The organism is Frankia tisae (assembly GCF_025403405.1).
Classification (GTDB): domain Bacteria; phylum Actinomycetota; class Actinomycetes; order Frankiales; family Frankiaceae; genus Frankia; species Frankia tisai.
Window position 1 is genome coordinate 1 of the sequence record NZ_JANEZT010000001.1, and the last position, 57,671, is coordinate 57,671.

A 57,671-nucleotide genomic window follows, 5' to 3' on the forward strand; every position below is an offset into this window, starting at 1 on the left:
GGGCCGGGGTCCGGGTGCGTGAGGTCACTACCGCCGCCTGTTCTGCTTGCGACGACGCACGATGAGCGCGTCGGACGACTTCTTGTGGGCCCGGGTCCGGCCCTCCGGGCGACCCTTCGGGTTGACCGGGTGGCGACCACCGGAGGTCTTGCCCTCACCACCGCCGTGCGGGTGGTCGACCGGGTTCATCGCGACACCGCGGACGGTGGGCCGACGGCCCTTCCAGCGCATCCGGCCGGCCTTGCCCCAGTTGATGTTGCTCTGCTCGGCGTTGCCGACCTCGCCGACGGTGGCGCGGCACCGGACGTCCACGTTGCGGATCTCGCCCGAGGGCATCCGCAGCTGGGCGTAGGGGCCGTCCTTCGCGACGAGCTGCACGCTGGCGCCGGCGCTACGAGCGATCTTCGCGCCGCCGCCGGGACGCAGCTCGATGGCGTGCACCACGGTGCCGGTCGGGATGTTGCGCAGCGGCAGGGCGTTACCCGGCTTGATGTCGGCGCCCACCCCGGAGCTGACCTGGTCACCCTGCTTGAGCTTGACCGGCGCGATGATGTAGCGCTTCTCGCCGTCGGCGTAGTGCAGCAGTGCGATGCGGGCCGTGCGGTTCGGGTCGTACTCGATGTGCGCGACCTTCGCCGGCACGCCGTCCTTGTCCCGCCGGAAGTCGATGATCCGGTAGGCCCGCTTGTGGCCGCCGCCCTGGTGCCGGGTGGTGATCCGACCGTGGACGTTGCGCCCGCCCTTGGAGTGCAGCGGGCGGACCAGCGACTTCTCCGGGTGATCACGGGTGATCTCGACGAAGTCGGCCACGCTCGCGCCACGACGCCCCGGCGTCGTCGGCTTGTACCTACGAATTCCCATGGCTTCCTACCGTCCCTGGCCCGTCGACCCGTGGGCCGCCGCCGCGGCGCGGCGCACGCGCTCAGGCACCGGGGCCTCCGAAGATCTCGATCGTCTGACCGGGCGCCAGGCTGACCAGGGCCCGCTTGGTCGCGGACCGTTGCCCCCAGCCGTGCTTGGTCCGCTTGCGCTTGCCCTGCCGGTTGATGGTGTTCACCCGTAGGACGCGCACGTTGAAGATCTGCTGGACCGCGAGCTTGATCTGAGTCTTGTTCGCGTCCGGATGCACGATGAAGGTGTAGACGTTCTCGTCAAGCAGGCCGTAGCTCTTCTCGGAGACGACCGGCCGCAGGATCACGTCACGCGGGTCGGGAATCACTTGTTCTCCTCCGCCCCGGCCTCGGTGGGCGATGCCGGCCGGCTGTCGCGGGCGAGGAACGCGGCCAGCGCCTCCTCGGTGAAGACGACGTCGTCGCTCACCAGCACGTCGTAGGTGTTCAGCTGCCCCGGGTCGAGCAGGTGCACCGCGGCGACGTTGCGCAGGCTCCTCCAGGTCAGCTCGTCACTGCGGCTCGCGACCACCAGCACGCGGCGGGTGTCCGCGACCGTGCGCAACGCCGTCACCGCGGCCTTCGTCGACGGTGCATCGCCGGAAACCAGCGAGGACACGACGTGGACCCGGCTGTTACGCGCCCGGTCGGACAGCGCGCCACGCAGCGCGGCGGCCTTCATCTTCTTCGGGGTGCGCTGGTCGTACTTGCGCGGCGTCGGGCCGTGCACCGTGCCACCGCCAGCGAACTGCGGAGCGCGCAGTGAGCCCTGCCGGGCTCGGCCGGTGCCCTTCTGCCGGTACGGCTTGCGGCCGCCGCCGCGAACCTCGCCGCGAGTCTTGGTGTCGTGGGTGCCCTGCCGGGCCGCCGCAAGCTGCGCGACCACGACCTGGTGGATCAGCGGGACGTTCAGCGGCACGTCGAAAACGCCACCGGGCAGCTCAACGCTGCCGCTGTCGCCGCCATGCAGCGCGTGCACCGAGACGGTGCGCGTGGTGGTGGCATCCGGATCGGATGCGGTCGCCACCCGGCTCATGCCGAGACCTCCTCACCGGCGCCGACCGCCACGGCCGGGGTGATCGCTTCGGGCGCCGGGCGCTTGGCCGCGCTGCGCACGAAGACGAGGCCGCCGTCCGGGCCGGGTATCGCGCCCTTCACCAGCAGAAAGCCACGCTCGGTGTCGACGGCGTGGATGGTCAGGCCCGGCGTGGTGGTGCGCGCGTGGCCCATCCGGCCCGCCATGCGCAGGCCCTTGAAAACGCGGCCGGGGGTCGCGCAACCGCCGACCGAACCCGGCGAGCGGTGCTTGCGCTCGACGCCGTGCCCGGCGCCCAGGCCCTTGAACCCGTGACGCTTCATGACACCGGCGAAGCCCTTGCCCTTGGAGGTTCCGGTGACGTCGACAACGGTCCCCGGAACGAACACCTCGCCGGTGAGCTCCTGGCCGGGCCGATAGTTGGCGGCGTCGGCAGTGCGCAGCTCGACGAGATGGCGCCGCGGCGTCACCCCGCTCGTGCCGAAGTGCCCCCGGGCCGGCTTGTTGATCTTACGCGGGTCGATCTCGCCGTAACCGAGCTGGACGGCGGAGTACCCGTCCGAGTCAGGCGTCTTGACCTGCGTGACGACGTTGGGACCGGCCTTGATGACGGTGACCGGCACGACGCGATTGTTCGCGTCCCATACCTGGGTCATCCCGAGCTTGGTGCCCAGGAGCCCTCTGTAGTTGCGGATGAGCATGACTGCGCCGGCCCCTCTTACAGCTTGATCTCGATGTCGACACCGGCGGGGAGGTCGAGCCGCATCAGCGAGTCGACCGTCTTCGGCGTCGGGTCAAGGATGTCGATCAGCCGCTTGTGCGTCCGCATCTCGAAGTGCTCGCGGCTGTCCTTGTACTTGTGCGGCGACCGGATGACGCAGTAGATGTTCTTCTCCGTCGGCAGCGGCACCGGTCCCGCGACCTGCGCACCCGTCCGGGTCACCGTCTCGACGATCTTCCGCGCCGAGCTGTCGATGACCTCGTGGTCATAGGCCTTGAGCCGAATGCGGATCTTCTGTGCCGCCATGGTGGGCTTCGCCTGTCCTGTCTGTCTCGTCCGGCCGGTACCGCTACCGGGTCACCGCCCGTAGATCCGCCCTGCCGGTGGCGCGAGGCCCGCGCCCCGCCACCGGCGGAGGGAGTCTGCCGGTTACCGCTGTCTCGTGCCGGTCCCGCGTCGACCGATCGACGCTGGGGCCGGATTACCTGCCGCGCTGGCAGCCGGGAGTGCCGGCAGCCGGGCCGCCCGGGTAGTGGCGCTCAGTCGCGCCACCCGGGCAGCAATGTGGGCGGTGGGCCCGGGTGATCCGGACCCACCGCCCACCGGTACTACTTGAGAACCTTCGTGACCTGGCCCGCGCCGACGGTCCGGCCACCCTCGCGGATGGCGAAGCGCAGACCTTCCTCCATGGCGATCGGCTGAATGAGCTCGACCGTCATCTCGGTGTTGTCGCCCGGCATGACCATCTCGGTGCCCTCGGGGAGGGTCACGACGCCGGTCACGTCGGTGGTGCGGAAGTAGAACTGCGGCCGGTAGTTCTTGAAGAACGGCGTGTGGCGGCCGCCTTCGTCCTTGTTCAGGATGTAGACCCGAGCCTCGAACACCGTGTGCGGCGTGATCGTCTTGGGCTTGACGATGACCTGGCCGCGCTCGACGTCCTCACGCTTGATGCCGCGCAGGAGCAGACCGACGTTGTCGCCGGCACGCCCCTCGTCGAGCAGCTTGCGGAACATCTCGACGCCGGTGACGGTCGTCGTGGTGGTCTCCGGCTTGATGCCGACGATCTCCACGGTCTCGTTGACCTTGACGATTCCACGCTCGACACGGCCGGTCACAACGGTGCCACGACCGGTGATCGTGAAGACGTCCTCGATCGGCATGAGGAACGGCCGGTCGATGTCACGCTCCGGCTCGGGGATCGACTCGTCGACCGCGGCCATGAGCTCGAGGAGCTTGGCGCCCCACTCCTTGTCGCCCTCCAGCGCCTTGAGCGCGGAGACGCGAATGACCGGGACGTCGTCACCAGGGAACTCGTACGAGCTCAGCAGCTCGCGGACCTCGAGCTCGACGAGCTCGAGGATCTCCTCGTCGTCGACCATGTCGGCCTTGTTCAACGCGACGACGATGTACGGCACGCCGACCTGACGCGCGAGGAGCACGTGCTCCTTCGTCTGCGGCATCGGACCGTCGGTCGCGGACACCACCAGGATCGCCCCGTCCATCTGGGCGGCACCGGTGATCATGTTCTTGATGTAGTCCGCGTGCCCGGGGCAGTCGACGTGCGCGTAGTGCCGCTTGTCGGTCTGGTACTCGACGTGCGCGATCGAGATCGTGATACCGCGAGCCTTCTCCTCCGGCGCCTTGTCGATCTGGTCGAACGGCGTGAAGGGGTTGAGGTCCGGGTGCGCGTCGTGCAGCACCTTGGTGATCGCCGCGGTCAGCGTGGTCTTGCCATGGTCGATGTGACCGATGGTGCCGATGTTGACGTGCGGCTTCGTCCGCTCGAACTTCTGCTTCGCCACGGGGTCCCTCCAAGGACGGGTGGTGTCGTGCTGTGTAGTCAGGTTGGGGAGGTGCTCACGCCACGAGGGCGGTCACTCCCCCCGCGCCTTGGCGATGATCTCCTTGGCGACGTTCCCGGGAACCTCGGCGTAGGAGTCGAACTGCATCGAGTAGCTGGCCCGGCCGGACGTCTTGGACCGCAGGTCGCCGACGTAGCCGAACATCTCCGACAGTGGCACCTGGGCCCGCACGATCCGGGAACCGCCGCGCTCCTCCATCGCCTGGATCTGTCCGCGACGGGAGTTCAGGTCGCCGATGACGTCGCCCATGTGGTCCTCGGGCGTGGTGACCTCGACGGCCATCAGCGGCTCGAGAAGCACCGGGTCGGCCTTGCGCGCCGCATCCTTGAACGCCATCGAACCGGCGATCTTGAAGGCGAGCTCGGACGAGTCCACGTCGTGGTACTGGCCGTCCAGGAGGGTGACCTTGACGTCGACCAGCGGGTAGCCGGCCAGCACGCCGAACTCCATGGCCTCCTGGCAGCCGGCGTCGACCGACGGGATGTACTCCCGGGGGATGCGGCCGCCGGTGACCTTGTTCTGGAACTCGTAACCGCCGCCGTCACCGCCGGAGGGCTCCAGGTTGATGATCACTCGAGCGTACTGGCCGGAGCCACCCGTCTGCTTCTTGTGGGTGTAGTCGATCTTCTCCACCTTGCGGCGGATGGTCTCCCGGTAGGCCACCTGCGGCTTGCCGACGTTCGCCTCGACGCCGTACTCGCGGCGCATACGGTCGACCAGCACGTCGAGGTGCAGCTCACCCATGCCGGCGATGATCGTCTGGCCGGTCTCCTCGTCGGTCCGAACCTGGAAGGTCGGGTCCTCCTCGGCGAGCCGCTGGATGGCGGTGCCCAGCTTCTGCTGGTCGACCTTCGTCTTCGGCTCGATCGCGACGTGGATGACCGGCGCCGGGAAGGTCATCGACTCCAGGATCACCGGCGCGTTCGGGTCGCAGAGGGTGTCCCCGGTGGTGGTGTTCTTCAGCCCCACCACGGCGACGATCTGCCCCGCACCGACGCTGTCCCGGTCCTCCCGGTGGTTGGCGTGCATCTGCAGGATGCGCCCGATGCGCTCCTTGCGGTCCTTCGTCGAGTTCAGCACCGGCGAACCGCCGGTCAACCTGCCGGAGTACACCCGGATGTAGGTCAGCTTGCCGACGTACGGGTCACTCATGATCTTGAAGGCGAGCGCCGAGAACGGCGCGTCCTCGCTGGGCTCGCGGCGAACCTCGGCGTCCTCGTCGCTGACGGAGTGGCCGATGATGGTGCCGATGTCCAGCGGGTTCGGCAGGAAGTCGACGACCGCGTCGAGCATGGGCTGGACGCCCTTGTTCTTGAACGCGGAGCCACACAGCACCGGGTTGAGCTTGCTGGCGAGGGTGCCGCGCCGCAGGCCGGCCATGAGCTGCTCCTCGGAGGGCTCCTCGCCCTCGAGGTAGAGCTCCATGAGCTCGTCGTCGTTCTCCGCGACCGTCTCCAGAAGCTTGTCGCGCCATTCCTGCGCGGCCTCCAGGTGGTCCCGCGGGATGTCGACGACGTCGTAGGAGGCGCCCTTGTCCTCGGACTGCCAGAGCAGCCCCTTCATCCGGATCAGATCGATGACGCCGCGAAAGTCGGACTCCACGCCCCAGGGGAGCTGGATGACGGCCGGCGTCGCATCGAGCCGCTCAACCATCATTTCGACACAGCGGTGGAACTCGGCGCCGACGCGGTCCATCTTGTTGACGAAGGCGATCCGCGGCACGTTGTACCGGTCGGCCTGCTTCCAGACCGTCTCGCTCTGGGGCTCGACGCCGGCGACGGCGTCGAACACCGCTACGGCGCCGTCGAGAACGCGCAGCGACCGCTCGACCTCGACCGTGAAGTCGACGTGGCCGGGCGTGTCGATGATGTTGATGGTGTGGTCGCGCCAGATACAGGTCGTGGCCGCGGAGGTGATGGTGATCCCCCGCTCCTGCTCCTGCTCCATCCAGTCCATCGTGGCGCCGCCCTCGTGGACCTCACCGATCTTGTAGTTCACACCGGTGTAGAAGAGGATGCGCTCAGTCGTGGTGGTCTTGCCCGCGTCAATGTGGGCCATGATCCCGATGTTGCGGGTACTGGCCAGCGAGGAAGGTGCGTCAGATGGCATGTCGAGTTACCAGCGGTAGTGGGCGAAGGCCTTGTTGGACTCCGCCATCTTGTGGGTGTCCTCCCGGCGCTTCACACTCGCGCCGAGGCCGTTGCTCGCGTCGATGAGCTCGTTCATCAGCCGCTCGGTCATCGTCTTCTCACGACGAGCCCGGGAGTAGCCGACGAGCCAGCGCAGCGCGAGAGTCGTGCTGCGACCGGCGCGGACCTCGACCGGCACCTGGTAGGTGGCGCCACCAACCCGGCGGCTGCGCACCTCCAGGGTGGGCTTGACGTTGTCGAGCGCCCGCTTGAGCGTGACGACCGGGTCGTTACCGGTCTTGTTCTTCGCGCCTTCCAGCGCGCCGTACACGATGCGCTCGGCGACTGACTTCTTGCCGCTCATCAGCACCTTGTTCACCAGTGCGGTCACCAGCGGCGACCCATACACCGGGTCGACCACGACGGGGTGCTTGGGCGCGGGCCCCTTGCGCGGCATCAGCCCTTCTCCTTCTTCGCGCCGTAGCGGCTACGAGCCTGCTTGCGGTTACGGACGCCCTGCGTGTCGAGAGCGCCACGGACGATCTTGTATCGAACGCCCGGGAGGTCCTTCACACGACCGCCACGAACCAGGACGATCGAGTGCTCCTGCAGGTTGTGGCCGACGCCGGGAATGTAGGCGGTGACCTCGATCCCGCTGTTCAGCCGGACACGCGCCACCTTGCGCAGCGCCGAGTTCGGCTTCTTCGGGGTAGTCGTGTAGACGCGGGTGCACACGCCACGACGCTGAGGGCTCCCCTTGAGTGCCGGGGTCTTGGTCTTCTCGACCTTGTCCTGCCGGCCCTTGCGGACCAGCTGCTGGATCGTGGGCAACGCCGCTCCCGTTCCTGTGACGCCTCGTCGTACTGCCTTGGGCAACCAGACCGGTACGCCGGCCTACCTGCTAACTCTTGCGAACCGCACCTGAGCCACCGTGGTGGCCTCGACCGGCTTCTCCGACCCACGCGGTCGGGCGTGTCGCGCCGTTTCGCCCGAAGAGGATCGCACATTCGAATGATCCAACTACGGTGGACAGCACGCCAGCCCGCCCGGCCGCTTCGCGGAACCGAGCCCGACAGTCGCCGACGGACACCCAGGCGGTGACTTTACGTCAACCTGCCAGGCACCACGGCGCCACATCGAAGTGCAAGACGCACGCCGGAACCACATGGGCTCCGGCCACGGGAACCAACAGTACTCCACGGTTGCGTCACGTGTCGAACGGGGTATCGGCCGACGTCCGACGCAGACACCGCAGCCCCACAAGCCCCCGACCTCGGACCGCGGGATCAGCGGCTCGTAGCGACACGACCCCACCGCCAGACCCGGAACTCACTCGCTCAGCCCAGGACCCGATCAACCAGGAACCGATCAAGCCAAATACCCAATCAAGCCCAGGATCAGACTCGGCGCGGGACCAGCCACAGCCCAGGACCGGACTCGGTGCGGGAAACCGGCTGGCCCGCGTCCGGATCGGCCCACCGGAGCCGACAATCCACTACCCGCGTTGCGGGGCGGCCGGACTCCGGCTTCAACACCGAAGGATGCGGTCCGAGCACCGGGACCCGCGGATCTCCGCGAGCCTGGTCCTGGCACGCTGTACCAGACGCACGATACCGGCATCGGAGGTCCTCGAGGACATGTTTGACGCAGTTGGCGGACAGCCCCTGGCCGCCCCGCCCGCGCGGCCGACCCGAGCGGAGCTACTCGCCGCCTATGACACCGCGGTCCCCGACCTTGTCGCCCCGCGGACCACCGTGTTGCTGTGCGGGATCAACCCGTCCCTGGAGTCCGGGGCGACCGGCTTTCACTTCGGCACACCGAGCAACCGGCTGTGGCCGGTCCTGCACCTCGCCGGGTTCACCCCGCGCCGGTTGCACCCCAGCGAGACCGGCGAGCTGACCAGTCGCGGCCTGAGCATCACCAACCTGGTCAACCGGTCCACTGCCCGCGCCGACGAGATCAGCGACGACGAGGTGCGGGCGGGCGTCGCCCGACTCACCGAACTCGTCGAGCGGATCTCGCCCCGCTGGGTGGCCTTCCTCGGCCTGGCCGCCTACCGCGTCGGTTTCGGCCGGCGCGGGGCGAAGGTCGGACGGCAGCCGGAGACCCTGGGCCCCGCCAGCGTCTGGCTGCTGCCGAACCCCAGCGGTCTCAACGCCCACTACCAGCTACCCGACCTGGTCCGGGTGTACGGCGAGCTGCGCGAGGCCGCCTACGGCGACATGTGATCGCCCAGTCCCAGCGCCGTCGGTCCGAAACCGTCCTCGCCGCAGTTGCGGCGCGGTCCACGCGGTCCGACGTCGCGAAACCGCGCCGGACGCACCGTAAAATGCGCGACGCACCAGCACCCCAACAGGCCCGGTGAACCTGGGATCGGTGCGATCCGTCTTCCACAGCGACAAATCGGTCGCCGAACCCACGACCCATGAGGAACCAGTTGGGCTCTCTCCCACGCACAGGCCACCGGTGCACGAGCCGCCACTCGTTTCGCGACCTGCCTCAGCCACCCCGTCAGACGTCACGGAACGCGACAGCAGGACGGGAAGGCGACTTCCCCGCGCTGCACTAGCGTCGCGAGTCGTCGAGCAGGTCGGCGGGCAGCGGGTCGCCGATGGGGGCGAGGAAGTCGGCGCCGGGCGGCGCCTCGACCTCGACGCGCGCGCCACCGGCCCAGGCGGCGTCGAAGGCAAGCTGCCAGGAGTGCAGGAAGGTACGCGTCGCCGGTGCCTTGTCGAACAGTGGATCGCCGTCGATCGGATGGCCGATCCAGGCCAGGTGCACACGGATCTGATGGCGCCGGCCGGTCCGCGGCGTCGCCGCGAGCAGGGTACGTCCGTCGCCCTCCCAGAGCCGGACGAACGTGGTGACCGACGGATAGGTCCGCACGTGCGCAAAGGCAGCGTCCGGTGCCACCGACCAGTACCCTTCCTCCGTCATCGCGCCGGACGCTCCCGCGCCGTCAGCGCCGTCCGGGGCGTCCGGGGCGTCCGGGTCTGCCGGTGGACGGCGCGACGCGGTGATGTCGGCGCGGTTCGCGGCCACCCGGACGCGGCTCTTGCGGCCCACGCTCAGGGGCAGGTCGATGGTTCCGGCGGTGGGCAGACCCCGGGTGCGGGTCAGTGCCAGGTAACGCTTGCCAATCGTGCGCCGCTGGAACTGTCTGGTCAGGTCGCCGTGGAAGCGTAGTTCCCGCGCGAACAGCACGACCCCCGAGGTGACCTTGTCGATCCGGTGCACCGGGAACAGCTCCTCCCCCGCGTCGGCGGCGAGCCGCACGAGGTCGGTGTCGTGGCGCTCCCCCATCACCGAGAGGCCGACGGGCTTGTCGAGCGCCAGGACCGCGTCGTCCTCGTAGATCGTGTGCAGGCGCCGGATCTCGGCCCAGTCCGTCACGAGCCCCCCACTCGTCGATCACCCATCGTCAACTCGGCCATCCCGGTTCCAACTTCCTTGCCCTTCGGGGGGGCTCCGCGTCCGATTCGTCCCCCCCGAACGGCAAGAAACCAGTGCGGACCGGCGCGCCCCACGAGAGGGGAGAACGCCGCCGGCCCGGTGTCCCCGAGCAGGGGACACCGGGCCGGCGGGATCGACTCAGCGAATCCAGACCAAGCGACTTCGGGTCAGCGGAAGTCGCCCGAGCTGCGGTAGTCGAACTCGTCCAGCGGGACGGCCTGGCCGGTGCCGGTGCCGAAGGCGCCGTACTCCACGCTGCCGCCGTCCTCGTACGCGCCGACGGAGTACATCGCGGCGCGCGCCTCCTCGGTGGGCTCGACCCGGATGTTGCGGTACCGGGAGATGCCGGTGCCGGCCGGGATGAGCTTGCCGATGATGACGTTCTCCTTCAGGCCGACGAGCGAGTCCGACCGGGCGTTGATCGCCGCGTCGGTGAGCACTCGGGTCGTCTCCTGGAAGGAGGCCGCCGACAGCCACGACTCGGTGGCCAGCGACGCCTTGGTGATCCCCATCAGCACCGGGCGGGCCGAGGCCGGCTGGCCGCCGGACTCCACCACCCGACGGTTCTCACCCTCGAACCGCGCCCGCTCGCACAGCTCGCCGGGCAGCAGGTTGGTCTCGCCGGACTCCAGCACGTTCACCCGCTTGAGCATCTGGCGGATGATGATCTCGATGTGCTTGTCGTGGATCGACACGCCCTGCGACCGGTACACCTCCTGGACCTGGTCGACCAGGTGGAGCTGGACCTGGCGCGGGCCGAGGATGCGCAGCACCTCGTGCGGGTCGACGGCACCGTCGACGACCTGGCTGCCGACCTCGATGTGGTCGCCCTCGCGGAACCGCAGGCGCGAACGCCGCGAGACCGGGTAGGCGATCTCCTCGCTGCCGTCGTCCGGCACCACCACGACCTTGAAGGTCTTCTCGGTCTCCTCGATCTTCACCCGGCCGGAGACCTCGGTGATGGGAGCCTTGCCCTTGGGGCTGCGCGCCTCGAACAGCTCGACGACACGCGGCAGGCCCTGGGTGATGTCGTCGCCGGCGACGCCACCGCTGTGGAAGGTACGCATCGTCAGCTGGGTGCCGGGCTCGCCGATGGACTGGGCGGCGACGATGCCGACGGCCTCGCCGACGTCAACCAGCTTGCCGGTGGCCAGCGAACGCCCGTAGCACTGGGCGCACACTCCCATCCGGGACTCACACGTCAGCGCCGAGCGAACCCGGACCGACTCGATGTTGGCCTCGATGATCTGGCCGATCGCCACGTCCCCGGCGTCGGTGCCGGCGGGCACGATGATCTCACCGTGTTCGTCGACGGCGTCGGAGGCCAGCGTCCGTGCGTACGCCGAGGTCTCGGCGTAACGGTCGCGCACGAGCACGCCGTCCGCGCCGCGCCGGGCGATCCGGGTGAGGATGCCGCGCTCAGTGCCGCAGTCCTCCTCGCGGACGATGACGTCCTGGCTGACGTCGACGAGCCGGCGGGTCAGGTAGCCGGAGTCGGCGGTCCGCAGGGCGGTGTCGGCGAGACCCTTGCGGGCGCCGTGGGTCGAGATGAAGTACTCGAGCACGGTGAGGCCCTCGCGGAAGTTCGCCTTGATCGGCCGCGGGATGATCTCACCCTTGGGGTTGGAGACCAGGCCACGCATGCCGGCGAGCTGCCGGATCTGCATCATGTTTCCGGCGGCTCCGGAGTTGACCAGCACGTAGACCGGGTTGGTCTGCGGGAAGTTCTTCTCCATCGCCTCGGCGATCTTGTTCGTCGCCTCGGTCCAGATCTGCACCAGCTCGCTGCGGCGCTCCTCGTCGGACAGGAAGCCGCGGTCGAACTGCTTCTGCACCCGATCGGCCCGCTGCTCGTAGTCGTCGAGGATCTCGGCCTTGTTCGGCGGTGCGACGACGTCCTCGATCGCGACGGTGACCCCGGACCGGGTGGCCCAGTAGAAACCGGCGCTCTTCAGCGCGTCCAGCGTCGCCGCAACCTGGATCTTCGGGTACCGCTCGGCCAGGTCGTTGACGATCGCGGCCTGGGCCTTCTTGTTCAGCTGGGCGTTGATGAAGGGGTAGCCCTCCGGCAGCGCCTCGTTGAGCAGGCAGCGGCCGAACGTGGTCTCCAGGTTGAACATGTCCCCGGTGACCCAGTCGACCGGCGGCACCCACTCCGACGGCGGGGTGGTGTCGCGCAACCGGACACTGATCCGCGCCTGCAGCCCGATCTCCCGGGCGTCGTAGGCCATCTGCGCCTCGGCGACCGAGGAGAACGCCCGGCCCTCGCCGATGGCACCCTCGGCCAGCGTCGACAGGTGGAACACACCGGTCACCATGTCGAGGCTGGGCATCGCCAGCGGCCGACCGGACGCCGGCGAGAGGATGTTGTTGCTCGACAGCATCAGGATCCGGGCCTCGGCCTGCGCCTCGGCGGACAGCGGCAGGTGCACCGCCATCTGGTCGCCGTCGAAGTCGGCGTTGAACGCCGTGCAGACCAGCGGGTGGATCTGGATGGCCTTGCCCTCGACGAGCTGCGGCTCGAAGGCCTGGATGCCGAGGCGGTGCAGGGTCGGCGCCCGGTTGAGCAGCACCGGGTGCTCGGTGATGACCTCTTCGAGCACGTCCCAGACGACCGGGCGGGCCCGCTCCACCATCCGCTTCGCCGACTTGATGTTCTGCGCGTGGTTGAGGTCCACCAGGCGCTTCATCACGAACGGCTTGAACAGCTCCAGCGCCATCTGCTTGGGCAGACCGCACTGGTGCAGCTTGAGCTGCGGTCCGACGACGATGACCGACCGGCCGGAGTAGTCGACCCGCTTGCCGAGCAGGTTCTGGCGGAACCGGCCCTGCTTGCCCTTGAGCATGTCGGACAGCGACTTCAGCGGACGGTTGCCCGGGCCGGTGACCGGCCGGCCGCGGCGGCCGTTGTCGAACAGCGCGTCGACGGCCTCCTGCAGCATCCGCTTCTCGTTGTTGACGATGATCTCGGGCGCGCCGAGATCGAGCAGCCGCTTGAGCCGGTTGTTCCGGTTGATCACGCGGCGGTACAGGTCGTTGAGGTCGGAGGTGGCGAACCGACCGCCGTCGAGCTGCACCATCGGCCGCAGGTCCGGCGGGATCACCGGAACGCAGTCGAGCACCATCCCCATCGGGGAGTTGCGGGTGTTCAGGAACGCCGAGACGACCTTGAGCCGCTTGAGCGCGCGGGCCTTCTTCTGCCCCTTGCCGCTGCGGATGGTCTCGCGCAGCGACTCGGCCTCCGCGGCCAGGTCGAAGTCGGCGAGCCGGCGCTGCAGCGCCTCGGCGCCCATGCCGCCGTCGAAGTACTGGCCGAACCGGTCGCGCAGCTCACGGTAGAGCAGCTCGTCCGGCTCCAGGTCCTGGACCTTCATGCCCTTGAAGCGGTCGAAGACGCGGTCCAGATCGTCGATCTTGCGCTGCGCGCGGTCGCGGATCTGGCGCATCTCGCGCTCGGCCGACTCGCGGACCTTGCGCCGCGCGTCGCCCTTGGCGCCCTCGGCCTCGAGCTGCGCGAGGTCGGTCTCGAGCCGCTTCTGCCGGGTCTCGACGTCGGCGTTCTTCTTGTCCTCGAGCTGCTGCTTCTCGACACCCATGCGGGCCTCGAGGGTGGGCAGGTCGCGGTGCCGCGCGTCGATGTCGACCTTGGTGATCATGTAGGCGGCGAAGTAGATGACCTTCTCGAGGTCCTTCGGCGCCAGGTCCAGCAGGTAGCCGAGCCGGCTCGGGACACCCTTGAAGTACCAGATGTGGGTGACCGGGGCGGCCAGCTCGATGTGCCCCATGCGCTCACGGCGCACCTTGGCGCGAGTGACCTCGACGCCACAGCGCTCGCAGATGATGCCCTTGAACCGGACCCGCTTGTACTTACCGCAGTAGCACTCCCAGTCCCGGGTCGGACCGAAGATCTTCTCGCAGAAGAGCCCGTCCTTCTCCGGCTTCAGGGTGCGGTAGTTGATCGTCTCCGGCTTCTTGACCTCGCCGTGCGACCACTGACGGATGTCGTCCGCGGTGGCAAGACCGATGCGCAGTTCGTCGAAGAAGTTGACGTCCAGCAAGACTGTCGCCTGCTCTCTCTTTCTCGGTCGGGACGCTGGAGTCGGACGGGCCGCCGGGGGCCCGCCGCCCGGTCAGGGGCGGATGGGACGGGCCCCCGGCGCCCGCTCAGACCTCCTCGACGCTGCTCGGCTCGCGCCGGGACAGGTCGATCCCGAGTTCCTCCGCCGCACGGAAGACGTCCTCGTCGGTGTCACGCATCTCGATCTGCACACCGTCGCTGGAGAGGACCTCGACGTTGAGGCACAGCGACTGCATCTCCTTGATGAGCACCTTGAACGACTCCGGGATGCCGGGCTCCGGAATGTTCTCGCCCTTGACGATCGCCTCGTAGACCTTGACTCGGCCCACGACGTCGTCGGACTTGATGGTCAGCAGCTCCTGCAGGGCGTAGGCGGCGCCGTACGCCTCCAGCGCCCACACCTCCATCTCGCCGAACCGCTGGCCACCGAACTGCGCCTTACCACCCAGGGGCTGTTGGGTGATCATCGAGTAGGGCCCGGTCGACCGGGCGTGGATCTTGTCGTCGACCAGGTGCAGCAGCTTGAGGATGTAGATGTAGCCGACCGCCACCGGGTACGGGTACGGCTCGCCGGTGCGGCCGTCGAACAGCGTGGCCTTGCCGGAGGAGCCGATGAGCTGGACCCCGTCCCGGTTCGGGAGGGTGGAGTCGAGCAGGCCGGTGATCTCCTCCTCGCGGGCGCCGTCGAAGACCGGCGTGGACACGTTGGTCCCGGGGGTGGACGAGTCCGCCCCGATCCCGCGCAGCCGCTCCTTCCAGTCCTCGGTGCCGGCGTCCACCTGCCAGCCGGTCTTGGCCACCCACCCGAGGTGGGTCTCCAGGATCTGGCCGATGTTCATCCGGCGGGGGACGCCGTGCGGGTTGAGCACGATGTCCACCGGCGTGCCGTCCTCGAGGAACGGCATGTCCTCCTGCGGGAGGATCTTGGCGATGACGCCCTTGTTGCCGTGCCGACCGGCGAGCTTGTCACCGTCGGTGATCTTCCGCTTCTGGGCGACGTAGACCCGGACCAGCTCGTTGACGCCGGGCGGGAGCTCGTCGCCGTCCTCGCGGGCGAACACCCGCACGCCGATGACCTTGCCGGACTCGCCGTGCGGCACCTTCAGCGAGGTGTCGCGGACCTCCCGGGCCTTCTCCCCGAAGATCGCCCGCAGCAGCCGCTCCTCGGGGGTCAGCTCGGTCTCGCCCTTCGGGGTGACCTTGCCGACCAGGACGTCGCCGGGCGAGACCTCGGCACCGATCCGGATGATGCCGCGCTCGTCGAGGTCGGCGAGGACCTCCTCGGCGACGTTCGGGATGTCGCGGGTGATCTCCTCGGGACCGAGCTTGGTGTCCCGGGCGTCGACCTCGTGCTCCTCGATGTGGATCGAGGACAGCACGTCGTCCTGCACGAGGCGCTGCGACAGGATGATCGCGTCCTCGTAGTTGTGCCCCTCCCACGGCATGAAGGCGACCAGCAGGTTCTTGCCGAGCGCCATCTCGCCGTTGTCGGTGCATGGGCCGTCCGCGATGACCTGGCCGGCCTCGACCCGGTCCCCTTCGAACACGATCGGCTTCTGGTTGATGCAGGTGCCCTGGTTGGACCGGCGGAACTTCGCCAGCCGGTAGGTGCGCCGGGTGCCGTCGTCGTGCATGACGGTGATGTAGTCCGCCGAGAGGTCCTCGACGACGCCGGCCTGGACGCAGACGACCACGTCGCCGGCGTCCTTGGCCGCGCGGGCCTCCATCCCGGTGCCGACCAGCGGCGCCTCGGAACGCAGCAGCGGCACCGACTGGCGCTGCATGTTGGAGCCCATGAGCGCGCGGTTGGCGTCGTCGTGCTCGAGGAACGGGATCATGGCCGTGGCCACGGACACCATCTGCCGCGGCGAGACGTCCATGTAGTCGACCTCGTCCGGCGGGATGAACTCGACCTCACCGCCCTTGCGGCGAACCAGCACGCGGTCCTCGGCGAACGTGCCGTCGGGCAGCAGCGGCGTGTTGGCCTGCGCCTTGACGTGCCGGTCCTCCTCGTCCGCGGTGAGGTAGTCGATCTGGTCGGTGACCTGGCCGCTGACAACCTTGCGGTACGGCGTCTCGACGAAGCCGAACGGGTTGACCCGCGCGAACGTCGACAGCGAGCCGATCAGGCCGATGTTCGGGCCTTCCGGCGTCTCGATCGGGCACATCCGGCCGTAGTGGCTGGGGTGCACGTCGCGGACCTCGAAGCCGGCCCGTTCCCGGGACAGACCGCCGGGGCCCAGCGCCGACAGGCGGCGCTTGTGAGTCAGGCCGGCCAGCGGGTTGGTCTGGTCCATGAACTGCGACAGCTGGCTGGTGCCGAAGAACTCCTTGATGGAGGCAACGACCGGCCGGATGTTGATCAGGGTCTGCGGCGTGATCGCCTCGACGTCCTGGGTGGTCATCCGCTCGCGGACGACCCGCTCCATCCGGGCCAGACCCAGGCGAACCTGGTTCTGGATCAGCTCGCCGACCGTGCGCAGCCGCCGGTTGCCGAAGTGGTCGATGTCGTCGACCTCGTACTCGGACGGGTCGGCGCCCGCGTGCAGCTTGACGACGTACTCGATCGTGCGCACGATGTCATCCTCGGTGAGGACACCGACGTCGTGAGCGACCTCAAGGGTGAGCTTCTTGTTCACCTTGTAGCGGCCGACCTTCGCCAGGTCGTAACGCTTGGGGTTGAAGAAGAGGTTCTCCAGCAGGGTCTGCGCCGACTCCCGCGTCGGCGGCTCGCCCGGGCGCAGCTTGCGGTAGATGTCGAGCAGCGCGTCGTCCTGGCTGGCCGTGTGGTCCTTCTCCAGGGTGATGCGCATCGACGGGAAGTCGCCGAAGCGCTCCAGGATGCGCGCCTCGTCCCAGCCGAGCGCCTTGAGCAGCACGGTGACGGACTGGCGGCGCTTGCGGTCGATCCGGACGCCGACGGTGTCCCGCTTGTCGATCTCGAACTCCAGCCAGGCCCCACGCGACGGGATCACCTTGCAGGAGTACAGGTCCTTGTCCGACGCCTTGTCCAGGCTGCGCTCGAAGTAGACCCCTGGCGACCGGACGAGCTGGCTGACCACCACACGCTCGGTCCCGTTGATCACAAAGGTGCCCTTCGGGGTCATGAGCGGGAAGTCGCCCATGAACACCGTCTGGCTCTTGATCTCACCGGTGGTGTTGTTGGTGAACTCGGCCGTCACGAACAGCGGGGCCGAGTAGGTCATGTCCTTGTCCTTGCACTCCTCCACGGAGTACTTGGATGGCTCGAACCGGTGGTCCCGGAAGGACAGGGACATGGAGCCGGAGAAGTCCTCGATCGGGGAGATCTCCTCGAAGACCTCCTCCAGACCGGAGGTGATCGGAACATCGTCCCGGCCCGAGTCCACGGCCTCCTGAACCCGCTCCGCCCAGGCGTCACTACCGATCAGCCAATCGAAGGACTGCGTCTGAAGAGCAAGGAGATCCGGGACCTCGAGGGGCTCGATGATCTTAGCGAACGAGATGCGGGAGGAAGAGCGCGAGGCGGCCAAGGTGGTCCTTCCGGGTGGCCTGGATCGTCGGGCTGGCGTCGCGGACGTCAAGGATCCGTCGGGGGTGTGGTCAGGTGATCAGTGTCTCGCTACGGTTGTCGGGAACAGCGACGGGGGGTGCCCCGCCGGTGAGAGGATGGCCGCGAGGCGCACAGGCGCGGCGGCGCTGGGCGCCCCGGCGGCCGGTCGCGCGGCCGGAGTCGGCCCTCGTCCCGCAGCAAGTCCGCCGGTCCCTGGTCCGTCGGTCCGCCGAACCGCAGATAACTGCCGCGACAGGCGTTCGGCTGACCGCGGGCGCGCCAAAGCGCCGTCGCGGCGCAAGCGCGCGGCGACGCGGGTGTCCGCTGAGAACAACGGGTCGGTGCACGGGCAAAGGTCTGCTCAGAGTCCTCGGTGTGGCTGCGATACAGCCGTGCCACGCACCAGCACGGCCAACGCGCCTTCACGTCGAACCGGAACCCACCGCGAGCGCGGCACCGACGACCTGGTCGGAACCGCAAGGCGGCGCGTACCGGACCCCCACAGAGAGCCCGACCTCACCGGAAAGGTGTCGGCGGAGCCGATGCGACGAAAAGGGCAGCGCAAACTAGCAGTGTAGCCGAAGGGCACACCGCTGGCAAGGACGTGCGTGGCAGGACCACGCGGGGAGAACGTAGCGCACCGCATCTGCTTCCCGACGAGCGTTCGCGACATGATGGAACTCCGATCTACAGAGGCCGTCAACCCCCTTCGGAAAACGTCACGAACGACCCGACCTGCTCATCCGCTTACGTAGCAGCGTGTCTCGGCGTTTCGAGGGCTCAGACGCCGCGTGCCGGGACACCTCGGAGGTGCCCCGGCACGCGGGATGCGCCGCGGCCGCGTCGAGCGACCGCACCGGCCCGCGGCGGCGGGCCAGAGCCCGCCCGGACCGGACCCGGAAGACGGGCGGTGTTACTTGACGGTGACCGACGCGCCAGCGCCCTCGAGGGCCGCCTTGGCCTTCTCGGCGGCCTCCTTGGCGACCTTCTCCAGGACGGGCTTGGGCGCCCCGTCGACGAGGTCCTTGGCCTCCTTCAGCCCGAGGCTGGTCAGCGCCCGGACCTCCTTGATGACCTGGATCTTCTTGTCGCCGACGGACTCGAGGATGACGTCGAACTCGTCCTGCTCCTCAGCAGCCGGGGCCTCGCCGCCGGCGCCGCCGGCGAGCGGCGCCGCAGCCACGGCGACGGGCGCCGCGGCGGTCACGCCGAAGGTCTCCTCGAACTGCTTCACGAACTCCGAGAGCTCGAGCAGAGTCAGTTCCTTGAACGCGCCGAGCAGCTCTTCGGTCGACAGCTTCGCCATGATGGCGTTTCCTTCCTCGTCATGCCGATGATCTTGTCCGGCCGGATGGGCGACCGGTGATCGGGGTGGCTCGTGGGTGGTGCCGGCTGGGCCTCGGCGTGCCGGCCCGGCCGGCGCGGGGTGGTCCAGGGGCGGCGGCGGCCGTCGCCGGCCACCGTCATCCCGCGGTGCGGACGGCTACTCCGCGGAGGCCTCGGCCGCCGGCGCCTGCTCGGTGGGCACTTCGGCGCCGGCCTGGCTCGCCCGCTGCTCGCGCAGCGCCTCGGCCAGCCGGGCGACCTGCGACAGCGGGGCGGCGAACAGGCCGACCGCGCCGGACAGCGAGCCCTTCATCGCGCCGGCGAGCTTCGCCAGCAGGACCTCGCGAGACTCGAGATCCGCAAGCTTGCGGATATCGTCGGCCGTCATCGCCTTGCCCTCGACAACGCCGCCCTTGACCACGAGGGCCGGGTTCGCGCGGGCGAAGTCGCGCAGGCCCTTGGCCGCCTCGACCGGGTCGCCGGTGACGAAGGCGACGGCGGTCGGGCCGACGAACAACTCGTCGATCCCGGTGACACCGGCCTGCTCCGCCGCGATCTTGGTCAGCGTGTTCTTGACCACCGCGTAGCGCGCGCCCTTGCCAAGGGTGCGCCGCAGCTCGGTGAGCTGGCTCACCGTCAGACCGCGGTACTCGGTGAGGACCGCGGCGGTCGCGCCACGGAACTCCTCGGCGATCTCCGCCACCGCGGCGGTCTTCTCAGGTTTCGCCATGGGGCTCCTTCGGGGTATCGGCCGGCCATCCGTTCAACCCCGGGAGACGACGAACGCCCCGGCGCAGGCGCACGGGGCGTGAAGAGCGACAGGGGAGAGAGGACGGCGCACCAGCGCCGACCGCCTCAACAGTGCCGCGGTCCTTGCTTCCGTCACCTGCGCGGGCCGCCCGGGGAAGTCGGGCCTTCGACCGTCGCTCGTCCCGAGTGGGATCTTCCCCACCTGGGTGACGACGGCGACCAGCGGTCTTCGGTGTAAAACGTGTTCGTGCTCAGTGTACGCGACGATCTCACGTACACATTCATCGCCCAGCTCGAGCCCCGGCCTCCCCGCTTACCTTGCCCTTCCAGAGGGACGGAACAGACACAGAGACCTCTGGAAGGGCAAGAAAGCCAGGAAAGCTGGAAGCAAAGTAGCCACCGCTGTGCGCACGGCCGGGAGCCGGCACGGCGCGGCGATGGGATCAGGCGGGAACGCCGTCCTCCAACAGGTTGCGGGTGCGGTTCGGGTCGACCGGGATACCCGGGCCCATCGTGGTGGCGAAGGTGACCTTCTTGAGGTAGCGACCCTTCGCCGCCGAGGGCTTCACCCGGACGATCTCGTCCAGGGCCGCCGTGTAGTTCTCGATGAGCTGGGCGTCGGTGAAGTGCGTCTTCCCGATGACGATGTGCAGGTTGCCCTGCTTGTCCACCCGGAAGTTGATCTTTCCGCCCTTGATGTCGGCGACGGCCTTGCCGATGTCCAGCGTGACGGTGCCGGTCTTCGGGTTCGGCATCAGCCCGCGGGGGCCGAGGATGCGGGCGATCCGCCCGACCTTGGCCATCTGGTCCGGCGTGGCGACCGTCGCGTCGAAGTCCAGGAAGCCTTCCTGGATGCGGGCGACCAGGTCGTCACTGCCGACGATGTCGGCGCCGGCGGCGGTCGCCTCGGCGGCCTTCTCACCGGCGGCGAACACGGCAACGCGCGGCGACTTGCCGGTGCCGTGCGGCAGGTTGACCGTGCCGCGGACCATCTGGTCGGCCTTGCGCGGGTCGACCCCGAGGCGGATGGCGACCTCGACGGTCGCGTTGTACTTCGTGGTCGAGGTCTCCTGGGCGAGCCGGACGGCGTCCAGCGGGCTGTAGAGGTTCTCGGGGTTGATCTTTTCGGCGGCGGCCCGGTAGGCCTTGCTGCGCTTCATGGGTGTCTCCTCGTGGTGCCGGCGGACGATCGGCCCGGCTCGCCACGGCGTGGACCTCGTCCGCGCCGCAGTCGGCGGTCCGACCGCCCTCCCACGGCGTCGGTCCGGTGTGGCTGGGGGGGCGCGGAAGGCTAGTCGCCGACCGTGATCCCCATCGAGCGGGCAGTCCCCGCGATGATCTTCTCTGCCGCCTCGATCGTCGTGGCGTTGAGGTCGGGGAGCTTGGTCTGGGCGATCTCGCGCACCTGAGCCGGGGTCAGCTTGGCGACCTTGTCCCGGTGCGGAGTCCCGCTTCCCTTCTCCACGCCCGCGGCCTTGAGGATGAGCCGCGCGGCCGGCGGGGTCTTCGTGACGAAGGTGAACGACCGGTCTTCGAACACGGTGATCTCGACCGGCACGACGTTGCCGGTCTGCGACTCGGTCGCCGCGTTGTACTGCTTGCAGAACTCCATGATGTTCACGCCGTGCTGGCCCAGCGCGGGACCGACCGGCGGCGCCGGCGTGGCCTTGCCGGCGTTGATCTGGAGCTTGATGATCGCGGTGATCTTCTTCTTCTTGGGGGGCATGTGCTCGTCTTCCTACCGGGGTTCTACGGACCGGATCAGATCTTCGCGACCTGATTGAACTGCAGCTCGACGGGCGTCTCGCGACCAAAGATCGAGACCAGCACCTTCAGCCGCTGGGCGTCGAGGTTGATCTCGCTGATGGTCGCCGGGAGCGTGGCGAAGGGCCCGTCCATGACGGTGACCGACTCCCCGACCTCGAACTCCTGGACCCGGACGGTCTCGACCTTCTTCTCCTTCGGGGCCGCCGGGGCGAGGATGGACAGAACCTCCTCGCGGCGCAGCGGCGAGGGCCGGTTGGTGAGCCCCACGAACCCGGTCACACCCGGCGTGTTACGGACCGCGGACCAGGACTGGTCGGTCAGGTCCATCCGGACATAGATGTAACCCGGGTACTTTTTCTGCTGGACCAGCTGCCTCTTGCCGTTCTTGACCACCGGGACCTCTTCGGTGGGCACCTCGATCTGGAAGATGTAGTCCTCCATGTTGAGGCTGGAGATACGGGTCTCGAGGTTGGTCTTGACCTTGTTCTCGTAGCCCGCGTACGAGTGCACGACGTACCACTCGCCCGGCGCGTCCTCGATGGCGCGGCGCAGGTCGTCCTCGTCCTCGTCATCGTCATCGGTGTCGTCGGCCACGGCGACCGGCACCGCGCTCGTGGGCTCGGCGACCGCGGCAGGCTCGCCCGCCGCACCGGGCGCGGCGCCTGCGCCGGCCAGGGGGCCGGCCTCGTCGGCTGCCACGCTGGCGTCGGCTGCCACGCTGGCGTCGGTCTCACCGGTGGCCTCTACGCCCGACTCGTCGGTGGCCTCAACGCCCGACTCGTCGGTGTCGTCGGCGCTGGCGTCATCGAGCTCGGCGCCGGCGTCCGTGCTCGCCACCTCGTCGTGCTCGAACGCCGCGAGGAGATCGAGACGGGCGAGGGCCTCCCCCTGCTCGGAAGAGGCCTGCTCGGGCGACTGGGACACGCGGACGATCCTTCTCTCGTGGACGCTTGGTGCTGCTGTGGACTCCGCGGAGCGGGCGCTGCGCGGGCGTGGTGCCGAACGGGCGGACACGATCGACCTGCGGACCGGCGGCTGTCGCCCGCCCGGACCCGTTCGTCCGCACTGCCCGACCCCGCCGGCTGGCGGGCCCGTCAGCCGAAGATCGCGAGGACCGCCTTCGTGAGCCCGAAGTCGAGACTAGCCACGAAGGCCGTCATCACGCTGACGAAGACGAGCACGACCAGCACGTAGGTGATCAGCTCGCTCCGGCCCGGATAGACGACCTTCCGGAGCTCCGCCATGACCTCGCGGATGAACCGGAGGACCTTGTGGATGAACTGAAACGGCCGATGCTGACGCCGGCCCGCGGTACGCGTGGCCCGCCTGGGACGCGGTGCCGCGTCACGGGTATCGGTCGCCACTCAACTCCACCCACTCCGTCGCCAAACCAGCCAACCGTCGAACAGCGCAGGGGCGACAGGACTCGAACCTGCAACCGCCGGTTTTGGAGACCGGTGCTCTACCAATTGAGCCACGCCCCTTGGACACGCCCGGAGCCCCGCCGCCTCGCCGAACCCACACGCTGCGCTTATGAACCATAGCGCACAGGCCAGCCCGTGAGCCGGCTACCGCAATGGGTACCCGAGCGGATCGAGCATACCCCTTCATCGACCCGACTCCGCGCGGGCCGATCGCGTCGAGTGCTCGCCGGCCCGGGCAGGCTGTCCGGACGGTGGCCACCGAGTGTTGCGCGGAACCGTCCGGGCACTGTCCCGAGTCCCGCCGCGCACCGTCCGCAGGACCCACGGCACAACGGCCGCAAAACCCGCGGCGCGCCGTCCACAGGACCCGCGGCACAACGGCCGCAGGACCCGCGGAACCGGGTCCTGCGGCCACCCCCGCCCCGGTCCGCACGGACGCCGGATCCCGGCCGCCTGCGTACGACGCTCATCCGGACGCCATGGCAGCATGGGCACTATGAGCAGGATCTCAAGCCGCATCGGCGGCATCGCCCCGTCCGCGACGCTGGCCGTCGACGCCACCGCGAAGGCGATGCGCGCCGAGGGGCAGGACGTGGTCGGCTTCGGCGCCGGCGAGCCGGACTTCCCAACTCCGGACCACATAGTCGCCGCCGCGGAGAAGGCATGCCGAGAACCCCGCATGCACCGCTACACCCCGGCGGGTGGCCTGCCGGAGCTGCGGCAGGCCATCGCCGAGAAGACGGCCCGGGACTCCGGCGTCACCGTTTCCGCGAGCCAGGTTCTGGTGACCAACGGCGGCAAGCAGGCCGTCTACGAGGCGTTCGCCACGCTGCTCGACCCGGGTGACGAGGTGCTGCTGCCCGCGCCGTACTGGACCACCTACCCCGAGTCGATCCGACTCGCCGGGGGTGTGCCGGTCGACGTCGTCACCGGGCCGGAAGCCGGCTACCGGGTGACCGTCGAACAGCTCGAGGCGGCCCGCACCGAGCGCACCAAGGTGCTGTTGTTCAACTCGCCGTCGAACCCGACCGGCGCCGTGCACACGCCGGAGGAGATCCGCGAGATCGGCCGCTGGGCCGAGCAGGCCGGCATCTGGGTACTTGCCGACGAGATCTACGAGCATCTCGTCTACGGCGAGGCACGGTTCGCCTCGATCCTGGCGGAGGTGCCGGGGCTCGCGGAGCGCTGCGTCATCGTCAACGGCGTCGCGAAGACCTACGCGATGACGGGCTGGCGGGTCGGCTGGCTGATCGGGCCGGCGGATGTCACCGCCGCGGCGGCGAACCTGCAGTCGCACGCGACCTCGAACGTCGCCAACGTCTCCCAGATCGCGGCGCTTGCCGCCGTCACCGGGCCCCTCGACGCCGTCGCCGAGATGCGCGTCGCCTTCGACCGCCGCCGGCTGACGATGCACGGCATGCTCACCCAGATCCCGGGGGTGAGCTGCCCGCTGCCCGAGGGCGCGTTCTACTGCTACCCCTCGCTGCAGGGCGTGCTGGGCCGAACCCTGCGCGGCCGGACCCCCACGACCAGCGCCGAACTGTGCCAGCTCATCCTGGAGGAGGCCGGGGTCGCCATCGTCCCCGGTGAGGCGTTCGGCACCCCGGGCTTCGCCCGACTGTCCTACGCGCTGGGCGACGAGGACCTGGCCAAGGGCGTGGGCCGGCTGTCCGATCTGCTGGCCGAGGCCGTCTGACGGACCGGCCGCTCACCCGCCGACCCGCCACCGACCCGCTCCGGCTGCCGGCCTGCTCAGCTCAGCTCAGCTGAACGGTGGCGCGGGCGGCCATCAGCACCTTCTCGCCGCGACACCGGGTGGTGAGGTTGACCACCACCCGGTTGTTGTCGAGCTTCTTCTCCACGACGCCACGCACCGACACCGAGGCGCCCTCGTCACCGTCCGGCACCACCACGGGCGAGGAGAACTTCACGCCGACCTCGAGCACGGCGCCCGGGTCCCCGGCCCAGTCGGTGACGAGACGGGTGGCGGTCGCCATCGTCAGCATCCCGTGCGCGAGCACGCCGGGCAGGCCCGCGTCCGCGGCGGCCCGCTCGCTCCAGTGGATGGGGTTGAAGTCCCCGGACGCTCCCGCATAGCGGACGAGATCGACCCGCCGCAGTGGGAACAGCCGTTCCGGCAGCTCGGTGCCGACCTCGACGTCGTCATAGCCGACGGTCGCCGTCATCGTTGTTCTCCCCAGAGTGAGGCACTCCCGGTGAGCCCCGGGGGTGCGGCCGGACGCCCGGCCTGGGCCGGGCTGGGCGCCGTGCGACGCGCGCTCATCCCCGCGGCGGTGCCGTACCACGGGAGACCAGGGTGCACGCGCCGACGGCGACCTCCTCGCCGCTTGACGTGTCGTAGCGGTAGGTGGTGACGAGGACCTCGTTCCGACCCACCGCCCGGATGCCGGTCAGGGTCGAGGTGGTGATCAGTTCGTCCCCCGCCACCACCGGTCGGCGCAGGGTGAAGCGCTGCTCACCGTGCACGACCAGGGCGTAGTCCAGCCCGAGCGCCGGATCGTCGGTGGGCAGCCCCAACGCCCCGGGGATCGCGCTGATCAGGAACGTGGGCGGCGCGACAAGATCGGAATAGCCGGCGGCCTTGGCGGCCTCCACGTCGTGGTACAGCGGATTGTCGTCCCCGATCGCCCGGGCGAACTGCCGGATGTGCTCGCGTCCGACCTGGAAGGGGACGGGCGAGACGAAACTGCGTCCCACAAAGTCCTGGTTGAGCGACATCACGGCTCCGATCTCGATGTCCACGGCAGGCCCGGATGCCGTCAATTGGCGGTCCGGCGAATGTGCCGCGCCGGTTGCGGCGTGGAGCATCTCACCACAAACCAGGCGTGCTGACCCATCGACGGGCGGGTCGACGTGTCCTGGGTATCACACCGCCGAACCAGCACCGCCGACCCCGACCGACACGCCCGGTCGGGGGGTGGGCACGCAAACAACCGGCCAGGGCGATCCCTGGCCGGTTGTGAGGACGCGTTGGCGATGGGCTCACGGAACCCGAATGCGCATCCGCCGGACGGCGGCGTGGCCCCAGCGGGGGACGCCGAGCATCGTCAGCGGGTCTCGCGGTGCTCCGTGTGCTTGCCGCAGTTCGGGCAGAACTTCTTCAGTTCGAGGCGATCCGGGTCGTTGCGCCGGTTCTTGCGGGTGATGTAGTTCCGGTGCTTACACACCTGGCACGCCATCGTGATCTTCGGGCGGACGTCAGTGGCGGCCACGGCGTGATGCCTCTTCCTGAATCGGGTGCTGAACTGATCGGGCGACGCGGCAGGCCGCGAGCCCCTAAGGGGGCTGCGGCACACCGCACCCCGATAGTAGCGGTGGCCGGACTTGAACCGGCGACACAGCGATTATGAGCCGCTTGCTCTGCCAGACTGAGCTACACCGCCAGGATGGTCTCCGGGATGCCCGGAGATCCGACCACAAGCTTACCCGGGAGAACCGGCGGAACCGCCCATCCCGGACACGAACCCGCCCGAGGACTGGAACGTGGAGCCCCTTTACGGAATCGAACCGTAGACCTTCTCCTTACCATGGAGACGCTCTGCCGACTGAGCTAAAGGGGCGCGAGGTCGCGGAGCTTAGGTTACACGACGGCGAGCACGGTTGGGACGGCACCCCCGCCCGTTTCGTCCCCGATCATGCGAGCGCCGCCCCGGACCAACCCTCAGCGGTTGCCGCCCGCCGCCGGATGCCCGGAACACCCCCATCGCCAGTCTTGCCCACTGGCACGCCGCCGTGCCCGACCCGGCGGCCGTTCCGACCGGAAGATGCGCAGATTGCCGGCGAGAACAACTGTCCGTAGCGAATAACTCGGACTCCCTTACCTTTGATAGCTGTAAGCAATTCCTTGAATGCTTAGCGTGTGGCGCACCCGTTGGTGCGCCCCTCTTGGCGCGGCCAACCGGATCACGAGCCTCCCCGACCGTCGCCTCCCAAGCATCCGAGGGTTGCCCATGCGTTCGACGCATCGTCCTGGCCGGTATCCGACGACCCGAGGCACCGACGGCGATGCCGGCCCTGTCGGCATCCCGATCCGGCCCGGCACCCCGCTGCCACCCGGCACGGTGTTCCCCCGCCCCGGCCGACCGGCCGCGATGGCCACCCAGGCATCGCAGTCCAGGCCGATCCGCCCCTCGAGCGCCGTCCCGGTCCGCCGGACGGACGCCGCTGGCCACACCCCCCGCCGCCGGTCCTCGCCGGCCAGGCCGGCGCTCGCGATACCGCTGCCCCGACGGTTGCTGAGCGTCGCCGCACTCACCGCCGCCACGCTGACCATGTCCGGCACCGCCGGCGTCGCCCAGGGGGCGACCCCCTCGCCGTTGTGGCCACGCGGGGTCGACGTGGCCTCGTGGCAGCACCCGGGTGGCGGGCCGATCGACTGGAACGCGGCTCGCGGCTCCGGCCTCAGCTTCGCGATCATCAAGGCCACCGAGGGGGCGAACTACACCAACCCGTTCTTCGCCGCCGACCGCGCTGCCGCCACGAAGACCGGACTGGTGGTCGGCGCCTACCACTACGCGCGCCCGGCGCAGTCGCTGTCGACCGCGGTGGAACAGGCCCGGCACTTCATCGCCGTCACCGGGTTGACGCGCACGACGGGCCACCTCGCGCCCGTGCTGGATCTGGAGGACACCGGCGGGCTCGACCCCCGGGCGCTCGCAGCCTGGACCCGGGCGTTCCTGGAGGAGGTCGAGTCCGAGACCGGACGGATCCCCATCATTTACACCTATCGGTCGTTCTGGACCGGGAAGATGGCGGATACTCACGACTTCGTGAAGTACCCGTTCTGGTTCGCGATCTACAACGGCCAGGCGGCCCCCGGCTGGCTACCTGGCGGCTGGTCGAAATGGGCGCTGTGGCAGTACACCTCGGGCGGCGCGGTGCCCGGAATCGCCGGCAACGTGGACACGAACGTGCTGTGCTGCACGTCGAGCGCGCTCACCGCGCAGGCGGACGGCACCCACAGTGAGATCGAGAAGTGGTACGCGGCCGCGGGGCCGACCCAGGCCAACCTCGGCGCCCCGGTCGGGGTCGAGAATCCCGCGGGCGGCGGGGGCCGTTGGCAGCAGTACGGCAACGGCCTGGTTTTCTGGTCCGTCGCCACCGGGGTGCACGCGCTGTATGGCCCGATCTCGACGAAGTACCTCGGCATCGGCGGGTCGAACAGCTTCCTGCGCCGCCCGGTGAGTGACATCGAGATTGCCAGTACACCCGGCGCCCAGCAGGCCCGTTTTCAGGGGGGCTGGATCTACTGGCACCCGGTGACCGGAGCCCACGAGGTCCACGGCCGGATCCTGCAGACCTACCTGACCCTCGGCGGCTCGGCGTCCAGCCTCGGCCTGCCCACGACCGACGAGTACTCGGTGCCGGGCGGGCGGGAGAGCACCTTCCAGCACGGCCGGCTGCACTGGGACGCCGCCACAGACAAGATCACGACGCTGCCGCCCCTCGGCTGAACCCAGTAGGGGTGACGTCGGTACAGGACGGGTATCGCACCTAAGCGGCGGACGGTAGTTGTCTGACTACCGAATGACGACCGGACCATACGGTGCCGGTATCGACCCGCCGCGACCACGAGGTCGTGCCCCGTCCGATCCCGGTGGCCCCCTTACCGGGGCGTGGCGGTTCACCGGTCGGGTGAGGCATCGGCGTCGAACGGGAGGAAGAGATGGCAGGAAATCGGGCAGTTCGCCCGCTGAGCGGATGGCTCACCTTCGCCGCCGTGATCATGTTCATCGTCGGATTCCACAACCTGATCTACGGCATCGCGGCCCTGCGCGACTACACAGTGGTCGTGAACAACCTCAACGGCGGCGCGAACATCCTCTACGCCGACACCAACTTCTGGGGCGCGTTGTGGATCGCGATCGGCATCGTCGAGATGGCGCTCGCCTACGGGATCTACATTCGTAATGACTACGCGCGGTGGGCCGGCATCGCCATCGCGGCGATCAATGCGATCGGCCAGCTTGCCTTCGTGGCGGCGTTCCCGGTGTGGTCGGTCATCATCATCGCGATCGACATCCTGGTGATCTACGCACTGTGCACCTACGACAGCGCCCACGGCCGCTTCGAGGAGCCGTACCCCGGCGACCGAGCCGGCGTGGGTGAGGCCGCCGGCCGCGGCGCGGGTGTCGGCAACCGGGCCACGGAGACCGCAGGCGTCCGCCCAGGCTCCGGCGGATTCACCAGCCGAGGCGGATCAGGGGAACCGCGCGGCGGCGGGCGCGGTGACGAAGGGCTCCCGCCCACGATCAACCGCTGAGGCGACGGGCTGGCCGGAGCAACCGGTCAGCCCGCCGAAGGTGATACGGCTCTGCAGGATCTGCACCGACGGTGACGCTTTCCTGCACCGAAGGTGATGTGACTCAGAGCTCCGAATCGGTCAGCTGAGCTCGCCAGGCCGCGCACCGCAGAACGTAGTCACCGAGGTGCTGGCCGGCGAACGCACTGGCATCCCAGTCCTCGGCGGTCGCCTCGGCGGCGTCGAGCCAGAGGTAGGCGACTGCTGGGCGCCCATCGGCCAGGACGAGCGGGCCGGCTGCGTAGGCCGAGCCCTCGAACGCGTCGAGGACCGCACGTTCCGTCGGATCGAGGCCGACAAGCACCCGCCCCGTGGCCGGCGCCTCCTCCCGAGCCACCTGGTCCACAACCACCCGGCGCACCAGCCCCGGGTAGAGGCGACCGCGCAGGCAGGCGGCCCGCCATCCGGGGGCGGCTGCGGACTCCATCGGGGGCACCCGGCCGATCAGCATCGAGACCACCTCGGGAAACATCAGCGTCCCGTAGACGAACAGCAGTGGACCGGGGCCGTCCGGCGGGACCGGCAGGCGGCGCTCGTCGGCGGATCGCGACATTGAGGCACCGTAACGCCGGTTGGTCGCCGAACACCCCGGTACGTCGAGTGTGGACGGGTGGCGAACGCCGATCGGCAATCGCGGTGGGCCCGGGCGAGGCGGCACTAGAGTGCACCCCGTGAGCGACGACGCGGCGTTGGCCGCCCGAGTCCGGGCCGCCTCCCATCTGACCGGCACCTTCCTGCTCCGGTCGGGCAAGACGAGCACCGAGTACTTCGACAAGTACCTGTTCGAGGCCGACCCGGAGCTGCTCGCCGCGATCGTCGACGGCCTGACCGGGCTCGTGCCCGCGGGCACCGAGGTCCTGGCCGGGCTCGAGCTCGGCGGCGTGCCCCTGGCCACCCTGCTCTCCCAGCGCACCGCCCTGCCCGCGCGGTTCGTGCGCAAGAAGGCCAAGGAGTACGGCACCCGGCGGATCGCCGAGGGTGGCGAGGTCACCGGCCGCCGCGTCGTTCTCGTGGAGGACGTCGTCACCTCCGGCGGCGCAGTCCTGGACGCGACGAAGGTGCTGCGCGATGAGGGCGCAATCGTCGAGGACGTGCTCTGCGTGATCGACCGCGGTGAGGGCGGCCGCGAACGGCTGGCCGAGCTCGGCCTGGCCCTGCACCCGCTGCTGACCCGCGCCGAGCTGGATGCCGCCGCGGCCCACTGAGCGGCGAGCACCCATCGCCGCGGCACAGCCCGGAAAGCGGTCAGGCCCGAAGCGTCGCTTCGGGCCTGACCGGACGTACAAATCCCCGGGGCGAGCCCGGGGATGGTGGCAGGTGATGGATTCGAACCATCGTAGGCTGAGCCGACGGTTTTACAGACCGTTCCCTTTGGCCGCTCGGGCAACCTGCCTTCGTAGAGGAGCATACCGGTCCCGCTGGACCGCCGGGACGGTGGACCACCCTGCAAGGCGGTCGTCGATCGAATACAACGGTGAGTAGTCACCCCCCGGGGCGGGTACCGCCCCCGATGGCCACATACGGTGGTCAACTCGACACCCTTACCCAACCGGACATCCCCGCACCGAACCGAACTGGAGGTCCGCGCACGTGGCAGACCCATCCTTCGACATCGTCAGCAAAGTCGACGAACAGGAGATAGACAACGCTGTCAACCAGACAGCCAAGGAGATCCGGACCCGCTTCGACTTCCGCGACACGGGCGCGTCGGCCGCCCTGTCCGGGGAGTCGATTCTGCTGGTAGCGAACACAGATGAGCGGGTCAAGGCAGTGCTCGACGTCCTGCAGGAGAAGTTCGTCAAACGCGGCATCTCGCTCAAGGCGCTGTCGTTCGACGAGCCCAAGCCGTCGGGCAAGGAGTTCCGCCTGTCGGTGACCGTCCAGCAGGGCATCGCGGAAGACAAGGCCCGGGCGATCGCGAAGAAGATCCGGACCGATGGCCCAAAGGGTGTACAGGCCCAGATTCAGGGCGACCAGCTCCGCGTCACCGGGAAGAAGCGGGACGACCTGCAGCGGGTGATCCAGCTGCTGAAGGCCGAGGACTTCGAGGTCCCGCTCCAGTTCGTCAACTATCGCTGAGGCCCGCACCCGGAAACGGCGCACCCCGCCCGATGGGGGGTTTCGGGCGGGGTGCCTGCGGCGGAACCTGGGGGGTGCGCTCCGCCGCCGTCGTGGCCGTGAAACGTTTCCGTTCCCGGCTACCGTCCCGCGAAACGCGGGCGACGGCAGAACTCTACTCCGAGTTTCCCACCGCAATATGGCTGCGCCAGGGTGGATAACACCGTGGTCGGTTGCCGGTCACTGATACGGGTTCATACGAGCGAGCTGTTCCAGGCGGGCGATCCGCTCGTTCATGGGCGGATGGGTCGAGAACAGCCGGCCGACGCCGCCGCCGCGGAACGGATTGGCAATCATCAGCGCGGCCGCGGGGCCCAGCTTCGAGTTCTGCGGCAGCGGGCGGGCAGTCGCACCCGCCTCCAGCTTGCGTAGCGCGCTGGCCAGCCCGAGCGGGTCGCCGGTGAGCGTCGAGCCCGCTTCGTCGGCCTGGTACTCCCGGGATCGGCTGATGGCAAGCTGAATGACCGTCGCCGCCACCGGCCCCAGAATCATCAGCAACAGCAGCTCGAAGATGCCCGGCCCGTTCTCCTCGTCCCGCCCGCCGAAGATGGCCAGGAACTGGGCCATGTTCGCCAGGTACACGATGACGCTGGCGAGGGCACCGGCGACCGAGGCGATAAGAATGTCGCGATTATACACATGACTGAGTTCGTGCCCGAGAACGCCGCGCAACTCGCGATCGTCCATCAGTTCCATGATGCCCTCGGTACAGCAGACCGCCGCATTGCGCGGATTGCGGCCGGTGGCGAAGGCGTTGGGCGAGCCGGTCGGGCTCAGGTACAGCCGCGGCATCGGCATGCGGGCATTGCGGGCGAGCTCCCCGACGATGGCGTAGAGCCGGGGCTGTTCTACCTGAGTGACCGGGTAGGCCTGCATCGCCCGCAGGGCGATGCGATCCGAGAAGAAGTAGGAAAAGCCGTTCATCGCGAGCGCAAGCACCAGGGCGATGAGCAGTCCACCCCGCCCGAACAGCGAACCCACCAGCAGGATGGCGGCAGAAAGCACGCCCAGCAGCAGCGCGGTCTTCAGGCCGTTGAGGTGGCGGTGCGGCATGGCGATCGGGTGTCCGTCCTGTCGAGCCGGTACGGCTGTTCAACGCGGGGGCTCCGGGCCAACGTTCCCGGCCACCGTGTCGTCCGCACCACCGGCATCGTCCGCACCACCGGCATCGTCCGGGCCGCCCGCCCGCGGCGGATCCGCGGCAGCGCCCGCCCGCAGCCGGTCGGCCAGGGGCTCCTCGAGCAGGCCGGCCCGCTCGAGCCCACCGGCGGTGTAGGCCACCAGTGCCCGGTAGACGGCCGCGACGGCGGGATCCACGGCGTCCAGCGCCCGTAGATGGGCCTGGACGGTGCCGAGATCGCCGCGGCGGACCGGTCCCGTGGCCGCCGGCCAGCCCCCGGTGAGGGCGTTGTCCAGGGAGGCCCGCAGCAGAGGGGCGAGGGCGGAGCCCGGATCGGCCACACCCGCCGCCGCGAGCGTTTCCCGGGCGGCCACGGTCAGGCTGGTCAGAAAATTGCCGCCGAGGACCAGCGCGGCGTGATAGAGATCACGCCTACTGTCTTCGATCGCCAGCGGGATGCCGCCGATGTCGACGACAAGCCCCCGGGCCCGGGCCTCAGCGACGGAGTCCGCGGTGATGCCGAACGGCACCCCGGCGAACACATCCGGGTCCCCCGTCGTTCCGGGCAACGTCATGATCGGGTGTAGCGCCATCCGAGCCGCGCCCACAGCCGAGCCGGCGGCGAGCGCCCCCAGTCCATGCCGGCCGCTGAGGTGCGCGAGGGTCTGCCCCGCCCGCACGGCGCCCGCGGCCACGAGCTCGGCCGTCACCGGCGCGATCGCATCGTCCGGGACGGCGATGAACACCACCTCGGCCGCCCGCAGCCGCGTCACCACCTGCGGCACCGTGCCGATCCGCGCGCCCGGGAACTGGCCCGCCGCGCGTTCGCGGCCGGCGGCTGACCTGCTGGTCACCGCCACCACCGGGTGTCCCGCGGCGGCCAGGGCGAGCGCGACGGCGCTGCCGGCCCGGCCTGCTCCGACGAGCCCGATCGTCTCCCGGCGTTCGCCGCCGCCGGGGTCTCGCTCCGACCGATCCGGCACCGGGCGGGGGTGAGAGGCCATGGCTGCGATGCTGCTCCCCCGCCCCCCGCCGGTCGCGATGGCACCTCGGCACCATCCGGCCAGCGCCCCGCGCCCGATACGCTGCGTGGTGCGGCCCCCACCGCGGTGGCAACGGAAGATAGCGAGTCGCGCACATGGAGTAATCGAAACACGTTGCGAATGTATCTATTCGCCGGCAGGCCGCTCGGCCAGAGCTGCCCGGAAAGCCGCTCGGAAGCGCATTGAATACGCACCGCCCACACCCATCGGCAGGCGACGCATCCCGAACCGCCCGGACACGGATGGCATCAGCCGACCGCCAGGACGGGGGCATACGTACACAGAGTTGACAGGCTATCACTCTACGCCAGAGCACCCCGAGATCAACAGATTCGGGTCTGATCGTCGGGCCACCGCGTGCGATCGGTCGGCCCGGCACGCCGCACGCGTCCCATTGCTACAGCCGGTAGGCTGGTGTGGTACCCGAGGAGGTTACTGAAGGTGTCTGAGCAGGTCAGGGAGAGGGAGACCCGCCGGCTCGACCGGGTGGTCGTGCGCTTTGCGGGCGACTCCGGCGACGGTATGCAGCTCACCGGAGAGCAGTTCACCAGCGAGACGGCCACGTTCGGCAACGATCTGTCGACGCTCCCGGACTTTCCCGCCGAAATCCGCGCCCCAGCCGGCACCCCGGCCGGAGTATCCGGATTCCAACTACATTATTCCGACCACGACATCCTCACTCCGGGTGACGCACCGGACGTCCTGGTTGCGATGAATCCCGCCGCGTTGAAGGCGAATCTCAAGGATCTGCCTCCCGGTGCCAGTCTCATCGTTAACACGGACGCGTTCACGGGCGGAAACCTCAAGAAGGCGGGTTATGCGACGGACCCGCTGACCGACGGCACGCTCGACCCCTACATGGTGCACCGGGTCCCCCTGACCTCGATGACCATCAACGCGGTGCACGCTGCGGAGGGAACCGGCTCGGTCAACAAGAAGGAGGCCGAGCGAGCGAAGAACATGTTCGCCCTCGGTCTCATGAGTTGGCTGTACCACCGGCCGACGGAAGGCACCGTCGGTTTCCTGGAGAAGAAGTTCGCGAAGCGCCCGGAAATCGCCGCCGCGAACATCGCCGCGTTCCGCGCCGGTTTCAACTACGGTGAGACGACGGAGTCCTTCACCGTCACCTACGAGGTGGCCCCGGCCCGGATGAGGTCCGGCACCTACCGGCGTATCACCGGCAACCTGGCCCTGTCCTACGGGCTGGTCGCGGCCGGCGAGTTGACCGGGTTGCCGCTGTTCCTCGGGTCCTATCCGATCACCCCCGCCTCCGACATCCTGCACGAACTGAGCAAGCACAAGCGGTTCGGCGTGCGGACGTTCCAGGCGGAGGACGAGATCGCGGGGATCGGCGCCGCGCTGGGCGCCTCCTTCGGCGGCTCGCTCGGCATCACGACCACCTCAGGTCCAGGGGTCGCGCTCAAGAGCGAGACGATCGGTCTGGCGGTGAGCCTGGAGTTGCCGCTGGTCATCGTCGACATTCAGCGTGGCGGGCCGTCCACCGGGCTGCCGACCAAGACCGAGCAGTCCGACCTGCTGCAGGCGATGTTCGGCCGCAACGGTGAGGCGCCGGTGCCAATCGTGGCGCCCCGCTCGCCCGGGGACTGCTTCGACGCCGCGATCGAAGCCGCGCGACTCGCGACGAAGTACCGCACGCCGGTGTTCCTGCTCTCCGACGGCTACCTCGCCAACGGCTCCGAGCCGTGGCTGCTGCCGATCCGCGAGACGCTGCCGGACCTGAAGGTCACCTTCACCACCGAGCCCAACCACACCGGGCCGAAGGGGCCGGAGTTCTGGCCCTACCTGCGCGACCCGGAAACCCTCGCCCGACCGTGGGCGGTCCCCGGGACGCCGGGCCTCGAGCACCGCATCGGCGGCATCGAGAAGTCCGACGGGCAGGGAAACATCTCCTACGACCCGGCCAACCACGACCGGATGGTCCGCCTGCGCGCGGCCAAGGTCGCCGGCATCGCGAACGACATCCCCCCGCTGGAGGTGGAGGATCCCTCCGAGCAGGCACGCGTGCTCGTGCTCGGCTGGGGCTCCACCTACGGCCCGATCGCAGCCGGCTGCCGGCGGGTCCGCGCCAAGGGCCTGCACGTCGCTCAGGCGCACCTGCGCCATCTCAACCCCTTCCCGGCCAACACCGGGGAAATCCTGCGGTCGTACGACAAGGTGCTGATCCCCGAGATGAACCTCGGCCAGCTTCGGACGCTGATCCGGGCCGAGTTCCTTGTCGATGCGATCGGTTACAACCAGGTCCGCGGGCTGCCGTTCAAGGCGGCGGAGCTGGCCGGCGTCTTGGAGGACGTGATCAACCAGTGACCGTCACGACGAATCACACCGGAATCAGCAACCGTCTACTCGATCTGGTGCCGGCCGCCCCGGCCCAGCAGAGCCGCAAGGACTTCACCTCCGACCAGGAGGTGCGCTGGTGCCCGGGCTGCGGTGACTACGCCATCCTCGCCACCGTCCAGGGTTTCCTGCCCGAGCTCGGGATCGCCCGCGAGAACATCGCCTTCATCTCCGGGATCGGCTGCTCCTCGCGGTTCCCGTACTACCTGCAGACCTACGGGATGCACTCCATCCACGGCCGCGCGCCGGCGATCGCCACCGGCCTCGCCACCTCGCGGCCGGACCTGTCGGTCTGGGTCGTCACCGGCGACGGCGACGCATTGTCCATCGGCGGCAACCACCTGCTGCACGCGCTGCGCCGCAACGTCAACCTCAAGATCCTCATGTTCAACAACCGGATCTACGGTCTGACCAAGGGCCAGTACTCGCCCACCTCCGAGGTCGGCAAGATCACCAAGTCGACGCCGTTCGGCTCGCTGGACCGGCCGTACAACCCGGTGTCGCTGGCGCTCGGTGCGGAGGCCACCTTCGTCGGGCGGTCGATCGACTCGGACCGGGCACATCTGACCTCGGTGCTGCGTGCCGCAGCGGAGCACCCGGGGACCGCGTTCGTCGAGATCTTCCAGAACTGCAACATCTTCAACGACGGCGCCTTCGACGCGCTCAAGGACCGATCGAGCCGCGACGACGTGACGCTGAAGCTGGCGCACGGCGAGCCGCTCGTCTTCGGCGCCGAGGGCGACAAGGCGATCCGCCGTGCGGATGACGGCAGCCTGGAGGTCGTGCCCGCCGGCAGCCCCGGGGTCCTCGTGCACGATGCCACCGCGACGGACCCGAGCCAGGCCTTCGCGCTGTCCCGGCTCACCGGCGACACGCACGGGGTCACGCCCATCGGAATCTTCCGCAGCGTCGACGCACCCACGTACGACGAGGCACTCAACACCCAGATCAGCGACGCCCGGGAAAAGCAGGGCGCCGGCGACCTGATGTCGCTGATCTCCGGCGGGGAGACCTGGACCATCGACTGACCCGGTCCGGTCCTCGCCGGCCGGACCGGGCCACCCCGCCAGCGGAGCGGTCCGGTCCGGTCTGACAGGCGACCGGCATGAAGGCCGGGGCGCGCGCATCGCCGCCGCCCCGGCCTTTCGGCGTTCCAGGGGACCCCGGGGGCACCCGAATTCTCGCCCGGGAAGCTGCCGGGGGACCCCCGAAAGCGCCACCCGCACTCCGCCCACTCCGCCGACCCGCCTGTCCCGCCAGCCCGGCGAGCCACGGCACGCTGACCCGGCCGGGTGCGGCCGGCATGAGGCATCCAGGCCGGCTGCAGGCCCGGTGAGTCCGGCCCGAGCACGGCCATGATGGGGCGCGGCTCAGCCGTGAGAATACGGCGCGGACCGCCTGGCGGCGCCGTTCCGGCCACGGAACATCTCCCTCGCACCGACAATTAACTAGTTACTTCGGATAAGTCCGGTATTTGCTGCTCCGCGCAGGTCGGGTAAGGTGATGTTGCGCGTGGGGGTGCCGTGTGGCCCGGGGGGGCTCACAACACCAATGCAGCCGGAGGCGTAGTGCGGGGTCATCAAACCCTCAGCCCGCGGTCCGCGGCCAGTCCGCGTTCGTCGGTGGGCACCGTCCATGCCGCCGAGGCGGCCTGTTGGCAACTGCCCTGCTCCCGGGTGAGCCGTGCCCGGCTGGCCGGGTCCGAAGCACCGCTGCCCGCCGGAGGCAGCCGTGGGTAGCCACTCCGCCGGTCGGCACTCCCGCGGCGCCGCCCCGCGCCGCCCGACCGGCCCACTCCCAGTCGGCGCCGACGACCACGCCTACGTCCAGACGCCCCCCACCGGGACCATCGCCGCCTGGGGCGGCTCGGACCGCTCTGGCGGGCGCAACCGGGCAGCCGCACAGATCCCCGGGCGGATCCCGCCGCGCCCCCCGTTCGCCCCGCCCGGCGAGCTAGACACCCTCACCGGCCCGCTGTCGGTCAGCACCACCGCCCGTCAGGCCCGGCAGTCCGCGCCGGGCTGGGACGGCCACGCCGCCGGCCGGCAGCAGCGCGACCGCGGCGAGGACCCGACCGATCCGATGCACCGCGCGCCCGTCGGGCGGGGCTGGCCACGACACGACCGGTTGGCCACCGACGGCGGAAACACCGACGACCTGTTCTACGCGGACGACCGGCTCGATGACGACCGGCTCGGCGAGGACCGGTACGACACGGACAATCGTTATGAAACGAACGATCAGTACGACACGGATAACAGGTATGAAGCGAACGGACGGTACGACTCGCACGACTTTGCCCCGAACGACCGGTTCGGCGGCGATGACCAGTACAGCGATGACCAGTACAGCGATGACCAGTACGGTGACGAGCGATGGTCGGACTCCCCCGCCCACGGCGCCGTGTCCTGGGAGCGGGGTTCCCGCTTCGCCGGCACAGCTCGGGTGGTGAGCCCCTCCTCCGGGGCATCCTTCGCCGCCAGCAGGATGCCCACCACTGGCCGGATGCCCGTCGGCCCCCGGCGCGGCCGACCGGCCCCGGCGGCTGCGCGGGACCACGCGCCGGTCGAGCGTGTCCCGGGCGCCCACCGGGCGCCGCTGCGGCGCGGCAACGGGCGGGTGCGGCTGGCCGCTGCCGGCACCGTCTCGCTGGCGGGGCTGTCAGCCCTCGTCGCCGGAGTGGCCTTCGGGGGTGATGGGGGGGCTGGCGGCACGGCGGTCCCGAACGCCGGTGAGGCACCGCGGATCCAGTACACCGGCGGCACGGAGGCGTTCGCGTACGGCGCGGCGCAGCCCCAGGCGTCGCGGGACCGCGCCCTGAGCTCGCCGCCGCGGGCCGAGCTCGCGCCGAGCGCCGATCAGGCGGGTACCGGTTCCAGCGGCTCAGGTTCGTCGAGTGGCGGCGGGTCGGCAGGTCTCAGCACCGTCGCGCTGAGCCCCACCACCGCGCCGATCCCGATCATCTCGCTGCTCCCGCGGGACCAGCCCGCCACCGGGCCGACCGACCTGCGCTCCATCTCGCCGAGCACCGGCGCCGCGACCACGGCGGGCACCACCGCCACCTCGGCCCCGACGACCACCGCGACTCCGTCGGAATCCGCCGGCAGCGAGGCCATCAGCCCTGCCGCCAGCCCGGCGACTGCGCCGACCGCCACCGGGTCCCCGGGCACGGGCTCGCTGCCGTTCCACCCGGCCCCGATCGACGTGGAACCGCTGCTCGGTTCCTGGTTCAACGGGGCGAGTGGCGCCGCCACGACCCACGGCACGTCCACGACGTCCACGGTTCCGTCGCAGCGGTCGAGCGGCACCCCGAGCGCGTCGCAGGCCGCTCACCACTGACCCACCCGGCGTCCCCCGGGGCGGCCCCGCGCCGTCCCTCCCGGTGCGCCGCCCCGCTACTGTCCCGGGACACGGCGCCCGCTCCCGGGGACCAGGTGCCGGCGTGGCCGGGGAGCGCCTCAGCCGGTGCGGTCGATGACGAAGTCGGCGAGGGATTCCAGGGCCGTCTTCGCCGCGTTCTCCGGCAGCGGGGCCAGGCATTCCCGGGCGCGGGTCGACCAGGCCACGAGCTCCCGGCGGGCCCGGGCCATCCCCTCGTGCGCACGCAGCAGCTCGATCGCCTCGGCGACGCCCTCATCCGGGTTCCCGCCCCCGGCGGCGAAGTCCGAGTTGATGAGCTCCCGCAGCCGCCCGGCGGCCCGGTCCTCGGCCTGCAGCGCGTAGAGAACCGGCAGGGTGGGGATGCCCTCCCGCAGGTCGGTGCCGGGAGTCTTCCCGGAGTCGGCGGGGTCGGAGGCGACGTCGATGATGTCGTCGGAGAGTTGGAAGGCCACCCCGAACAGCTCGCCGAAGGTTGCCAGGGTGTCGACGGTGACCGGGTCCGCGCCGGCGAGCATGGCGCCGAGGCGGCCGGAGGTGGCGATCAGCGAGGCGGTCTTCTCCGTGACCACCCGTAGGTAGTGCTCGACCGGGTCCTGGTCGGGCGCGGGGCCGATGGTCTCGCGAATCTGGCCTTCACACAGGGTCGCGATCGTCCGGGCCAGGATCCGGGTCGCCGCGGGGCCCAGGTCCGCGGTGATGTCGGAGGCGCGGGCGAACAGGTAGTCACCGGTGAGGATCGCGACCGTGTTCGTCCACCGGGCGTTGGCGGACGCCGCCCCCCGCCGCCGGGGGGCCTCGTCCATCACGTCGTCGTGGTACAGCGTCGACAGATGGGTGAGTTCGATCGCGACAGCCGCTGGCACCACCCCGGGGGCGTGCGGATCGGCGAAGTGCGCGGCCAGCAGCACGACGATCGGGCGGAAGCGTTTACCCCCCGCGTCGACGAGATGCCGCGAGGTCTCGGTCACGAAGGAGAACTCGCTGCGCACAGATGTGCGTAGCAGCTCCTCCACCTGACCAAGCCCATCTCGCACGGCTTTTTCCAGATCAGGATCGGTCCTGATCCCCACGACGTCCAGCCCGATAGCGCTCATACCACCGTCAGCGTACGAAGCCAGACGTCGCCGCGGTATTGGCGAGGTCCAGAAGGGGCTGTGGCGCTACTCCCAGGACAAGGGTCGCGACGGTGCCGATGCCGACCGTGCCGAAGGTCAGGGTCGGTCGGGTGACCACGACGGGCCCCTCGGCGAGCGGCTCCGAGAAGAACATCAGCACGATCACGCGCACGTAGAAGAAGGCCGCGATCGCGCTGCACACCAGGGCCACGATCACGAGCGGGGTCGCGTCGCCCTCGATCGCCGCCTGGAAAACGGCGAACTTCCCGGTGAATCCGCTGGTCAGCGGGATGCCGGCGAGCGCCAGCAGGAGGAAGGAGAACGTGCCGGCCAGCAGCGGCGAGGTGCGGCCGAGCCCCCGCCACTGGGACAGGTCGCTGGCCTCGCCGTCGCCGGTGCGCACCAGCGAGACCGCGGCGAACGCGGCGATCGTGGTGAAGCCGTAGGTGACCAGGTAGAACATCGAGCCGCGCAGGCCGTCGGTGTTGGTGCCGGCGAGCCCGACGAGCAGGAAGCCGGCGTGGGCGACCGCCGAGTAGGCCAGCATCCGCTTGATGTCGCGCTGGGTCAGCGCCAGCACCGCGCCGACGACCATCGTCAGGATCGCCACGGTCCACAGCACCGGCCGCCAGTCCCAGCGCAGGCCGCCGAAGGCGACGTAGAAGACGCGCAGCAGGGCGCCGAAGGCGGCGACCTTGGTCCCGGCGGCCATGAACGCGGTCACCGGGGTCGGGGCACCCTGGTAGACGTCGGGCGTCCACGAGTGGAACGGCGCTGCGCCGATCTTGAAGAACAGGCCGACGGCGAGCAGGCCGAGCGAGAGGTAGAGGTAGGTGTCGTTCTTCCCCACCGCGCCGACCGCGTCGGCGACCTTGCCGAGCTCCACGCTGCCGGCAAACCCGTAGGCGAACGCGACCCCGTAGAGAAAAAATGCCGAGGAGAATGCTCCGAGCAGGAAATACTTCATCGCCGCCTCCTGCGAGAGCAGGCGCCGACGGCGGGCGAGCCCGGCCAGCAGGTACAGCGGCAGCGACAGGATCTCCAGCGCCACGAACATCACCAGCAGGTTGTTCGACGCAACGAAAAGCATCATGCCGGTGACCGAGAAGACCATCAGCGGGTACGCCTCGGTCTGCATGTGCGCGGAGGTCTGCTGCGCGGTCGAGCCCTTCGAGCCGGGCGTGATCGCCGCCGAGGCGACGATCGCGCCGCCGGAGGAGTCGAGCTGGCGCTCGGCCACGAGCAGCACCGACAGCAGCGCGAAGACCAGGATCGTGCCCTGCATGAACAGCGTCGGCGCGTCGATCGCCACCGCGCCCGAGGCGAGCACCGCGTGCCGGCCGTGCAGCACCGCGACCGCGACCAGCGCGGCGATGAAGCCACCGCCGGCCAGGACTGGCTGGATGACCCGGCGCGCCCCGCGAGTGGCGAAGGCGTCGACGAGCACCCCGACCAGCGCCACCGCGAAGACGATGAGCAGTGGGCTCAGCGAGGAGTACTCGATCGACGGCGGCGTGATCTTCTGTGTCTGCGCCAGCAGGAGGGTCTGATCGGCGCTCACGAATGGCCTCCGGGCTGCGTGGCGACGGAACGGGTGCCGACGGGATGGGTGCCGACGGGATGGGTGTGCCCGGGGTAGGCGGCCACTGGATGGGGTGGTGCCGGGTCGGACTTGCCGATGTCGGCGTAGGTCGCTGTGACCGTCGGCGTAATGATGTCAAGCAGAGGCTTCGGGTACACCCCGAGGGCGACGATGAGCGCGACGATCGGGGCCACGACGAACTTCTCGCGCAGGCTGAGATCGTGCAGGATCTTGTTCTCCGGGTGGACGATCGGGCCGGTCATCGTCCGCTGGTACAGGTACAGGACGTAGATCGCCGCGAGCACGATGCCGCAGGTCGCCACGATCGCCAGCGGCTTGTTCGCCGTGAACGTGCCGACCAGGACGAGGAACTCGCTGACGAAGCTGTTCGTCCCGGGCAGCGCCAGCGACGACAGCCCGGCGAGGAGGAAGACCCCGGCGAGCACCGGCGTCACCTTCGCCAGGCCGCCGTAGGCGCCGACGTCGCGGGTGCCACGGCGGGACACCAGGAAGCCGACGACCAGGAACAGCAGCCCCGTCGACAGACCATGGTTGACCATGTAGAGCACCGCGCCGGTGCCGGCCTGGCTGGTGAAGGCGAACACACCCAGCGCGATGAAGCCGAAGTGGGCGAGCGACGTGTAGGCGACCAGGCGCTTCATATCTCGTTGCCCGATGGCCAGCAGGGCCCCGTAGAAGATGCCGACGACCGCAAGGCCCAGCACCATCGGAGCGAAGTAGTCCGCGGCGTCCGGGAACAGCGGGATGCAGTAGCGGATCAGCCCGAAGGTCCCCACCTTGTCCAGCACGCCGACGAGCAGCACCGCGCCACCGGTGGGCGACTGGGCGCCCGCGTCGGGCAGCCAGGTGTGGAACGGGAACAGCGGGGCCTTGATCGCGAACGCGACGAAGAACCCGAGGAACAGCAGCTTCTGCACCCCCGGGGTGATCTCCATCTGCCGCAGGGTGGCGAAGTCGAACGTGCCGTGCCCGAGGTTGTCGGCGGACACGACGTACAGGCCGATCACCGCGGCGAGCATGAGCAGGCCGCCGAACAGGCTGTAGACCAGGAACTTCACCGCCGCGTAGGAGCGCTGCGCCTGCTCCTTCACCGGGCCGTAGCTGCCGATGAGGAAGTACATCGGGATCAGCATCGCTTCGAAGAACACGTAGAACAGGAAGACGTCGGTCGCGGCGAACACGCCGATCATCCCGGCTTCCAGGGCGAGCAGCAGTGCGAAGAACGCCGGTACCGAACGGCGCCCGGGCGTCTCGGCCTCCCCCCGCGTCTCGACCGGCGGGAACGTCACGGGCCGCGCCGGGGCCGGGGCAGCCAGCACGGCCGTGGTTCCGCCCGCCCCACCACCGACACCACCGACACCACCGACTGGGCCGATCCCCTCGACGTCGCCGGCGGGACCGGTGCCTCCGGCGGACCCGCCGGGCGTGCCCAGGTCGGGGGCGGCCGTGGGAGCGGGGACACGGCCACCGCCGGCGGCATCGCCGTCGACCTCGTCCCACGACGACAGCACCACGACCGGCACCAGCAGCGCGGCCAGCAGCATCAGCACCAGCGAGATGCCGTCGGCCCCGACCGAGTAGGAGATGCCGAACGTGGAGATCCAGTCGTAGGACTGGCTGAACTGGAAGCCCGCCTTGTCCGGGTCGTAGGCGAAGGTCGCGATCACGGCGAGCACCAGGACCGCGAGGGTGACGGCGAGGGTGAGCTGCTTGGCGAGTGTCGCGTGGCGCCGCGGCAGGGCGGCGACGACCACCGCGGCCGCGGCCGGGACGATGAGCAGGATCGTCAACCAGGGGACCGTGTTCACGTCAGCCCGCCCTCACCAGCAGCAGTGCGCCGACCACGAGGACGGCACCTCCCAACATCGACAGAGCGTAGGACCGGACGAAGCCGGTCTGCAGGCGGCGCATCCGCCCGGACAACCCGCCGATGGCGGCGGCGCTGCCCCGCACGAGCCCGTCGATGCCGACGAGGTCCAGCCAGACCAGGAAGCGGGTCAGGTACTGGCCGGGACGCATGGCGACGGTCTCGTTGAACGTGTTCGCGAACAGGTCGTGCCGGGCGGCGAAGGTGACCAGGCTGACCTCGGTGTCCGGCCGGGCCACGGACTCGACCGGCCGCATCTGGTAGCGCAGGTAGGCGCCGGCGAAACCGCCCGCGGTCACCACCAGGGTGAGCAGGGTGAGCACGACCGGGGAGAACGTGTGCACGCCCTCGACGCCCGTCCCGGCGACCGGTTCGAGCCAGTCCTGCAACGAGTGGCCGAGGACGAACAGGCCGCCGGCGAACACCGAGCCGACGGCCAGCACGACCATCGGCCCGGTCATCGACACCGGCGACTCGTGCGGGTGCTTCGCCGCCGGTCCCTCGGACGACCACCGCGGCTTGCCGTGGAAGGTCATCAGGAACAGCCGGGTCATGTAGAACGCGGTGATGCCCGCGCCGAGCAGCGCGATCGAGCCGAGCAGGTAACCGGACGTCCCGCCCTTGTCGAAGGCGGTCTCGATGATGCGGTCCTTGGTGAAGAACCCGGACAGTCCCGGGAAGCCGATGATGGCCAGGTAGCCGAGGCCGAAGGTCACCCAGGTGATCGGCATGTACCGCCACAGCCCGCCGTAGTGGCGCAGGTCCTGGTCGTCGTCCATCCCGTGGATCACCGACCCGGCGCCGAGGAACAGGCCGGCCTTGAAGAAGCCGTGGGCGACCAGGTGCATGATGCCCAGCGCATAGCCCGCGGGCCCCAGGCCCACCGCGAGGAACATGTAGCCGATCTGGCTGACGGTCGAGTAGGCCAGCACCTTCTTGATGTCGTCGTAGGCGCAGCCGATGACGCAGCCGATGAGGATCGTCGCGGCGCCGATGATGACGACGACCGTGCGCGCTGCCTGCGTCCCGTCGAAGATCGGGCCGGCCCGGACGATCAGGTACACCCCGGCGGTGACCATGGTCGCCGCATGGATGAGCGCGGAGATCGGGGTGGGGCCCTCCATGGCGTCCGGCAGCCACGCCTGCAGCGGGAACTGGCCGGACTTGCCGCACGCGCCGAGCAGGAGCAGCAGCGCGATCGCGGTCAGGGTGCCGTAGCCGATGACGCCCGCGGCGGCGGCGCCGAACACGTCCGCGTAGCTGGTCGAGCCGACGGTGGCGAACATGAACATGATCGCCAGGGCGAGGCCGACGTCACCGACCCGGTTCATGTAGAAGGCCTTGTTCGCCGCGGTGGCCGCGGCCGGCCGGTCCTCCCAGAACTTGATGAGCAGGAACGACGACAGGCCGACCAGCTCCCAGCCGGCGTAGAGCGACAGGAAGTTGTTGCCCAGGACGAGCAGCAGCATCGACGCCAGGAACAGGTTCATGTAGGCGAAGAACTTGCGCCTGTTCGGGTCGTGCGCCATGTAGCCGATCGAGTAGATGTGGATCAGCGTGCCGACACCGGTGATGAGCAGCACGAACACGATCGAGAGCTGGTCGACGAGCAGGCCGACGTCCACTCCGAAGCCGTTCACCGGGATCCAGGAGTACAGGTGCTGCGACAGCGCCCGGTCGTCGCCGTCCCGGCCGAGCAGGGTGGCGAACAGCACCAGGCCGAGCACGAAGCTCGCCGCCGCCGCAAGTGTCCCGATGATGTGGCCGACCCGGTCGGTGCGCCGCCCCCCGAGCAGCAGCACCGCAGCGCCGGCCACCGGCAGCACGATGACCAGCCAGGAAAGCGAGAACACCCCGGAGGCGGCGGCGTAGTGGATCGGCTGGCCGCCGGGTTCGGTCGCGGCGAGCAGAACCGGGTCGACCCTCATCGCGACCCCGCGACGGCGCGTCGTTGGCGATAAAGCGTCACTGCAGTCTCGTCCGTTCTTCCATGACCGCTCCAGGCGCCGCGGCCGCTGGGTCGCAGGTCAGTACTTCAGCAGGTTCACGTCGTCCACCGACGCCGAGCGACGGGTGCGGAAGATGCTGAGGATGATGGCCAGGCCGATGACGACCTCGGCGGCGGCGACGACCATGACGAAGAACGCCATGATCTGGCCGTCGAGGGTGCCGTTGATCCGGGAGAACGTGACCAGGGTCAGGTTCACGGCGTTGAGCATGAGTTCGATCGACATGAACACGACGATCGCGTTGCGCCGGACGAGGACCCCGACGGTGCCGATGGTGAACAGCAGCGCCGAGAGGATCAGGTAGTTGGCGGGATTCACCGCTCGTCCCCCTTACCGGCGCCCGCCAGCGCCGAGCCGTTCACATCGACTGGTTCCGCTCCACCCGCGCCGCTGTCCGCCGCGGCGCCGTCCGTCGGCGCCGGGGGTACCGGTGCGCTCGGCGTGCTACCCCCCGGCCCGCCTGGTCTGTCCGGCCCGCGGGATCCCGGCGGCCCGCCGGGACCTGCCGACCCCGGCCCCCCGTCCGACCTCCCGGGGGTGCCGGGAGCACCCGGGGTGTCCGATGCCGCCCGACCGCCGGGGAGGTCCGTGACACTCGGCTCCTCGGTGGTCCCGGGAATGCCGGGGATGCCGCCGATGCCGGAGGCGCGGCCGCCGCCGGGCAGCAGGCCGAGGGTGTCGGCCGAGTCGTGCCGGGCGAAGACGCCGGGTCCGGGCAGCGGGGTGACCTGGCGCCCGGGTTCGGTGAACCGGCGGCGCATCAACTCCCGCTGGCCGACCCGACCCCCCTCGCGCTCGCGGTGGCCGAGCACCATCGTCCCGATCGCGGCGACGACGAGCAGCGCGGAGATCGCCTCGAAAACGAAGACGTAGTTGCTGAACAGCAGCCGACCGATCGCCTGGACGTTGCCGCCCTCGTTGGCCTTGTCGAGGCCCTTGGCACTGCCGCCGTCGATGGCCGAGCCGATCGGGAAGACCAGCAGCCCGGCGAAGCCAAGCCCGAAGATCGCCGCGCCGAGCCGCTGGCCGCGGATGGTCTCCACCAGCGAGTCCGACGAGTCGACGCCGACGAGCATGAGCACGAACAGGAACAAAACCATGATCGCGCCCGCGTAGACGATGATCTGCACGAAGCCGAGGAACGGCGCCTGCTGGACCATGTAGAACACCGCGACGCAGAACAGGTTCGCCACCAGCAGCAGCGCGCAGTGCACGGCGCTGCGGACCAGCACCATCCCGACCGCGGCCAGCACCGCTATCGGCGCCAGGATCCAGAACACCGCGGCCTCGCCGGTGGAGGTGCTGGTGATCTCGCCCGCGGCGGCGAGCAGGGTCGCGTGGGTCATCGCGGCCGCTCCGAACCGGCGCCGTGCGCGGGCACCTCGTCGGCCCGGGAGTGTTCGCCGGCCGTACGCCGGTCGATCACGTCGGCGGCGCGTTCGGAGGCGGCGCGGTCGTCGGCGGCGCGGTCGTCGGCGGAACTGCCGGCGGCCGCGCGCTGCTCGTCGGTCACCTGCCAGGGCAGTGGGGCGTCGGGGTCACGCACGTAGTAGTCGGTCTCGCTGGAGCCGAGCCGCATCGGGTGCGGCGGCAACTCCATGCCGGCGGCGAGCGGGGCGAGCAGCTGTTCCTTGGTGAAGATCAGATCGCGACGGCTGTCGTCGGCAAGCTCGTAGTCGTTCGACATCGTCAGCGCCCGGGTCGGGCACGCCTCGATGCACAGCCCGCACAGAATGCAGCGCAGATAGTTGATCTGGTAGACGCTGCCGTACCGCTCCCCCGGCGAGTAGCGCTCGGTCTCGGTGTTGTCGGCGCCCTCGACGTAGATGGCGTCGGCGGGGCAGGCCCAGGCACACAGCTCGCAGCCGACGCACTTCTCCAGCCCGTCCGGGTGGCGGTTGAGCTGGTGGCGGCCATGGAACCGGGGCGCGGTCTCCTTCTTCTGCTCCGGGTACTGCTCCGTCGTCGGCTTCTTGAACATCGTCGAGAAGGTGACGCCGAAGCCCTTGTAGGGGTCGAAGAAGCCCATGGCTCAGCTCTCCTGACGCGCAGGCGGGTCCGCGGGGATGACGGTGGACGACCCGTTGGCCGAGGTGCCCGCGGGCACCGCCGGACGGTTGCGCGCACCGGCGGGTGGCGGGGGCGGCCACGGGATGCTTTCGAGGCTCGGCGCCTGCGCGAGTTTGCTGCGCTCGGCCTCCTCCAGCTCCCGCTGGTGCTTCGCGCCACCGGGATCAATAAGCGCGATGATCAGCATGACGCCGATGACCACCCCGACGCCGACCAGCCACGGCGTGCGGTCGCCGACATCATTCTGGTAGACGCGGAAGGTGGCGATGACCAGGACCCACAGCAGGCCGACTGGGATCAGCACCTTCCAGCCGAACGCCATGAACTGGTCGTAGCGCAGCCGGGGCAGCGTCCCGCGCAGCCAGATGAAGAAGAACAGGAACAGCAGCAGCTTCAGGACGAACCAGATCATCGGCACCCAGCCGTGGTCCAGGCCGGACAGGCCCGGGATCGGCGGTGGCTGCCAGCCGCCGAGGAACAGCGTGGTCGCGATCGCCGACACGGTGACCATGTTGATGTACTCGGCGAGGAAGAAGAACGCGAACTTGATCGAGCTGTACTCGGTGTGGAAGCCGCCGACCAGCTCCCCCTCGGCCTCGGGCAGGTCGAAGGGTGTCCGGTTCGTCTCACCGACCATCGAGATGCAGTAGAGGACGAACGACGGCACCAGCGCGATGTACCACCGGCCCGACTGGCTCGCCACGATCCCGGACGTCGACAGCGTGCCCGCGTACATGAACACCGCGACGAACGACAGGCCCATCGCCACCTCGTAGGAGATGATCTGGGCCGCCGAGCGCAGCGAGCCGAGCAGCGGGTAGGTCGAGCCGCTCGACCAGCCGGACAGGATCAGCCCGTAGACCCCGAGCGAGGCGGCGGCGAGCATGTAGAGCACGCTGACGGGCAGGTCCGCGAGCTGGAGCGTGGTGCGCTCACCGAAGATCGACACTTCCGGGCCGAACGGGATCACGGCGAAGGCCAGGAACGCCGGGATCGCCGAGAGGATCGGCGCCAGGATGAAGATCGGCTTGTCGGCGAGGGCCGGGATCAGGTCTTCCTTGAGCATCAGCTTGGCGCCGTCGGCGAGGCTCTGCAGCCAGCCCTTCGGGCCGTGCCGGTTCGGCCCGACCCGCTGCTGCATCTTCGCGACGACCTTGCGCTCGAACACGATCGAGAACAGCGTCATCAGCAGCAGGAAGGCGAAGACCGCCACACCCTTGAGCAGGATCAGCCAGAACGGGTCGTCACCGAAGCCGGACAGGTCCGGGTCGACCGGGGCGGCGTACACGAGCGCGGCGGCGGCGTGGCTCATGACCGGCCCCCGGCGGGCTCGTCGCTGGCGGTGCGCGGCGTGGGCCCGGCAGGCCCCGCGCCCAGTCCCGTCGGGACCGCCGGCGGCGCGGCTCTCCCAGGTCGCGCGGCGGTCGGACGGGCGGTTCCGCCGGCCGCGATCCGGACGACGACGCCGGCGCGGGCGGCCAGCGAGCGGCGCACGTGCGAGCCGGGCGAGTGGGTGGGCACCCAGACGACCCGGTCGGGCATGACGGTGAGCTCGCAGGGCAGGGTGACCGACCCGCGGCCGCTGCGCACCGTCACCAGGTCCCCGGCGGCCGCCCCGATCTCGGTGGCGGTCGCCGCGGACAGGCGGGCGCGGGCGGGCCGGGCGGTGCCGGCGAGGTAGGGCTCGTCGACCAGCAGGGCGCCGTCGTCGACGAGCTGATGCCAGGTGGCGAGCACCGCCTCTCCCGGGCCGGGGACGCTGGCGGGTTCGGCGGGATCGCTCGGTGCGGGTACCCGGATGACCCCGGCGCCGGCCCGGCCGACGTTGCGCAGCTCGCGGGCGGCCGCGCCGGTGTCGGGCAGCCGCAGGTCGACGCCCATCTCGGCGGCGAGCAGGTGCAGCACGCGCACGTCGGGCAGCGCCGGGGTGTCCAGGGCCCGCTGGAAGGGCCGCAGCCGGCCCTCCCAGTCGACGAACGAGCCGGCCTTCTCCGCCACCGGCGCGACCGGCAGCACCACGTCGGCGACTTCGGCGATGGCCGAGCGCCGTACCTCGACCGACACGCAGAACGGCACGCGGGCCAGCGCGGCCAGCGCCGCGGCCGGGTCGGGCAGGTCTTCGGCGTCCACCCCGGCGACGAGGATCCCGTCGAGGCGGCCGGCGGCGGCCGCGGCGAGGATGCCGGCGGTGTCGCGGCCGGGCGCACCGAGCAGCCGGCCGCCCCAGAACGCCTCGACCTCGGCGCGGGCGGCGGGGTCGGCGACCGGACGGCCGCCGGGCAGCAGCGACGGCAGCAGCCCGGCGGAGACGGCGCCGCGGTCCCCGGCGCGGCGGGGCACCCAGGCGAGCGCGGCGCCGGTGGCGTTGGCAAGGCGTAGGGCGGCGGACAGCGTTCCGGGGAACTCGCCGGCCCGCTCGCCGACGAGGATCACCGCGCCGGGCGCGCGCACGGCGCGGGCCGTGGCGGCGAGCGGATCGGCGTCGCCGGCCGCGGGACCGGCGTCGGTAAGCGCGTCGAGGACGGCCGGCTCGGCACCGGGCTCGGTGGTGACCAGCGTCCCGGCGAGCTTGGCGAGCCCGCGGGTGACCAGCGGGGCGAGCGCGTGCACGGCGGTGGCGTGCTTGTCGGCGGCCTTACGCAGCCGCAGGAAGATGATCGGCGACTCCTCCTCCGGTTCGAAGGCGACGAGCAGCACCGCCGGCGCCGCCTCCAGGTCGGCGTAGGTCACCCCGATACCGGTGCCGGCGACCGCGTGGCCGAGGAACTGCTCCTCCTCCGCCGAGTGCGGCCGGGCGCGGAAGTCCACGTCGTTGGAGGCGAGCGCCACCCGGGTGAACTTGGCGTAGGCGTAGGCGTCCTCACGGGTCAGCCGGCCGCCGGCGAGCACCCCTACGCCGTGCCGGTCGCGGCATTCGGCCAGGCCCCGGGCGGCGTACTCCAGCGCCTCGGACCAGGTCGCCTCGACGAGCTGCCCGGTGTCGTCGTCGCGGATCAGCGGGGTGGTCAGCCGGTCGGCGGCCCGGGCGTAGGTGAACGCGAAGCGGCCCTTGTCGCAGTTCCATTCCTCGTTGACCGCCGGGTCGTCGCCGGCGAGGCGGCGCATCACCTTCCCGCGCCGGTGGTCGGTGCGCAGGCTGCATCCCGAGGCGCAGTGCTCGCACGCCGTCGGCGTCGAGACCAGGTCGAACGGGCGGGCGCGGAACCGGTAGGCGGCGCTGGTGAGCGCGCCGACCGGGCAGATCTGCACCGTGTTGCCGGAGAAGTAGGACGAGAACGGCTGACCGTCGCTGACCGCAACCTGCTCGGCGGCACCCCGCTCGAACAGCTCGATGAACGGGTCTCCGGCGATCTGCGCGGAGAACCGGGTGCAGCGGGCGCACAGCACGCAGCGTTCCCGGTCGAGCAGAATCTCGGTGGAGATCGCCAGCGGCTTCGGGTAGGCCCGCTTGGCCTCCTTGAACCGGGAGACGGCGCCGCCGTTGGCCATCGACTGGTTCTGCAGCGGGCACTCGCCGCCCTTGTCGCAGATCGGGCAGTCCAGCGGGTGGTTGAGCAGCAGGAACTCGATGTTGCCGGCCTGGGCCTTGCGGGACACCGGCGAGGTGAGCTGGGTCTTGACGACCATGTCGGCGGCGACGGTCGTCGTGCAGGCGGCGACGGGCTTGCGCTGGCCCTCCACCTCGACGATGCACTGCCGGCAGGCGCCGACCGGGTCGAGCAACGGATGGTCGCAGAACCGGGGGATCTCGATCCCGAGCAGCTCCGCCGCCCGGATGATCAGCGTGCCCTTGGGGACGCTGACCGGCAGCCCGTCGATGGTGAGGGGGACGAGATCCGTGGCGGCCGGCGCGGCCGGCTGGGATGGGGCGACGGTCATGGTCAGTGCGCTCCCGCGTAGGCGCCCGGGGTGGGTGCGGGCGAGCCGTCGCCGGCCGCCGCGCCGCCCGGGGTGGGATCCGGCTTCGTGGTCACCGCGCTCACCGGGATGAACTCGTCCCGGAAGTACTTGATCCCCGAGACGATCGGGGAGGTGGCCCCGTCGGCCAGCGCGCAGAACGCCCGGCCGAAGATGTTGTCGCAGGCGTCGACGAGGGTGTCGACGTCGGAGGCGTCGCCCTGGCCCCGTTCCAGCCGGGACAGGATCTTCACCATCCAGCTCGTGCCCTCCCGGCACGGGGTGCACTTGCCGCACGACTCGTGGGCGTAGAACTGGGTGAGCCGGCGGACGACCCGGAGCATGTCCGTCGTGTCATCCATGATCATCAGGGCCGCGGTGCCGAGCAGCGACCCGGCCTCCTGCATGCCCTCGAAGTCCAGCGGGGCGTCGAGGTGCTCCGCGGTGAGCATCGGGGTGGACGACCCGCCCGGCGTCCATGCCTTGAGCGCGCGCCCGCCGCGCACCCCGCCGGCCAGCTCCAACAACTCGCGCAGGGTGGTGCCCATCGGGACCTCGTACTGGCCGGGCCGGGTCACGTGGCCGGACAGGCTGAAGATCTTCGGTCCCGGGGCACGTTCCCGGCCCATCGTGCGGAACCAGTCGACGCCGTAGTTGACGATGTAGGGCACGGTCGCGATCGTCTCGACGTTGTTCACGACCGTCGGGGACGCGTACAGCCCGTGCGTCGCCGGGAACGGCGGGCGCAGCCGCGGCTGGCCGCGCCGGCCCTCCAGCGAGTCGAGCAGGGCCGTCTCCTCGCCGCAGATGTAGGCGCCGGCGCCGGAGTGCACGACGAGCTCGAGGTCGAAGCCGCTGCCGAGGATGTCGCGGCCGAGGTAGCCGGCGGCGTACGCCTCGGCGACCGCGGCGCGCAGCCGGCGGCCGGCGTGGATCAGCTCGCCGCGCAGGTAGATGAACGCCCGGCTGGCCCGCACCGCGTACGCCGCGATGATGATGCCCTCGACGAGCGAGTGCGGGTCGGCCTTCATCAGCGGCGCGTCCTTGCAGGTGCCGGGCTCGCCCTCGTCGGCGTTGATGACGAGGTAGTGCGGCCGGCCGTCGCCCTGCGGGATGAAGCCCCACTTCATCCCGGTGGGGAAGCCGGCGCCGCCGCGCCCGCGCAGCCCCGAGTCCTTGATGAGCTTGATCAGGTCGTCGGGGTCGCCGGCGAGGGCGGTGCGCAGCGCGACATAACCGTCGAGCCGGTGGTAGGTGTCGATCGTCCACGACTCCGGGGTGTTCCAGCGCCGGGTGAGGACCGGGGTGACGGGCATCGATCAGTTCCCCTTCCGCTCGGAGGAGGCCGGAGCCGGAGCCGGAGGTGCCGCCGGAGGTGCCGCCGGAGCCGGAACCGAGGCCGGAGCCGGAGGTGCCACCGGAGCCGGAGGTGCCATGGCCGGGGCGGCGGGGCCGGTGCCCTGGCCGGCGGTGGGCGCCGTGGCGGCTACCAGCGGCGCGGGGGCCTGGTCGGCCCGCCAGCCGGCGGCCTCGGCGAGGAGCAGGCCGGCGACCGACGGCTCGCCGACGCCCGGTCCCGCGACGCCCTCCGGGCGCGGGTCGGCGAACCCGGCGAGCTGGCGGGACGTCTCGGCGAACGAGCACAGCGGCCCGCCGCGGGTCGGCGCGGGGCGCTCGCCGGCCTGCAGGCCGGCGACGATCGCCTGCGCCGCGTCGGGGTCGACCTGGTCGTAGAACTCGTAGTTCACCGTCATCACCGGCGCGTAGTCGCAGGCGGCGAGGCACTCGGCGTGTTCGAGGGTGATCGAGCCGTCCGGGGTCGTCTCGTCGTGGCCGATGCCGAGGCGCTCGGCGACCCGGGCGTAGACCTCGTCGCCGCCGAGTAGCGCGCAGGACAGGTTCGTGCAGACCGAGACGAGGTAGTCGCCGACGGGCCGCCGCTTGTACATCGTGTAGAAGGTCGCGACCGCGCCGACCTCCGCCTGGGTGAGGCCGAGCGTGTCCGCGCAGAACGACACCCCCTCGGTCGTCACGCAGCCCTGCTCCGCCTGCACCAGGTGCAGCAGCGGCAGCAGCGCGGAACGGGACCGGCCGGCGGGGTACCGCGCGATGATCTCGGCCGCGGCGGCGTGGGTCTCGGGCGAGAAGGCCATCACCGGTCAACTCCCCCGAGCACCGGGTCCACCGAGGCGACCCCGACAATCACGTCCGCCACCTGGCCGCCCTCGGTCAGTGCCGGGACGGCCTGCAGGTTGACGAAGCTTGGGTCGCGGACGTGGACACGGAACGGTCTCGTGCCGCCGTCGCTGACCACGTGGTAGCCGAGCTCGCCGCGGGGCGACTCGATCTGCGTGTAGACCTGGCCGGGCGGCACTCGGAAGCCCTCGGTGACCAGCTTGAAGTGGTGGATGAGGGCCTCCATCGAGGTCCCCATGATGCTGCGGATGTACGCCAGCGAGTTGCCCATCCCGTCGGCGCCGATCGAGAGCTGGGCCGGCCACGCGATCTTCTTGTCAGCGACCATGACCGGGCCCGGCCGCAGCCGGTCCAGGCACTGCTCGACGATCTTCAGGGACTCGCCCATCTCCTCCAGCCGCACCAGGTAGCGGGCGAAGGAGTCCGCCTCCAGTGCGGTCGGCACGTCGAACTCGTAGGTCTCGTAGCCGCAGTAGGGCATGGTCTTGCGCAGGTCCCAGGGCAGGCCCGCGGCGCGCAGCACCGGCCCGGTGACGCCGAGGGCGATGCAGCCGGCGGCGTCGAGGACGTTGACGTCGACCATCCGCGCCTTCCAGATCGGCTGGCCCGTCAGCAGCCGGTGGTACTCGCGGATCCGCTTCGGCATGTCGGCGAGGAACTCCCGGATGGCCCGCTCCGCGCCGTCCGGAAGGTCCTGGGCCAGGCCGCCGGGGCGGATGAAGGCGTGGTTCATCCGCAGCCCGGTGATGAGCTCCAGCAGGTCGAGGACCTTCTCCCGCTCCCGGAATCCGAAGATCATCGCGGTGGTGGCGCCAAGCTCCATGCCGCCGGTGGCCAGCCACACCAGGTGCGAGGCGATGCGCTGCAGCTCCATCACCAGCACCCGGATCACGGTGGCCCGCTCGGGGATGTCGTCGGTGATGCCGAGCAGCTTCTCCACGGACAGGCAGTAGGCCGCCTCGTTGTACAGCGGGGACAGGTAGTCCGCGCGGGTGAGGAAGGTGACCGCCTGCGTCCAGGTGCGGTATTCGCAGCTCTTCTCGATCCCGGTGTGCAGGTAGCCGATGACGAGCCGGGTCTCGGTGACCGTCTCGCCCTCGATCTCCAGCACGATGCGCAGCACTCCGTGCGTGGAGGGGTGCTGGGGCCCCATGTTGACGACGATGCGCTCGGCGTCCTGTTCACCGGCGCCGAGGATCTCCTCCCAGTCGCCGCCGGTGACGGTGTAGACCCGCCCGGAGGCGGACTCGGTGAACCCGGCCTCGTAGGCCGAGGATCCGTCGGTGGGCTGGGCAGTGCCGTCGGTGGGCGGGGCGGTGCCGTCGGTGGGCTGGGCGGTCGATGTGTGCGGGGCCGACGTGCTGCTGGGCGTCATAGCGAACCTCGGATGTCGCCTCGGGGATGCAGGCGGCCGGTCAGGGCCGGGTGCGGGATCACGAGTAGCTCCGGCGCTCGTCCGGCGGCGGGACCGTGGCGCCCTTGTAGTCGACCGGGATGCCACCCAGCGGGTAGTCCTTGCGCTGCGGGTGCCCGATCCAGTCGTCCGGCATCATGATCCGGGTCAGCCCGGGATGGCCGGTGTAGACGATGCCGAACAGGTCGTAGGCCTCCCGCTCGTGCCAGTCCGCGGTGGGCCACACCGAGGTCAGGCTCGGCACCGTGGGGTCGGCGTCGGCGACGGAGACCTCCAGGCGCAGCCGGCGGCGGTAGGTCATCGAGGTCAGGTGGACCACCGAGTGCAGCCGGCGGCCGGTGGCGTCGTCCGGGTAGTCCACTCCGGACAGTGACGACAGCAGCTCGAAGCGCAGCCCCGGATCGTCACGCAGGGTCTGCGCCAACGCCGGCAGACCCTCGCGGCGCACGTGCAGGGTCAGCTCGCCGCGGTCGACGACGGCCCGCTCGACGGCGTCGCCGAGCTGCGGGAAGACGCGTTCGAGCGCGTCATACACCGCGTCGGCGTCCGGATCACCGAACGGCCGCTCGCTGGCGGCCAGCACCGGGGCCGGGGCGACGAGGCGGCCGAACCCGGAGGTGTCGCCGGACCCGCCGGCGCCGAATGCGTCGTGGCGCCGTCCCGGTCGCAGACCGTTGCCGCCGCCCACCAGCTCGCCGGCGCCGTTCGCGGCGGCCCCGGTCTCGTCGCGCGCGCCGTCATGCGAACCCGGGCCGGCGGAGGAGCTGCCGTCAGGGGGTGTGCCGTCAGGGGGTGTGCCGTCAGGGGGTGTCATGGGTCGCTCCTGGATCGGCGCCCTGCTGCGCGGCGCCGGTGCCGGCCGTGGCGCCGCCCGGGGCGGCGTCGCTGTCGGTGACGTCTTCGGTGCTCGGGCCGGGGCCGTGGGCCCGCGACTCGTCGGCGGGCTTGGCGTCGACGGGGATCCGCTTGGTCCGGCCGAACACCGACGACGGGGCGAGCGCGGCGGGCCGGCGGGTGTCCAGGGCGGGTTCGACAGCGCCGCGATCCGTGGGGACCGGCGCGCCGGCCGGGATCCGGAAGTGCTTGCGGTCGTTGACGGACAGGGTGCGGGTGTCGAGCTCACCGGCGGGCAGCCCGGCGCGGGCGGTGGCGACGTCGATCGGCTTCGGGTACGGCGACGAGCCGGACTCGGTGTGCGGGGTCCTGCCGGTGACCGGGCCGGCGAGGATCTTCTCGTGCAGCTTGATGATGGCGTCCATCAGCATCTCCGGCCGCGGCGGGCAGCCGGGCAGGTACATGTCGACGGGGACGATGTGGTCGACACCCTGCACGATCGCGTAGTTGTTGAACATGCCGCCGCTGCTGGCGCAGACCCCCATCGACAACACCCACTTGGGCTCGGGCATCTGGTCGTAGATCTGCCGCAGCACGGGCGCCATCTTCTGGCTCACCCGGCCGGCGACGATCATCAGGTCGGCCTGGCGGGGGCTGGCCCGGAAGACCTCCATGCCGAACCGGGACAGGTCGTAGCGGCCGGCTCCGGTGGACATCATCTCGATCGCACAGCAGGCCAGCCCGAAGGTCGCCGGCCACAGCGACGACCGCCGGGACCAGTTGGCGAGCTTCTCGACGCTGGCGAGGAGCACGCCGCCGGGTAGCTTCTCCTCTAGTCCCATTCCAGACCTCCACGACGCCACTCGTAGGCGTATGCGACGAAGATCGTCGCCATGAACAGTGCCATCGCACCGAGGCCGAAAACCGCGAGGCTGTCGAAGGCGACCGCCCACGGGAACAAGAAGATGATCTCGATGTCGAAGACGATGAAAAGCATCGCGGTGTTGTAGTACTTCACCGGGAAGCGCTGCGGCCCGGCCGGGGCCGGAGAGGGTTCGATCCCGCACTCGTAGGCGTCGATCTTCGCACGATTGAACCGGCGGGGGCCGATGACCGCGCCCGCCGCGACGGAACCGACCGCGAACAGGCTCGCGATCGCCAGCAGAACGAGGATCGGCACGTAGTTCGAGAGCATGCCGAACTCCTCTCCTTCGAAAGAGTGTTACCGGATGTTATGAGGAAGGCTTTCCGGTGAACGGACCGCGAACGATCCGCGCTCGGTGTTCGTCACGTCTATCGCCACTGGTCACGGCGCCCCGAGGCGGGGCGCCCTCATCCGATCCTGGCCCGGGTCCCCCG

General features: G+C 70.2%; 48 protein-coding genes and 4 tRNA genes. 9 read left to right on the forward strand and 43 right to left on the reverse strand.

Annotated features, from left to right (window positions below; all coding sequences use genetic code 11):
* Positions 1 to 27 precede the first annotated feature (27 nt).
* The 9 genes from rplB to rpsL form a co-directional block, all read right to left on the reverse strand.
* Entirely contained in the window at positions 28 to 861 is an 834-nt protein-coding gene (rplB, locus tag NBZ85_RS00005) for a 50S ribosomal protein L2 (protein WP_251746473.1), read from the reverse strand.
* A gap of 61 nt (positions 862 to 922) precedes the next feature.
* Positions 923 to 1,219, reverse strand: coding sequence for a 50S ribosomal protein L23 (rplW, locus tag NBZ85_RS00010; RefSeq protein WP_261553498.1), 297 nt, complete (start codon positions 1,217 to 1,219; stop codon positions 923 to 925).
* The gene (rplD, locus tag NBZ85_RS00015; RefSeq protein ID WP_261553499.1) at positions 1,216 to 1,926 is read right to left on the reverse strand and encodes a 50S ribosomal protein L4; all 711 of its coding nucleotides are present in this window, start codon (positions 1,924 to 1,926) and stop codon (positions 1,216 to 1,218) included. The genes rplW and rplD overlap by 4 nt, the downstream gene beginning before the upstream one ends.
* The gene (rplC, locus tag NBZ85_RS00020) at positions 1,923 to 2,627 is read right to left on the reverse strand and encodes a 50S ribosomal protein L3 (protein WP_136446414.1); all 705 of its coding nucleotides are present in this window, start codon (positions 2,625 to 2,627) and stop codon (positions 1,923 to 1,925) included. The genes rplD and rplC overlap by 4 nt, the downstream gene beginning before the upstream one ends.
* A 17-nt stretch (positions 2,628 to 2,644) precedes the next feature.
* Positions 2,645 to 2,953: a 30S ribosomal protein S10 gene (gene rpsJ / locus NBZ85_RS00025; RefSeq protein WP_007514815.1), complete on the reverse strand. Its 309-nt coding sequence runs from the start codon at positions 2,951 to 2,953 to the stop codon at positions 2,645 to 2,647.
* A 302-nt stretch (positions 2,954 to 3,255) separates the two neighbouring features.
* Complete coding sequence (gene tuf, locus NBZ85_RS00030) at positions 3,256 to 4,449, reverse strand: elongation factor Tu (RefSeq protein ID WP_261553500.1); 1,194 nt, start codon at positions 4,447 to 4,449, stop codon at positions 3,256 to 3,258.
* Positions 4,450 to 4,521: 72 nt separating this feature from the next.
* Positions 4,522 to 6,618: an elongation factor G gene (gene fusA, locus NBZ85_RS00035; RefSeq protein WP_261553501.1), complete on the reverse strand. Its 2,097-nt coding sequence runs from the start codon at positions 6,616 to 6,618 to the stop codon at positions 4,522 to 4,524.
* A gap of 6 nt (positions 6,619 to 6,624) precedes the next feature.
* Positions 6,625 to 7,095: a 30S ribosomal protein S7 gene (gene rpsG / locus NBZ85_RS00040; protein ID WP_136446411.1), complete on the reverse strand. Its 471-nt coding sequence runs from the start codon at positions 7,093 to 7,095 to the stop codon at positions 6,625 to 6,627.
* Positions 7,095 to 7,469 (reverse strand): 30S ribosomal protein S12, encoded by a 375-nt coding sequence (gene rpsL / locus NBZ85_RS00045; RefSeq protein WP_009740532.1) that lies wholly within the window; start codon positions 7,467 to 7,469, stop codon positions 7,095 to 7,097. The genes rpsG and rpsL overlap by 1 nt, the downstream gene beginning before the upstream one ends.
* 806 nt (positions 7,470 to 8,275) lie before the next feature.
* Between rpsL and mug the strand changes: the two genes are divergently transcribed.
* Entirely contained in the window at positions 8,276 to 8,866 is a 591-nt protein-coding gene (gene mug / locus NBZ85_RS00050) for a G/U mismatch-specific DNA glycosylase (protein WP_261553502.1), read from the forward strand.
* Positions 8,867 to 9,203: 337 nt separating this feature from the next.
* On the opposite strand, the gene NBZ85_RS00055 is transcribed toward mug, so the two are convergent.
* From NBZ85_RS00055 to NBZ85_RS00100, 10 genes are all read right to left on the reverse strand, one after another.
* A complete protein-coding gene (locus NBZ85_RS00055; protein WP_261553503.1) occupies positions 9,204 to 10,031 on the reverse strand; it encodes an RluA family pseudouridine synthase in 828 nt (275 codons plus the stop codon).
* A gap of 227 nt (positions 10,032 to 10,258) precedes the next feature.
* On the reverse strand, positions 10,259 to 14,149 hold the full coding sequence (locus tag NBZ85_RS00060) for a DNA-directed RNA polymerase subunit beta' (RefSeq protein WP_261553504.1): 3,891 nt from the start codon (positions 14,147 to 14,149) through the stop codon (positions 10,259 to 10,261).
* Between the two features lie 106 nt (positions 14,150 to 14,255).
* Positions 14,256 to 17,681: a DNA-directed RNA polymerase subunit beta gene (gene rpoB / locus NBZ85_RS00065; RefSeq protein WP_261553505.1), complete on the reverse strand. Its 3,426-nt coding sequence runs from the start codon at positions 17,679 to 17,681 to the stop codon at positions 14,256 to 14,258.
* 933 nt (positions 17,682 to 18,614) lie between these two features.
* Positions 18,615 to 19,007, reverse strand: coding sequence for a 50S ribosomal protein L7/L12 (gene rplL, locus NBZ85_RS00070; RefSeq protein ID WP_261553506.1), 393 nt, complete (start codon positions 19,005 to 19,007; stop codon positions 18,615 to 18,617).
* A gap of 177 nt (positions 19,008 to 19,184) precedes the next feature.
* Positions 19,185 to 19,757 carry a 50S ribosomal protein L10 gene (gene rplJ / locus NBZ85_RS00075; protein ID WP_261561334.1) on the reverse strand — a complete coding sequence of 191 codons (573 nt, stop codon included), beginning with the start codon at positions 19,755 to 19,757 and terminating at the stop codon, positions 19,185 to 19,187.
* Between the two features lie 463 nt (positions 19,758 to 20,220).
* The gene (gene rplA, locus NBZ85_RS00080; protein WP_261553508.1) at positions 20,221 to 20,937 is read right to left on the reverse strand and encodes a 50S ribosomal protein L1; all 717 of its coding nucleotides are present in this window, start codon (positions 20,935 to 20,937) and stop codon (positions 20,221 to 20,223) included.
* A gap of 131 nt (positions 20,938 to 21,068) precedes the next feature.
* The gene (gene rplK / locus NBZ85_RS00085) at positions 21,069 to 21,503 is read right to left on the reverse strand and encodes a 50S ribosomal protein L11 (protein ID WP_261553509.1); all 435 of its coding nucleotides are present in this window, start codon (positions 21,501 to 21,503) and stop codon (positions 21,069 to 21,071) included.
* Positions 21,504 to 21,538: 35 nt separating this feature from the next.
* Positions 21,539 to 22,468: a transcription termination/antitermination protein NusG gene (gene nusG, locus NBZ85_RS00090; RefSeq protein WP_261553510.1), complete on the reverse strand. Its 930-nt coding sequence runs from the start codon at positions 22,466 to 22,468 to the stop codon at positions 21,539 to 21,541.
* A 170-nt stretch (positions 22,469 to 22,638) separates the two neighbouring features.
* Positions 22,639 to 22,908, reverse strand: a complete 270-nt coding sequence (secE, locus tag NBZ85_RS32470) for a preprotein translocase subunit SecE (protein WP_261553511.1) — start codon at positions 22,906 to 22,908, stop codon at positions 22,639 to 22,641.
* Between the two features lie 47 nt (positions 22,909 to 22,955).
* Positions 22,956 to 23,028 (reverse strand) — tRNA-Trp (locus NBZ85_RS00100).
* Between the two features lie 427 nt (positions 23,029 to 23,455).
* Between NBZ85_RS00100 and NBZ85_RS00105 the strand changes: the two genes are divergently transcribed.
* Positions 23,456 to 24,664 carry a pyridoxal phosphate-dependent aminotransferase gene (locus tag NBZ85_RS00105; protein ID WP_261561335.1) on the forward strand — a complete coding sequence of 403 codons (1,209 nt, stop codon included), beginning with the start codon at positions 23,456 to 23,458 and terminating at the stop codon, positions 24,662 to 24,664.
* Between the two features lie 61 nt (positions 24,665 to 24,725).
* Here NBZ85_RS00105 and NBZ85_RS00110 read toward each other — a convergent pair whose 3' ends face one another.
* From NBZ85_RS00110 to NBZ85_RS00130, 5 genes are all read right to left on the reverse strand, one after another.
* The gene (locus NBZ85_RS00110; RefSeq protein ID WP_261553513.1) at positions 24,726 to 25,154 is read right to left on the reverse strand and encodes a MaoC/PaaZ C-terminal domain-containing protein; all 429 of its coding nucleotides are present in this window, start codon (positions 25,152 to 25,154) and stop codon (positions 24,726 to 24,728) included.
* Positions 25,155 to 25,248: 94 nt separating this feature from the next.
* Positions 25,249 to 25,707 (reverse strand): MaoC family dehydratase N-terminal domain-containing protein, encoded by a 459-nt coding sequence (locus NBZ85_RS00115; RefSeq protein ID WP_261553526.1) that lies wholly within the window; start codon positions 25,705 to 25,707, stop codon positions 25,249 to 25,251.
* Positions 25,708 to 26,036: 329 nt separating this feature from the next.
* Positions 26,037 to 26,201: a 50S ribosomal protein L33 gene (gene rpmG, locus NBZ85_RS00120; RefSeq protein ID WP_009740545.1), complete on the reverse strand. Its 165-nt coding sequence runs from the start codon at positions 26,199 to 26,201 to the stop codon at positions 26,037 to 26,039.
* 97 nt (positions 26,202 to 26,298) lie between these two features.
* Positions 26,299 to 26,372 (reverse strand) — tRNA-Met (locus tag NBZ85_RS00125).
* Between the two features lie 101 nt (positions 26,373 to 26,473).
* A tRNA-Thr gene (locus NBZ85_RS00130) sits at positions 26,474 to 26,549 on the reverse strand.
* A 390-nt stretch (positions 26,550 to 26,939) separates the two neighbouring features.
* On the opposite strand from NBZ85_RS00130, the gene NBZ85_RS00135 reads away from it, so the two are divergent.
* Both NBZ85_RS00135 and NBZ85_RS00140 read left to right on the forward strand, forming a co-directional pair.
* Positions 26,940 to 28,442 (forward strand): GH25 family lysozyme, encoded by a 1,503-nt coding sequence (locus tag NBZ85_RS00135; protein ID WP_261553514.1) that lies wholly within the window; start codon positions 26,940 to 26,942, stop codon positions 28,440 to 28,442.
* 212 nt (positions 28,443 to 28,654) lie between these two features.
* The gene (locus NBZ85_RS00140) at positions 28,655 to 29,251 is read left to right on the forward strand and encodes a DUF7144 family membrane protein (protein WP_261553515.1); all 597 of its coding nucleotides are present in this window, start codon (positions 28,655 to 28,657) and stop codon (positions 29,249 to 29,251) included.
* 103 nt (positions 29,252 to 29,354) lie between these two features.
* On the opposite strand, the gene NBZ85_RS00145 is transcribed toward NBZ85_RS00140, so the two are convergent.
* Positions 29,355 to 29,843, reverse strand: coding sequence for a gamma-glutamylcyclotransferase family protein (locus NBZ85_RS00145; RefSeq protein ID WP_261553516.1), 489 nt, complete (start codon positions 29,841 to 29,843; stop codon positions 29,355 to 29,357).
* Between the two features lie 118 nt (positions 29,844 to 29,961).
* On the opposite strand from NBZ85_RS00145, the gene pyrE reads away from it, so the two are divergent.
* Complete coding sequence (pyrE, locus tag NBZ85_RS00150; protein WP_261553517.1) at positions 29,962 to 30,495, forward strand: orotate phosphoribosyltransferase; 534 nt, start codon at positions 29,962 to 29,964, stop codon at positions 30,493 to 30,495.
* Between the two features lie 103 nt (positions 30,496 to 30,598).
* Here the strand turns inward: pyrE and NBZ85_RS00155 are convergent.
* Positions 30,599 to 30,683 (reverse strand) — tRNA-Tyr (locus NBZ85_RS00155).
* A gap of 197 nt (positions 30,684 to 30,880) precedes the next feature.
* Here NBZ85_RS00155 and NBZ85_RS00160 point away from each other — a divergent pair.
* A complete protein-coding gene (locus tag NBZ85_RS00160) occupies positions 30,881 to 31,369 on the forward strand; it encodes a YajQ family cyclic di-GMP-binding protein (protein ID WP_261553518.1) in 489 nt (162 codons plus the stop codon).
* A gap of 219 nt (positions 31,370 to 31,588) precedes the next feature.
* On the opposite strand, the gene htpX is transcribed toward NBZ85_RS00160, so the two are convergent.
* Together htpX and NBZ85_RS00170 are read right to left on the reverse strand one after the other, a co-directional pair.
* A complete protein-coding gene (gene htpX, locus NBZ85_RS00165) occupies positions 31,589 to 32,461 on the reverse strand; it encodes a zinc metalloprotease HtpX (RefSeq protein WP_261553519.1) in 873 nt (290 codons plus the stop codon).
* A gap of 39 nt (positions 32,462 to 32,500) precedes the next feature.
* Positions 32,501 to 33,532, reverse strand: coding sequence for a Rossmann-like and DUF2520 domain-containing protein (locus NBZ85_RS00170; RefSeq protein WP_261553520.1), 1,032 nt, complete (start codon positions 33,530 to 33,532; stop codon positions 32,501 to 32,503).
* Positions 33,533 to 34,012: 480 nt separating this feature from the next.
* Between NBZ85_RS00170 and NBZ85_RS00175 the strand changes: the two genes are divergently transcribed.
* From NBZ85_RS00175 to NBZ85_RS00185, 3 genes are all read left to right on the forward strand, one after another.
* Positions 34,013 to 35,896, forward strand: a complete 1,884-nt coding sequence (locus NBZ85_RS00175; protein ID WP_261553521.1) for a 2-oxoacid:acceptor oxidoreductase subunit alpha — start codon at positions 34,013 to 34,015, stop codon at positions 35,894 to 35,896.
* The gene (locus NBZ85_RS00180) at positions 35,893 to 36,954 is read left to right on the forward strand and encodes a 2-oxoacid:ferredoxin oxidoreductase subunit beta (protein WP_261553522.1); all 1,062 of its coding nucleotides are present in this window, start codon (positions 35,893 to 35,895) and stop codon (positions 36,952 to 36,954) included. The genes NBZ85_RS00175 and NBZ85_RS00180 overlap by 4 nt, the downstream gene beginning before the upstream one ends.
* A gap of 703 nt (positions 36,955 to 37,657) precedes the next feature.
* Positions 37,658 to 39,265 carry a hypothetical protein gene (locus NBZ85_RS00185; protein ID WP_261561336.1) on the forward strand — a complete coding sequence of 536 codons (1,608 nt, stop codon included), beginning with the start codon at positions 37,658 to 37,660 and terminating at the stop codon, positions 39,263 to 39,265.
* Between the two features lie 119 nt (positions 39,266 to 39,384).
* Here NBZ85_RS00185 and NBZ85_RS00190 read toward each other — a convergent pair whose 3' ends face one another.
* The 15 genes from NBZ85_RS00190 to NBZ85_RS00260 form a co-directional block, all read right to left on the reverse strand.
* Positions 39,385 to 40,401, reverse strand: coding sequence for a polyprenyl synthetase family protein (locus tag NBZ85_RS00190; RefSeq protein ID WP_261554888.1), 1,017 nt, complete (start codon positions 40,399 to 40,401; stop codon positions 39,385 to 39,387).
* A 7-nt stretch (positions 40,402 to 40,408) separates the two neighbouring features.
* A complete protein-coding gene (gene nuoN / locus NBZ85_RS00195) occupies positions 40,409 to 41,983 on the reverse strand; it encodes an NADH-quinone oxidoreductase subunit NuoN (protein ID WP_261554887.1) in 1,575 nt (524 codons plus the stop codon).
* Positions 41,980 to 43,833, reverse strand: a complete 1,854-nt coding sequence (locus tag NBZ85_RS00200; RefSeq protein ID WP_261554886.1) for an NADH-quinone oxidoreductase subunit M — start codon at positions 43,831 to 43,833, stop codon at positions 41,980 to 41,982. The genes nuoN and NBZ85_RS00200 overlap by 4 nt, the downstream gene beginning before the upstream one ends.
* A gap of 1 nt (position 43,834) precedes the next feature.
* The gene (nuoL, locus tag NBZ85_RS00205; RefSeq protein ID WP_261554885.1) at positions 43,835 to 45,820 is read right to left on the reverse strand and encodes an NADH-quinone oxidoreductase subunit L; all 1,986 of its coding nucleotides are present in this window, start codon (positions 45,818 to 45,820) and stop codon (positions 43,835 to 43,837) included.
* Positions 45,821 to 45,919: 99 nt separating this feature from the next.
* The gene (gene nuoK / locus NBZ85_RS00210; RefSeq protein WP_044885129.1) at positions 45,920 to 46,219 is read right to left on the reverse strand and encodes an NADH-quinone oxidoreductase subunit NuoK; all 300 of its coding nucleotides are present in this window, start codon (positions 46,217 to 46,219) and stop codon (positions 45,920 to 45,922) included.
* Positions 46,216 to 47,247: an NADH-quinone oxidoreductase subunit J gene (locus tag NBZ85_RS00215; protein ID WP_261554884.1), complete on the reverse strand. Its 1,032-nt coding sequence runs from the start codon at positions 47,245 to 47,247 to the stop codon at positions 46,216 to 46,218. The genes nuoK and NBZ85_RS00215 overlap by 4 nt, the downstream gene beginning before the upstream one ends.
* Positions 47,244 to 47,930, reverse strand: a complete 687-nt coding sequence (gene nuoI, locus NBZ85_RS00220) for an NADH-quinone oxidoreductase subunit NuoI (RefSeq protein WP_261554883.1) — start codon at positions 47,928 to 47,930, stop codon at positions 47,244 to 47,246. The genes NBZ85_RS00215 and nuoI overlap by 4 nt, the downstream gene beginning before the upstream one ends.
* A 3-nt stretch (positions 47,931 to 47,933) precedes the next feature.
* On the reverse strand, positions 47,934 to 49,283 hold the full coding sequence (gene nuoH, locus NBZ85_RS00225) for an NADH-quinone oxidoreductase subunit NuoH (protein WP_261561337.1): 1,350 nt from the start codon (positions 49,281 to 49,283) through the stop codon (positions 47,934 to 47,936).
* Positions 49,280 to 51,850, reverse strand: a complete 2,571-nt coding sequence (locus NBZ85_RS00230; protein WP_261561338.1) for an NADH-quinone oxidoreductase subunit G — start codon at positions 51,848 to 51,850, stop codon at positions 49,280 to 49,282. Before NBZ85_RS00230 ends, nuoH begins: the two co-directional genes overlap by 4 nt.
* Before the next feature lie 2 nt (positions 51,851 to 51,852).
* Positions 51,853 to 53,184, reverse strand: a complete 1,332-nt coding sequence (nuoF, locus tag NBZ85_RS00235; protein WP_261554880.1) for an NADH-quinone oxidoreductase subunit NuoF — start codon at positions 53,182 to 53,184, stop codon at positions 51,853 to 51,855.
* Between the two features lie 3 nt (positions 53,185 to 53,187).
* The gene (gene nuoE / locus NBZ85_RS00240; protein WP_261554890.1) at positions 53,188 to 54,021 is read right to left on the reverse strand and encodes an NADH-quinone oxidoreductase subunit NuoE; all 834 of its coding nucleotides are present in this window, start codon (positions 54,019 to 54,021) and stop codon (positions 53,188 to 53,190) included.
* The gene (locus NBZ85_RS00245; protein ID WP_261554879.1) at positions 54,021 to 55,439 is read right to left on the reverse strand and encodes an NADH-quinone oxidoreductase subunit D; all 1,419 of its coding nucleotides are present in this window, start codon (positions 55,437 to 55,439) and stop codon (positions 54,021 to 54,023) included. Before NBZ85_RS00245 ends, nuoE begins: the two co-directional genes overlap by 1 nt.
* Positions 55,440 to 55,497: 58 nt before the next feature.
* On the reverse strand, positions 55,498 to 56,292 hold the full coding sequence (locus NBZ85_RS00250) for an NADH-quinone oxidoreductase subunit C (protein WP_261554878.1): 795 nt from the start codon (positions 56,290 to 56,292) through the stop codon (positions 55,498 to 55,500).
* Positions 56,279 to 57,154, reverse strand: coding sequence for a NuoB/complex I 20 kDa subunit family protein (locus NBZ85_RS32920; RefSeq protein WP_368861318.1), 876 nt, complete (start codon positions 57,152 to 57,154; stop codon positions 56,279 to 56,281). The genes NBZ85_RS00250 and NBZ85_RS32920 overlap by 14 nt, the downstream gene beginning before the upstream one ends.
* Entirely contained in the window at positions 57,145 to 57,507 is a 363-nt protein-coding gene (locus tag NBZ85_RS00260; protein ID WP_136447586.1) for an NADH-quinone oxidoreductase subunit A, read from the reverse strand. Before NBZ85_RS00260 ends, NBZ85_RS32920 begins: the two co-directional genes overlap by 10 nt.
* Between the last annotated feature and the right edge of the window lie 164 nt (positions 57,508 to 57,671).

Excerpts from the sequence above, each read along its gene's own strand:
- rplB (WP_251746473.1), bottom strand. The coding sequence starts at position 861 with ATGGGAATTCGTAGGTACAAGCCGACGACGCCGGGGCGTCGTGGCGCG.
- rplD (WP_261553499.1), bottom strand. The coding sequence starts at position 1,926 with ATGAGCCGGGTGGCGACCGCATCCGATCCGGATGCCACCACCACGCGC.
- rplC (WP_136446414.1), bottom strand. The coding sequence starts at position 2,627 with ATGCTCATCCGCAACTACAGAGGGCTCCTGGGCACCAAGCTCGGGATG.
- rpsJ (WP_007514815.1), bottom strand. The coding sequence starts at position 2,953 with ATGGCGGCACAGAAGATCCGCATTCGGCTCAAGGCCTATGACCACGAG.
- fusA (WP_261553501.1), bottom strand. The coding sequence starts at position 6,618 with ATGCCATCTGACGCACCTTCCTCGCTGGCCAGTACCCGCAACATCGGG.
- rpsG (WP_136446411.1), bottom strand. The coding sequence starts at position 7,095 with ATGCCGCGCAAGGGGCCCGCGCCCAAGCACCCCGTCGTGGTCGACCCG.
- mug (WP_261553502.1), top strand. The coding sequence starts at position 8,276 with ATGTTTGACGCAGTTGGCGGACAGCCCCTGGCCGCCCCGCCCGCGCGG.
- rplL (WP_261553506.1), bottom strand. The coding sequence starts at position 19,007 with ATGGCGAAGCTGTCGACCGAAGAGCTGCTCGGCGCGTTCAAGGAACTG.
- rplJ (WP_261561334.1), bottom strand. The coding sequence starts at position 19,757 with ATGGCGAAACCTGAGAAGACCGCCGCGGTGGCGGAGATCGCCGAGGAG.
- rplA (WP_261553508.1), bottom strand. The coding sequence starts at position 20,937 with ATGAAGCGCAGCAAGGCCTACCGGGCCGCCGCCGAAAAGATCAACCCC.
- rplK (WP_261553509.1), bottom strand. The coding sequence starts at position 21,503 with ATGCCCCCCAAGAAGAAGAAGATCACCGCGATCATCAAGCTCCAGATC.
- NBZ85_RS00105 (WP_261561335.1), top strand. The coding sequence starts at position 23,456 with ATGGGCACTATGAGCAGGATCTCAAGCCGCATCGGCGGCATCGCCCCG.
- NBZ85_RS00110 (WP_261553513.1), bottom strand. The coding sequence starts at position 25,154 with ATGACGGCGACCGTCGGCTATGACGACGTCGAGGTCGGCACCGAGCTG.
- NBZ85_RS00115 (WP_261553526.1), bottom strand. The coding sequence starts at position 25,707 with ATGTCGCTCAACCAGGACTTTGTGGGACGCAGTTTCGTCTCGCCCGTC.
- NBZ85_RS00135 (WP_261553514.1), top strand. The coding sequence starts at position 26,940 with ATGCGTTCGACGCATCGTCCTGGCCGGTATCCGACGACCCGAGGCACC.
- NBZ85_RS00140 (WP_261553515.1), top strand. The coding sequence starts at position 28,655 with ATGGCAGGAAATCGGGCAGTTCGCCCGCTGAGCGGATGGCTCACCTTC.
- NBZ85_RS00145 (WP_261553516.1), bottom strand. The coding sequence starts at position 29,843 with ATGTCGCGATCCGCCGACGAGCGCCGCCTGCCGGTCCCGCCGGACGGC.
- htpX (WP_261553519.1), bottom strand. The coding sequence starts at position 32,461 with ATGCCGCACCGCCACCTCAACGGCCTGAAGACCGCGCTGCTGCTGGGC.
- NBZ85_RS00170 (WP_261553520.1), bottom strand. The coding sequence starts at position 33,532 with ATGGCCTCTCACCCCCGCCCGGTGCCGGATCGGTCGGAGCGAGACCCC.
- NBZ85_RS00190 (WP_261554888.1), bottom strand. The coding sequence starts at position 40,401 with ATGAGCGCTATCGGGCTGGACGTCGTGGGGATCAGGACCGATCCTGAT.
- nuoL (WP_261554885.1), bottom strand. The coding sequence starts at position 45,820 with ATGAGGGTCGACCCGGTTCTGCTCGCCGCGACCGAACCCGGCGGCCAG.
- NBZ85_RS00215 (WP_261554884.1), bottom strand. The coding sequence starts at position 47,247 with ATGACCCACGCGACCCTGCTCGCCGCCGCGGGCGAGATCACCAGCACC.
- nuoI (WP_261554883.1), bottom strand. The coding sequence starts at position 47,930 with ATGGGCTTCTTCGACCCCTACAAGGGCTTCGGCGTCACCTTCTCGACG.
- nuoH (WP_261561337.1), bottom strand. The coding sequence starts at position 49,283 with ATGAGCCACGCCGCCGCCGCGCTCGTGTACGCCGCCCCGGTCGACCCG.
- NBZ85_RS00230 (WP_261561338.1), bottom strand. The coding sequence starts at position 51,850 with ATGACCGTCGCCCCATCCCAGCCGGCCGCGCCGGCCGCCACGGATCTC.
- nuoF (WP_261554880.1), bottom strand. The coding sequence starts at position 53,184 with ATGCCCGTCACCCCGGTCCTCACCCGGCGCTGGAACACCCCGGAGTCG.
- nuoE (WP_261554890.1), bottom strand. The coding sequence starts at position 54,021 with ATGGCCTTCTCGCCCGAGACCCACGCCGCCGCGGCCGAGATCATCGCG.
- NBZ85_RS00245 (WP_261554879.1), bottom strand. The coding sequence starts at position 55,439 with ATGACGCCCAGCAGCACGTCGGCCCCGCACACATCGACCGCCCAGCCC.
- NBZ85_RS00250 (WP_261554878.1), bottom strand. The coding sequence starts at position 56,292 with ATGACACCCCCTGACGGCACACCCCCTGACGGCACACCCCCTGACGGC.
- NBZ85_RS32920 (WP_368861318.1), bottom strand. The coding sequence starts at position 57,154 with ATGGGACTAGAGGAGAAGCTACCCGGCGGCGTGCTCCTCGCCAGCGTC.
- NBZ85_RS00260 (WP_136447586.1), bottom strand. The coding sequence starts at position 57,507 with ATGCTCTCGAACTACGTGCCGATCCTCGTTCTGCTGGCGATCGCGAGC.